Below are 46,039 nucleotides of genomic sequence, written 5' to 3' on the forward strand. Positions count from 1 at the left end.
ATCAACCGCGGCTACGAGAACTTCATGGAGAAGCTGGAGAAGCTGGGCGCGAACGTGGAGTTGCCGGGCGGCGCGCTGGTCTGAGCCACGGCGGTCCGTGCCGGTGCCGGGACCGGTGCCGGCACGGACCGCGGTCCGGGTTCGGCGTCGGCCCGGTGCCGGGCCGGGTTCCGCGCGGCCGACGGCTGCTGACGGGGGTTCGGGGCGCTGCCCCGGGCCCCCGTCCGTCGTACACGGACCCCTCTCACGGGGACGCGTCGAAGCTCCCGGCCCCCTCCCACGGACGACGTCCGGCGCTCATGGGCCTCTTTCGCGGACGGTGGTCCGGCGTACGACGTCCGGCGCCGTGGAGGCGGCCTCCGCGGCGCCTGTGGATCCGCTCCGGACCCGTCACGGCCCGGCCGGGCGGTGTGCCTCGCAGGCCGGGCGGCGTGCCTTCTTGCCCTGGATGGGCGACGAAGGGGCCGCGGATGGCCGACGGCGGGCCACAACGGCCCTTCTCGGACCGGTACACGGAAGGGCGGTCACCCTGGTCGGGTGCCCGCCCTTCGTCGCGTCTATGAGGGCTTACTTGCCCTTGGCGGCTTCCTTGAGCTTGGAGCCCGCGGAGACCTTCACGCTGTAACCGGCCGGGATGTTGATCGGGTCGCCGGTCTGCGGGTTACGAGCGGTGCGAGCGGCACGGTGGGTGCGCTCGAAGGTCAGAAAGCCGGGGATGGTGACCTTCTCGTCGCCCTTGGCGACGACCTCACCGACGGTCTCGGCGAGCGCGGCCAGCACGGCGTCGGCGTCCTTGCGGGTCACCTCGGCACGGTCGGCCAGGGCGGCCACCAGCTCACTGCGGTTCATGTTGTTACTCCCGTGTTCTTCTTGCCTGTGAGGCGTGAGATCGAAGCCGATGCTGCCAGGGCCCTCGGACAGTCCCCGGACCCGGGTCTTTCGTCAGACCCTCGCGCCCGATTACGCATCCTGCCCCCACCTGCGGCGGGAAAGCCAATCCGGCACCCTCCGGAGTCACACGAAAAGCACCACTTCCTCGCCGTGGTGACGTTCCGTCGACGCCGCGGAAGCGGTCCGCAGCGGGTGCGGGGCTGTGCGGGACGCGCCGCCCGCCCACCCTAAAGGGGCGTTTGGGGCGCCGCGACCCGCGACGCGCCGTAGGCCGGTCCGACCTGGGTCAGATCGACGTGGGGCCCGTCACAGCGCCTCCCGCGGCCTTCGCCGCGTCACGGACGGCACCGGCGACCGCGCCCGCCACCTTGTCGTTGAAGACCGACGGGATGATGTAGTTCGCGTTCACCTCGTCCTCGGCGACGACATCGGCGAGCGCGCGGGCCGCCGCGAGCATCATGTCCGTGTTGACGGCGCGGGACTGGGCGTCGAGCAGGCCGCGGAAGACGCCCGGGAAGACCAGCACGTTGTTGATCTGGTTCGGGAAGTCGGAACGGCCGGTGGCGACAACTGCCGCCGTCTGACGGGCGATTGCCGGGTCCACCTCGGGGTCCGGGTTCGCGAGCGCGAACACGATCGCGCCGTCGGCCATGGCCGCGACGTCCGAGCCGTCCAGGACGTTCGGGGCGGAGACGCCGATGAAGACGTCGGCGCCGACGACGGCCTCCTTGAGGGTCCCGGTGACGGACTCGGGGTTGGTGTTGTCCGCGATCCAGCGCAGCGGCGAGTCGGGGGCGGCGGAGAGCAGGTCCTCGCGGCCCTCGTGCACCACACCGTGGATGTCGGCGACGACGGCGTGCTTGACGCCCGCGGCGATGAGGAGCTTGAGGATGGCCGTACCGGCTGCTCCGGCTCCGGACATGACGACCCGTACGTCCCCGATTCCCTTGCCCACCACGCGAAGCGCGTTGGTCAGCGAGGCCAGCACCACGATGGCGGTGCCGTGCTGGTCGTCGTGGAAGACCGGGATGTCCAGGGCCTCGCGCAGGCGCGCCTCGATCTCGAAGCAGCGGGGCGCGGAGATGTCCTCCAGGTTGATGCCCGCGAAGCCGGGCGCGATCGCCTTGACGATCTCGACGATGGCGTCGCTGTCCTGGGTGTCCAGGCAGATCGGCCAGGCGTCGATGCCGGCGAACCGCTTGAAGAGGGCCGCCTTGCCCTCCATCACGGGCAGGGCGGCCTTCGGCCCGATGTTGCCGAGGCCCAGCACGGCGGAGCCGTCCGTCACAACTGCGACGGAATTGCGCTTGATGGTGAGGCGGCGCGCGTCCTCGGGGTTCTCGGCGATCGCCATGCAGACGCGGGCCACGCCCGGGGTGTAGATCATCGAGAGGTCGTCGCGGTTGCGGATGGGGTGCTTGGACGCCATCTCGATCTTGCCGCCGAGGTGCATCAGGAACGTACGGTCGGAGACCTTGCCCAGGACGACGCCCTCGATGCCGCGCAGCTTCTCGACGATCTCGTCGGCGTGCGCGGTGGAGGTGGCGGCGATGGTGACGTCGATCCGCAGCTTCTCGTGGCCGGACGCGGTCACGTCGAGGCCGGTGACCGAGCCACCGGAGGACTCGACGGCCGTGGTGAGCTGAGAGACGGACGTGCCGCTCGTGGGCACCTCCAGCCTGACCGTCATCGAGTACGAGACGCTGGGCGCCGTTGCCATGGCCGAGTCCTTCGCTTTCCTTAGCTTCTTTGCCGCGCGGCCGGGGCGCTCGCCTCGGACGTGCTTTCCGATCGTCGCACCTACCGACCAGTAGCCGGTAATGACTGCCACATTCCGGAAAATGATTTCCACCATACGAGATGGCATGACCGGGCGGAAGCCCGACCCGGCGAGGCCGCCCGCTCCGTACCGGATCGGGCACGTCCGGTACGTCCGCTACGTCCAGCACATCCGGCGCCTCCGGTACGAGCCGGATGCGGCCCGGGACCCGCCCCCATGAACGAGAACAGACCCGCGCCACCAGGAGGTGACGCGGGTCTGTCATCTGCTTGAACGGCACCGACCCGCCATGCTCGCCTCGCGGCAAGTGGTCGCTCGAAGCGACGAAGGTTGGGCCCGGGGGCTTGGATCGAGCCGGTGCCGCACACCAGGCTAACAAACACCTCGGAAAAGCGATTCCCGGAGCCCTGCCCGAATTCCGATCCGGTCTCCGGGAAACCGATCCGGTTCCCGGAACCCCGTACGGCCGGGGGCGGACCGGTCCCGCGCGCCCTCAGTCCCGCAGCAGGTCCGGGACGCCGTCCTCGTCGGGCAGGTCACGCTCGCCCGAGACCACCGTGAGCTGCTGCGTCGCGCGCGTCAACGCCACGTACAGCACCCGCAGGCCGGCCGGGGACTCGTCGGCGATCTCGGCGGGCGAGACGACCACCGTGGCGTCGTACTCCAGGCCCTTCGCCTCCAGGCTGCCCAGCGCGACCACCCGCTCGCCGAGACCGGCGAGCCATTCGCGGGCCTGTGCCCGGCGGTTCATCGCGACGACCACGCCGACCGTCCCGTCGACCTCGTCCAGCAGGCGTCGTGCCTCCTCCCGCACCGAGGCGGCCGGATCGCCGTCCCGTACGGTCGTGAAGCGCGGCTTCACTCCGGTGGAGCGGACCGCGGCCGGTGACTCGCTCCCGGGCATCGCCAGCGCGAGAACCTTGGCCGCCAGCTCGGCGATCTCCGCCGGGTTCCGGTAGTTGACCGTGAGGGTGAAGTGGCGGCGCGGCCGGGTGCCGAGCGCCTCGTCGCGCGCTCGCGCGGCCTCGTCCGGGTCGGACCAGGAGGACTGGGCCGGGTCCCCGACGATCGTCCAGGTGGCGTGCCGGCCACGGCGGCCGACCATGCGCCACTGCATGGGCGTCAGGTCCTGCGCCTCGTCGACGATGACGTGCGCGTACTCCGTGCGCTCCGCCGCCAGCCGCTCGGCCCGCTCGCGCTGGGTCTCCTCGCGCCGCGGCATCAGCTCCTCCAGGCCGCTGAGCTGGTCCAGCGGGTCCAGCTCGCGCTTCTTCTTCGGCCGGGCCGGGGTCCCGAGCAGCATCTGGAGCTCGTCGAGCATCGCCACGTCGTGCACGGAGAGCGGGCCGTCGCCGTTGCGGTCGAGGCGCTTCAGGGAACGGGCCAGGCGGCGCACCTCGCCCTGGTTGAGGACCCGGCGCGACCAGCGGCCGAGCCGCCTCTCGTCGGCCATCGCGGCGAGCACCCCGCGCGGGGTGAGCTCGGGCCACCATGCGTCCAGGAACTCGATGAAGGGGGTCTCGGTGGAGACGTCCTCGTCGAAGGAGGAACGCAATTCGGCCACGAGTTCGGGATCGGTGTAGCGGTCCCGGCCGGACGACTTGTTCCAGAGGGCGTCCAGGAGCATTCTGCGGGCGCGCGGGCGCAGAAGGTTGACCGGAGCGGTGCCGCCGAGCACCGACTGCCGGATGCGGCGCAGTTCGTCGGCGTCCAGTTCGACACGAGCACCGAACGCGACGACCCGCAGCCGGGTCGGGGTGGCCGGGGGCGCACCGGCGGTGCCGGTCGCCGCATCGGTCGCATCGGTCATGTCGCCGAAGGAGAGCTGACCGCCGTCGCGGCCCCTCGCCCCGCCCGGGGCGCCGGGTCGTTCCAGCGCGCCGCGCGCGGCCTTGCGCAGCACCTGGAGCATCCGGGAGGAGCCCTTGATCCGGGCAACGGCGGGTTCGTCGTAGACGGTGGCGCCCTCGGGGCCCGCCGCCTCGTCGGAGAGCGAGCCGACCGCGCGGATCGCGACCTGCCCCTCCTCCCCCAGTGAGGGCAGCACCCCCTCGGTGTACGCGACGAGGAGCGGGGTCGGCGAGACGACGAGGATGCCGCCCGCGTAGCGCCGCCGGTCCTGGTAGAGGAGGTACGCGGCGCGGTGCAGAGCGACGGCGGTCTTGCCGGTGCCGGGGCCGCCGGACACCTCGGTGACGGAGGCGGCGGGGGCCCGGATCACCAGGTCCTGCTCGGCCTGGATGGAGGAGACGATGTCCCGCATGGTGTGGCTGCGGGCCTGGCCGAGCGCCGCCATCAGGGCGCCGTCGCCGATGACGGGAAGCCGCTGACCGTCGAGGAACGCGGTCAGCTCGGGACGCATCAGGTCGTCCTCGACACCGAGGACCCGGCGGCCCTTGGAACGGATGACCCTGCGGCGCACCACCCGGCCCGGGTCCTTCGGCGTCGACCGGTAGAAGGGCGCGGCGGCCGGGGCACGCCAGTCGATGACCAGGGGCGCGTACTCGGAGTCGAGGACGCCGATCCGGCCGATGTGCAGGGTCTCCGCGATGTCGGCCGAGCCGTCCTCGCGTACGGCGTCGTCGGCCGGCTCGACCGAGGTGTACGCGCCGTCGGGGCCCCGCTCGCCGTCCTTGCCGAGCAGCAGGTCGATGCGTCCGAAGAGGAAGTCCTCGAACTCGCTGTTCAGCCGGTTGAGGTGGATCCCGGCCCGGAACACCTGGGCGTCGCGCTCGGCGAGTGCTCCCGGGGTACCGACCTGACCCCGCTTGGCGGCGTCGTCCATGAGGAACTCCGCCTCGTGGATCTTCTCCTCGAGGCGACGGTACACACGGTCGAGATGTTCTTGCTCGACACCGGTCTCCCGGTCCCGCAATGAATCGACAGCGGCATCCTGCGCGGCCACCGAGGCCCCCTTCTGACGTGCATCGGGCAGCCGTCAACCATATGCGAAGGGGGGCCCGCCGCGCACCTGCCGCACAGGAGAAGGGCGTGGCGGGACCCGTTCTCTCTTCTCCTCCCTCGCCGTGCTTCGTCTCCGGGCCCGCGTGCTTGCGCCCCGTCCTCGGTGGGGCGGCGCCGCCGCTCCTGGCCCTCACGCCGGATCGGCGTCCGCGACCGCAGTGACAGCCGCGGCCGCCGCCACCCGGCGCCGGTGACGGGCCACCCGTTCCCGGTTCCCGCACACCTCGCTGGAGCACCAGCGACGCCGGTGCCCGCGCGAGGTATCCAGATAGAGCCGACGGCAGTTGTCGGCCTCGCAGCGACGCAGTCCGGCCCGCGCCACCGGGTCGGTCAGGAGTTCCACGGCGTCACGGGCCACGGCGGCCAGCAGCGCCCCGCACTCGGGGTCGCCGTCCAGTGTCCGTATCAGCGTGCCGCCCCTGCCCCGTACGGCCCGGAGGCCCGGCGGCGGCTCCGCGGCGAGCGCGTTGACCCGCTCCAGGGCGTCCACAGCGCCCTCGAACCTGCGGCCGCCGCCGATTTCGGCGGTCAGCAGCCGCTCGACGCCCGTCCTCAGCTGGCGGAAGCGCACCACCCAGCTGTCGTCCACGGCACCGAGGTGGGTGCCGTTCGGTACGAGTCCGGTGGCGAGCAGCCAGTCGGCGAGCCGCTCGGCGCCGTCGAGCAGTTCGCACGCCCCGGACGTGCCGGTTCCCGTCGCCACCAGGTCCAGGCAGGGGCGGCCGGAGCCGAACCGCCAGTCGTACGCACTCTTGCCCGCTGCCATGTATGAATCACCGCCTCGGGGTCTGCGCCGGAGGTCTCCCCCAGAGTGCCCCTCGGCCGACCGGCCCGGAACCCCTGGCGCCGCACGGGGCCGGTGAGAGATGCCCCCGGGACCGTTATGGTCTCCGGGTGCCCGACGAACGCCGTGCCACCGCTCCCGAGGCCGACGCACTCCTGCTCCGTCCCTGGCTGCCCGACGACATGCCGGACGTGATCAAGGCGTTCCGCGATCCCTCGATGCGCGCCATGCTGCGCACGTGGGTGACCGACGAGGCCGAGGCCGAGCGCTGGCTGAGGAGACAGCGGGAAGGCCGGGAATCCGGCACCCGTTTCGCCTTCGCCGTGGTCGATCGCGCGTCCGCCGGTGAGCTTGTCGGCAATGTGGCGTTCAGCCGCCCCGCCCTGGACGCGGCGAGCGGGGAGGTCGGCTACTGGACGGCCCCGTGGGCGCGCGGCCGAGGGGTGGCGTCGCAGGCGCTCGGGGCGCTGACCGACTGGGTGTTCGAGGCGTTCGCCGAGAACGGTCTGGTGCGGCTGGACCTGCTGCACCAGGTGGGCAACGACGCCTCGTGCCGGGTCGCGGAGAAGTGCGGCTACGACCTCGCGGAGGTCCTGCGTGCGCTGCCGCCATGGCCGCGGGAGGGTCACCGGCACGTACGGTTCCGCCCCGGGAGCCCCGGGCGGCGAGCCTGCTGAACGCCCGTCGCCGACGCCCCGGGGCCGTCCATGGGAGGCCCGTGGAGCCGGGGCTCAGCCGGCCGGCGGGTCGTCGTGCAGGATCCGCTGGAACAGCCGGTGGTCACGCCATTCGCCGTCGATGTGCAGACAGCGCGGGGCCATCCCGTACTCCTCGAAGCCGCACTTGAGGAGCACCCGCTGGGACGCCACGTTGTCCAGGAGCGTCCCCGCCTCGACCCGGTGCAGCCGCAGGTCGTCCCTGGCCGACTCGCAGATCCGGCTCACGGCGGTCGTGGCCAGCCCCCGGCCCGCGTACTCGATGTCCACCCAGTAGCCGAGCGTGCCGCTGCGGAACGGCCCGAGCACGATGCCGTTGAGGTTGAATCCGCCCACCGCGCGGTCCTGCTCGTCCGCGAGCACCCACGACATCGACCGCCCCGCGTCCCGATCCGCGAGCATCCCCGCCAGCCGCTCCCGCTGCCCGTGCTCGGTGTAGAAGACCTCGGGCCGCAGGGGCTCCCAGGGCCGCATGTACGCGCGGCTGCGGGTCAACGCCGCGGCGAGGGAAGCGGCATCGGCCATGGTGGCGGGGCGGAGTCGTACCTCCGCGTCGAGCTGATGGGAGTCGTTGATCATCCCTTCAGGTTATCCCCGTGCCGCCGAACGGCCCCGGCCCACGGACCTCACCGCGCCTTCCTCCCGCCCTTTCCCCGTGCCGCCCCTCGCTCCGCCCCGCCCGCCGCTTCTCACTCCTCCTCGTGCCGCGCCCTCGCCAGGTCCACCAGCCGGTCGAACGTGCGGTTCAGCTCCGCCCGCCGGGTCTTCTTGTACTCCTCCTCGGGTTCCAGATCGTCGATGGTCCGTTCCCACACGTCCATGAACGTCCGCTTCCACACCTCGGCCACCGCCGGCTCCGGCACCACCGCGCCGACGTATCCCCGCTCCGCGATCAGACACAGCAGATCGATGTCGCACGGCACGACCACCCCCCAGTAGTCGTCCGGCTCCAGACCCACCGGATCGCCCGCCATGGCCTCCTCGATCTCCGAGAGGAGACGTCCGGTGATCCCCGACAGGTGGTCCGCCGCCGTGTCGCTGTCGAAATTCCCGCTGCCCCAAGTGCCCATGGTCTTCCCCTCCGCCGGTCGTCGCGCACGTGTCCCCCGCCGCCTCCAGGTTCTATCGCACGGCACTGACAACACCGGCCGGACCAGGTGCCGTTACGCGCCTCGGAATTCCGGGTGCCCGGTGTCCTCGGCCGGGTCCAGCTCCAGCCGGTAGCCGCGTTCGACCACGGTCCGGACGAGCTCGGGTACGCCCAGCGCCGTGCGCAGCTTCGCCACGGCCGTCTCCACCGCGTGCTCGTCCGTGCCGCCGCCGGGCAACGTGCGCAGCAGGTCGGCGCGGCCCACCACCCGGCCCGGCCGACGGGCCAGGGCGTGCAGCAGGGCCATTCCGGCGGGCGGCACCGGACGCGGTTCGCCGTCGACGATCACGGCGTGGCCACGGATCTGGACACGGTGCCGCGCGACCGTCAACACCGGTGCCCTCGCGGGGAGTTCGTGGCACAGCAGCTGGACGAGCGGGACGAGCCGGAAGCGTTCCGGCTGGACGGTGTCGATGCCGAGCGCCTGCAACGGCCGGGCCGTGACGGGCCCGACGCAGGCCACGAGCACGTCCTCGCGCAGCGCGCTCAGGAGTTCCGGCGACTGCCCGCGCCTTTCCGCCCGTCCGAGCAACGAGGTGGCGGCCGGGGCGCTGGTGAAGGTGAGCGCGTCCACGCCGCGGGCCAGAACTGCGTCGAGCAGCCGGTCGAGCGGTGCGATGTCCTCGGGGTCCGTCCAGCGGTAGACGGGTACGGCGACGACCTCGGCGCCCGCCGCCCGGAGCGGCTCGATGAAGCCCTGGAGGGGTTCGCCGTGAAGTTGGAGGGCGATCCGGCGTCCCGCCACGCCTTCGGTGAGGAGCCGGTCGAGCACCTCGTCCATGGATTCGGAGGCGGGTGACCAGCTCTCGGTCAGCCCGGCCGCCCGTACGGCGCCCCTGGCCTTGGGGCCGCGGGCCAGCAGTTCGGCCCCGCGCAGGGCCGCCGCCAGCCGGTCGCCGAGGCCCCAGCCGTCGGCGGCCTCCATCCAGCCCCGGAAGCCCACGGCGGTGGTGGCGACGACCACGTCGGGGACGGATCCGATGACTTCCCGGGTGGCGGCGAGGAGTTCGGTGTCGTCGGCGAGCGGCACGATCCGCAGGGCCGGTGCGTGCAGGACGGCGGCGCCCCGCCGCTCCAGCAGCGCCTCGAACTCCTCCGCGCGGCGTGCGGCGGTGACCCCGACGGTGAACCCGGTGAGGGGTTCGTGCTCTCCACGCATGTGCTCTTCCCGGCTCTCGTTACGGCCTCGTTCCGGCTGCCGCCCTGCCGGCTCTCGTTCCCACTGCCGTCCGGACGGCGAAGGTACACCACCGGGCGTCGTCCACCGGCCCACCTCCACACGCCACCGCTCCCCTCCCTCAGCCGCGCGTCAGCATCAGCGCGGCATCGGCCTCGGGCAGCCAGCTCCCGTCCGGCCGCTCCAGCCAGCCCTCCTCGGCCCCCAGCCGGGCCGCGGCCTCGCGCAGGGCGTCGAGGCCCGGATGGCGCAGGTCCCTGCGCCACACCATCAGCAGCGGGGAGACCGGTACGGGCCGGACCAGCGGACGCACCACGGTCCCCGGCAACGGCGGGAAGCCGACGACGCACAGCACCGGGTTCGCCGACTTCGCCATGACCCGCTGGAACTCGGCCACGCCGACCGCGAGCGGAACCGGAGGCGCGAGTTCGATGCCCCACTCCGCGAACAGCAGCCGGGCGAGGTCCGTCCACTCCCCCGTACGCGGATTCCCGTCACCCGCGTAGACGATCTCGCCGGCCAGGTCGCCGGGGGCGACGGCCTCCCGCCCGGCGAGCGGGTGATCGGCGGGCAGCAGAACGGCCATCGGCTCGTACCGCACCGGCAGCACGCCGAGCCGCGCCCGTACCGCCGGATCGAGCCCTGCGGCACGACCGAAGGAGACGTCGAGCCGGCCGGCCAGGATCTCCCCCGCCGCCCAGGTCAGGCCGCTCTCGAAGCGCGCCATCAGCTCGCACGAGGGAACCAGTTCGCGCGCGCGGGCGAGCACCCGGGCCGCCGTCATGCCGTCGGTGTTGAGGTCGACGAGGAGCGGGCGGGCCGCGGCGTCCCCGAAGGCGGCGGCGAGGTCGGCGTGCGCCTCCAGCACCCGCCGGGCGTACGGGAGGAGCCGTTCCCCGTCGGCGGTCAGGGCCACCTGCCGGGTGGTGCGCACGAAGAGTTCCGTGCCCAGTTCGCGCTCCAGCCGCCGGACGTCCCGGCTCAATGCCTGCTGGGCGATGAAGAGGCGGGCGGCGGCACGGGTGAAGTGCAGGTCCTCGGCGACGGCCACGAAAGCGCGGAGCAGCCGGGGGTCGGTGTCGCCGCGGCTGCTCGTCCGACTGCCCGTTCCGGCACCGTCAGGGGGAACCATGCCGAGAATTTACAACACAGATGCGTCAATCAGCGTGCAGAAGGTGTTGGACCCCGCGGGCCGCGCGCCCCGAGGGTGATCCCATGCCGTACGAGAGAAACCCGCCCTCCGCTCCCGTGTTCGCCCTCTCCGGGGACCTGCTGGTCATCGCTGCCCGTGACGCCCCCTCCCCCGTCCGACCGGCCTCCGCCAATCCCTACCTCCGGCTCCTCGCCACCCCCGGTGCCCGCGCCTTCACGGCGGGCAACCTCCTCGCCCGGCTGCCCATGGGCATGTTCAGCGTCAGCGCGGTGATCATGATCGCCGGCTCGCGTGGCTCGTACGCCCTGGCGGGGGCCGTCACCGCGGCCGGGCTCGCCGCGACGGCGGTGGTCGCGCCCTGGACGGCGCGGCTCGTCGACCGGTACGGGCAGGCCCGGATCGCGGTCCCGGCCACCGCGATCGCCGCACTGGGCTCCCTCGCCCTCCTGCTGTGCGTGCACTACGACGCCCCGGACTGGACGCTCTTCGCCTGCTACGCCGCGACCGCCACCACCCCCAACACCGGCGGGATGTCCCGGGCCCGCTGGGCCCATCTGCACCGGGGCGATCCGGCCGCCCTGCACACCGCGAACTCCTTCGAACAGGCGGCAGACGAACTCTGCTTCATGCTCGGCCCGGCCCTCGCCGCCCTGCTGTGCGGCTCGCTCTTCCCGGAGGCCGGAACGCTCGTCGGGGCGATCCTGCTGATGACGGGCGTGCTGATCTTCGCGGCCCAGCGCGCCACGGAACCGCCGGTCACGCCCCGCGCGCACACCCGCTCCCCGCTCCGCGCCCCCGGCATGCCCGCCCTGCTCGCCGCCTTCCTCGCCACCGGGGCGGTCTTCGGCGCGATGGAGGTCGTCACGATCGCCCACGCCGGGGGCGCGATCCTGGCCCTCCAGGCGGCCGGTTCGTGCGCGGCGGGCCTGCTGTACGGTTCGCTGCGCCCGGCCCCGGACATCAGGCGGCGGCTGCTGAGCTGCCTCGCGGGGATGACGGCACTGATGTCGCTGCCGCTGCTCGCCGCCTCCTGGACCGACGCTCTGCCGGTACTCGCGGGCGCGCTGCTGCTGGCCGGCGCGGCGACCGCCCCGACGATGGTCACCGGGATGACGCTGATCCAACGCCTCACCCCGGAGGACCAGTTGAACGAGGGCATGACCCTGGCCGTGACCGCGCTGCTGGGCGGGATAGCCGTCGGGTCGGCAACCGGCGGCTGGATGGTCGAGCACGCGGGGCACGTGACGGGCTATGCCGTACCGGCGTGCGCGGCGGCTCTGGCACTGGTCGTCGCGGCGGCTGGAGTCCGCGTCCCAGGAACCGGCGCACGGGCACGACACCCGGAATGACCGGCCCGACACGCAGGAACCCGGCGCGTACGGACCCCAGGACGCGCGGACCCGGGGCGTGCTGACCCCGGACACACGAACGAGGACCCCGCTGCCGGGCGGGCAACGGGGTCCTCGTTCACATGGGAATTGTGGAGATGGCGGGAATCGAACCCGCGTCCAACGGTGCGGAATCAGGGCTTCTCCGTGTGCAGTCCGCTGCGCTTTTCTCAGCCCCGGAGATCACGCGGACAAGTCTCCGACGGGCTCAGTCACTGTTTGATTTCCTTCTGGGCCCCGTGACCGGGTCTAGAAGTTTAGATCCCTTGATGATGCCAGGATCCGGGTCGGGATCACCCCCGGGCTGACACTTCGCAAGTCGCTACTTAGGCAGCGAGGGCGAAGGAATCGCGCTTGGTGTTGGCGATTATTGGTTGCGACATATGGTTTACGAGATCATTGCCGCTTCCTCGACACGCTTCCCCTGCTTCGACAGCCGCTGTCGAAACCGATCATCCCCATGTTGGTGTATTTAATTGTCAACAGCTCAATGCGTGCACCCGCTGTGAGGTGCGATGCCATCGTACGTGACCAACGCACGACCATGCCAGCCCATTCCCGCGGGCCCGGCCGTACGCCTTCCGCCGCCGACCTCCGCCGCCCTCGGGCTCCCGTTCTCGGGCTTCCGTTCTCCGGGCCCCGGCCGGGGCCCGGCGTGCACGCCCCGGTTCAGTGGGTGCCGCGCTGGCGCCGCCGCGCCGCCGCGATCGCGCGGCTGGTCTCCCGCAGGTCCTGCTTCTCGCGCAGGGTCTGCCGCTTGTCGTACTCCTTCTTGCCCTTGGCGAGCGCGATCTCGACCTTGACCCGGCTGTCTTTGAAGTACAGCGCGAGGGGCACGATCGTGTGGCCGGTCTCGCTCGCCTTCGACTCCAGCTTGTCGATCTCGGCCCGGTGCATCAGCAGCTTGCGCTTCCGCTTCGCCGAGTGGTTGGTCCAGGTGCCCTGTACGTACTCCGGGACGTGGATGTTGTGCAGCCACGCCTCGCCGCCGTCGATCTGGACGAAACCGTCCACCAGGGATGCCCTGCCCAGTCGCAGCGACTTGACCTCGGTGCCCATGAGGACGAGACCGCACTCGTAGGTGTCGAGGATGTGGTAATCGTGCCGCGCCTTCTTGTTCTGCGCGATGAGCTTGCGCCCCGTGTCCTTTTCCTTAGCCATAGTGCGGCCATTTTCGCACTATGACCCGCCTCCGAGGCCACTCAATACCGTCTCGGCCCGCTGCTCGGCCCGGGAGTCGACCACGAGGTCCGGGGTGATGCCGCGGCCGTCGACACCGCGGCCCGCGGGGGTGCGGTAGTGGCCGACGGTCAGCTCGGCCACCGCACCGTCCGGGAGCCTGCTGGGCATCTGGACCGAGCCCTTGCCGAAGGTGCGCGCGCCGACCGTGACGGCGCGGCCCCGGTCCTGGAGCGCGCCGGTGAGGAGTTCGGCGGCGCTCATCGTGCCGCCGTCGACGAGGACGACGAGCGGGCGGTCGGTGTCGCCGCCCGGCTCCGCGTAGAGGGCCCGCTGTTCCCCGCGCACGTCGTACGTGGCGACCAGGCCGCCGTCCAGGAAGGCGGAGGCGGCGGTGACGGCCTCCGTGACCAGGCCGCCGGAGTTGCCCCGCAGATCGAGCAGCACCCCGGCCCCGGCCGGGGCCCCGCGGACCGCGTCCCGTACCTCGGTCCCCGAACCCCTGGTGAACGAGTCGACGTCGATCAGCACCGCCGCGGAGGGCGCGGAGGACGCGGGACGGTCCGGTCCGATCCGTCGCACGGTGACGGCCTCGGTGCTGAGCCTGACCCTGCTCAGCGTCTTCTCACGGAGGACGGAACCGCGCTGGACGCCCAGGACCACGGTGCTGCCCGCCGCGGCCTCCGTGCTGTCCCCGCGCAGAAGGGCGACGGCCTCCGCGACGGGTCGCCGGTCCACCCGCCGGCCGTCGATGGTGCGGAGCAGGTCGCCCGGCTCGACACCTGCCAGGTCGGCGGGGCCGCCGGGCTGCACCCGGGCCACCTCGACCAGCCCGTCGGCCGAGCGCTTCGCGGCGATCCCCACTCCGGTGTACGAACCGTCGAGCGCCTGCTCGAACTCCTCGTACTGTCGCTCGTCGTACACCGCGCCCCAGCGGTCACCGCTGCGGCTGACGACCCTCTCGGCCGCTTCCGTACCGGACTTGCCGTCGGCCACGGCGCGGGCGGCGGCCGAAGCGACCTCGTCGCCGTCGACGGTGGCCCCGGCCGCGGACGCGGCGGAGGTGACGGAACGGGCCGCCGGAACCGGAGACTTCGCCTTGTCGCGCGGCAGCGAGCCGGTGGCGGCCGCGGTGGCCAGCACGGACGCGAAGACCAATGTCAGGGCGGCCCCGCGGCGTACGCCGCGGGGCCCGAAGCACCGTACGGGACCCGACATGGCGCCGAGTCTAGGACAACACCCCACGGAGGCACGGGCGGTTGGCCATCCACCGCGGTGGGCACTCGTCACACCTTCAGGTACTTGCGGAGCGCGAGGAGAGCGGCAACGGCGGGCATCAGCAGCCCGATCGCCAGCACCAGGGGCAGCTTGGTGAGGACCGCGTCCCAGCCGATGAAGTCGATCAGGGTCAGCTTGCTCTGGAGTGCCAGGCCGCCGTCGATCAGGAAGTACCGCCCGGCCAGCAGCATCACGCAGGCGAGCACGCCACCGATGAGACCGGCGAACGCGGCCTCCATGATGAACGGCATCTGGATGTAGAAGCCGGAGGCACCGACCAGCCGCATGATGCCGGTCTCCCGCCGCCGGCTGAACGCGGACACCCGGACGGTGTTCACGATCAGCATCAGCGCGATCACCAGCATCAGCACCATTACGAAGACGGCCGCCACGTTCATGCCGTTCATCAGCCCGAAGAGGTTGTCCAGGATCGACCTCTGGTCCTGGACGGACTGCACCCCGTCACGACCGGCGAACGCGGTGGCGACGACCTTGTACTTCTTCGGGTCGTGCAGCTTGACCCGGAACGACTCCTGCATCTGGTCCGGCGTGATGTTGCCCGCCATCGGCGAGTCGCCGAACTGTTCCTGGTAGCGCTTGTACGCCTCGTCGGCCGACTCGTACGTGACCGTCTCGACGGCGTCCATCTTCTTGAGATCGGCCTCGATCTCCTTCTTCTGCTGGGCCGTGACGGCCCCCTTGGCGCACTTGGGCGTCGAGGTCACATCGCTCTTGCTGCAGAGGAAGATCGAGACGTTGACCTTGTCGTACCAGTAGTCCTTCATCGTGCTGACCTGCTCGCGCATCAGCAGCGCGCCGCCGAACAGGGCGAGCGAGAGGGCGACGGAGACGACGACGGCGAAGGTCATCGTGAGGTTGCGACGGAGGCCGACGCCGATCTCCGACAGGACGAACTGGGCGCGCATGGCGTCCTTTCAGTGCTCGATGCTCAGTGCTGGTAGCCGTAGACGCCGCGGGCCTGGTCACGTACGAGACGGCCCTGCTCCAGCTCGATGACGCGCTTGCGCATCTGGTCGACGATGTTCTGGTCGTGGGTCGCCATGATCACGGTGGTGCCGGTCCGGTTGATCCGGTCCAGCAGCTTCATGATGCCGACGGAGGTCTGCGGGTCGAGGTTACCGGTCGGCTCGTCCGCGATCAGCAGCATGGGACGGTTCACGAACGCCCGCGCGATCGCCACGCGCTGCTGCTCACCACCGGAGAGCTCGCCGGGCATCCGGTCCTCCTTGCCGCCGAGGCCGACCAGGTCGAGGACCTGGGGCACCGCCTTGCGGATCTCGCCGCGCGGCTTGCCGATGACCTCCTGCGCGAACGCCACGTTCTGCGCGACGGTCTTGTTGGGGAGGAGCCGGAAGTCCTGGAACACCGTGCCCAACTGGCGGCGCATGTGCGGCACCTTCCAGTTGGACAGGCGGGAGAGGTCCTTGCCCAGGACGTGGACCGTGCCCGTGCTGGCGCGTTCCTCGCGGAGCATGAGCTTCATGAAGGTGGACTTGCCGGAGCCGGAGGAGCCCACCAGGAAGACGAACTCGCCCTTCTCGATTTCGAGCGACACATCCCGGAGAGCGGGGCGGCTCTGCCTCGGGTAGGTCTTGGAGACGTTGTCGTATCGGATCACGGATGCACCACGATAGGCCGGGAGTAGGTGTGCGTGACCATACGCGAACCCGGCTGACGCGTGCAGGCGCACGTCCCGCGATGGGTGATTTATGACAGAACGGCAACAGCTGCGGGCGGGGCGCAAGCGCTACGGAACGGGTGATCCCGGACGGGCCGCGCCGAAATCCGCGCGAGCTGGCACAGTGGGAGGGGGAACAGTTGCGTTTCCGTGAGCGTTGTGCGGAGAGAAGGCATATGCGGCTCCGCCGCGCGGGAGGAGGAAAGCGCATGACCTATGACCGACTGGTGTGCGCGAACTGCGCGGCGCCCGTGAGCGAGGGCCGCTGCCCCGTGTGCCGGGCGAGCCGGGAGCGGCTCCAGCAGGAGCAGGGCGTCCTCGCGGGGCTGAGTCCGGTGGCGCTGGTGACCCTGCTGGTGGTGATGCTGGGCGCGCTGGCGCTGCTGGCGCACCAGACCGTGTAGCGCCGGTCCGCCCGCCCGCCGGAGCAAGTGCACATGGCGGGCAGGTACGGACTGCGAGCGGACATGCGCGGTGGGTGCGTGCCAGGCGTGTACGCGAAGGGGCCCGGGATGCCGATGGGCGTCCCGGGCCCCTTCGCGCTTACGCGCGGTTACGCGATGCGGTCACCGTCAGGCGACGGTACGGCCGCTCACCAGGCGCGGCAGGATCCGGAAGCCGATGCCTCCGGCGATCATCGTCGCGGCGCCGACCAGCAGGAACGTGGTCTCGGCGGCGCCGGTCTCGGCGAGCTCGTCCTTGCCCTTGCCCTGCTCCACCGGCTGGTTGCCGGCGGAGTCCGGGGTGGTGTTGTCGGCGCACTTCGCACCATCGAGGTCGACGGTGCAGGTGCCGGTCTCACCGGTGGAGGAACCGGTGTCGCCGCCGCCGGCGGTGGTGCCGGACGAGCCGCTCCCGGACGTGCCGGAGGAGCCGTTGCCGCCGTTGCCGTTGCCACCGGACTGCTGGCCACCGGACTGGTTGCCACCGTTGCCGTTGCCACCCGACTGCTGACCGCCGTTGCCGTTGCCGCCGGACTGCTGGCCACCGGACTGGTTGCCACCGTTCCCGTTGCCACCCGACTGCTGGCCACCGGACTGGTTGCCACCGTTCCCGTTGCCACCCGACTGCTGGCCACCGTTGCCGTTGCCGCCATCGGAAGCACCGCCATCGGTACCGGCGCCGCCGTCCGCGCCCGCGCCACCATCGGTACCAGCGCCACCATCGGTACCGGCGCCACCGTCCGAGCCCGCACCACCATCGGCGCCACCGTCGGCACCGCCGTCCGAGCCCGCACCACCATCGGCGCCACCGTCGGCACCGCCGTCCGAGCCCGCGCCGCCGTCGGCACCGGCGTCGACACCACCGGGGCCCCCACCGTTGCCGCCGTCGGCCTCGCCGGTGAGCCCGGCCTGGGCGCTGATCGCCGTGTCGTCGGCCTCCACGCCGATACCAAGGTCGCCGCCCATGGCCTGCGCCGCACCGGCAGCGGTGAGCGAGGCACCTGCGGCGATCACCGCACCGGCGGCGATCCGCGCGACGCGTACTCGCGTCTTCTTGGTCATCTGTTGCTACCCCCAGTAGCTGTTCTCGTCAGTGGAGCAGCCATATGTGGGCCTCGGCTCCGCAGGGTTCGCTCCGAACGGCGCCACATCGAGTCGTAGCCATGCCGCCCGCCCCCGTTCACACCCGTCCCGGACATACGCATGCTGCTCTAGCACCCTGTCCACAGTTAAGAATTACGTCAAGGCCGTTCCAAGCAATGTGCACCGGTTTGCTCGCAGTTGACCTTCATTCAGCAGCGAGACTGTGACGCACTCGCCGGACCGCCCCGTCAAGCCGCCCGTGCGGCCCCCCGGCCCCGACTCTCCTTCGGGGCCGGCCCCCGTGAACGGCTCCGACGGAAAGCGGCCGGTGCCCGAACCCTGCTGGGGATTCCGGGACCGGCCGCTCCTTCGTCGGTCGTTTCTGCTACTTCTCCCGCTGCTTGCGCCAGCGGATGCCCGCCTCCAGGAAGCCGTCGATCTCACCGTTGAAGACCGCTTCCGGGTTGCCCATCTCGAACTCCGTACGCAGGTCCTTGACCATCTGGTACGGGTGCAGGACGTACGACCGCATCTGGTTGCCCCAGGAGTTGCCGCCGTCACCCTTGAGGGCGTCGATCTTGGCCTGCTCCTCCTGACGACGGCGCTCCAGGAGCTTCGCCTGGAGGACGTTCATCGCGGACGCCTTGTTCTGGATCTGCGAGCGCTCGTTCTGGCAGGAGACCACGATGCCGGTCGGGATGTGGGTCAGACGCACCGCGGAGTCCGTGGTGTTGACGCCCTGGCCGCCGGGGCCCGAGGAGCGGTACACGTCGACGCGCAGCTCGGACTCGTCGATCTCGATGTGGTCGGTCTGCTCGACCACGGGCAGCACCTCGACGCCCGCGAAGGACGTCTGGCGGCGGCCCTGGTTGTCGAAGGGCGAGATCCGGACGAGCCGGTGGGTGCCCTGCTCGACGGAGAGCGTGCCGTAGGCGTACGGGACCTGGACGGCGAAGGTGGTCGACTTGATGCCGGCCTCCTCCGCGTACGACGTCTCGTAGACCTCGGTCTTGTAGCCGTGCTGCTCGGCCCAGCGGAGGTACATGCGCTGGAGCTTCTCGGCGAAGTCCGCCGCGTCCACGCCACCCGCCTCGGCCCGGATGTTGACCAGGGCCTCGCGGGAGTCGTACTCGCCGGAGAGGAGCGTACGGACCTCCATCTCGTCCAGCGCCTTCTTGACGGCGTCCAGCTCGGCCTCGGCCTCGGCCAGCGTGTCGGCGTCACCCTCGTCCTGGGCGAGCTCGAAGAGGACTCCGAGATCGTCGATACGAGCGCGGAGGGCCTCGGCCTTGCGGACCTCGGCCTGGAGGTGCGAAAGCCTGCTGGTGATCTTCTGCGCCGCCTCGGGGTCGTCCCAGAGGGAGGGCGCGGCCGCCTGCTCCTCGAGCGCGGCGATGTCCGCCCTCAGCGCATCCAGGTCCAGGACGGCCTCGATGGACCCCATGGTCGAGGAGAGGGACTTCAGCTCTTCGGAAATATCGACGACTGCCACGGGTCCAGCGTAACGGCTGTCGGAGCGGACCTTCCCCGGGCCGCATGATCACGTCTCGGTGACGCCGCCGACCGCGTCCCGCCGACGCCGCTCGTCGCATTCCCTTCGGCGCCTTTGATCACGACTCCGTGACGCCGCTCGTCGCGTTCCTTTCGGCGCACGTGGTCACGGCCGCGGTCACGGCTCGGCGGCCGGGTGCGCAGCCCGTGCGACGGGTACGGCGGCCCGGCTCAGGGGATCGCCGGGGCCGAGCTCTCCGTGTCCTGCGGGGGCGCGTCCGAGGAGTCGCCGCTCAGCGCCAGCCAGCCGCCCACGCCCAGCGCCGCCGTCAGCACCAGGGCGGCGGCGCCCAGGGTGAGGCGGCGCTTGCGGACGGCCGCGGACTTGTTGCGGGCCGAGCCGGGGCGGGGCGCGCCCGGGGAGCGCGGGGCGCGGGCGGTGCCGCTGGGGCCGCCGGAGAGCTCGTCGGGGGCCGGGACGCGCATGCTGGTGTGGGTGTCGCGGTTGGAGTCCGTGGACGAGCCGGGGACCAGCGGGACCGCGCCGCGGCGGCGGGGCTCCTCGGAGGCGGGGGCGTGCGGCTCCTCGTCGTACGTCCGAGGCTCGGGCTCGGTGCCGGGCTCGTCGATGTCCAGCGGCGGGATGCCTGCCAGTTGCGGGAGCGTCTCGCGCAGCCGGGACGCGAGCTCGGAGGCGCGCAGCCGGGAGGCCGGGGCCTTGGCCAGGCACTGGACGAGGAGCTGCCAGAGTTCCTCGGGGATGCCGGGGAGGGGGACGACCGTCTCCGTCACGTGCCGGCGCAGCACGGCGCCGGGGTGTCCGCCGCCGAACGGGGTGAAGCCGGCGAGGAGTTCGTACAGGACGGTCGCGAGGGCGTAGATGTCGACTGCGGCGCGGGGCGGAAGGCCCTCGACTATCTCGGGGGCCAGGTAGTCCGGGGTGCCGATGATCTTGCTGGCTCTGGTCCGGCCCGGGGTGTCGATCAGCTTGGCCACGCCGAAGTCGGTGATCAGGGCCGGGTGCGCGTTGCCGGGGCCGAGCGGGCCCTCCATGTCGAGGAGGATGTTCTCCGGTTTGACGTCGCGGTGGACCACTCCGGCGGCGTGCGCGGCGGCCAGGCCGTCGGCGACGTCCGCGGTGATCGCGACCGCGGCCTCGGGCGCGAGGCGGCGTTCACGGTCGAGGCGGGTGCGCAGGTCCGTGCCGCGCACCAGGGTCATGACCAGAGCGAGGTCGTTGCCGTCCACCACGAGGTCGCGGACGGCGACGATGTGGGGGTGGTCCAGGCCGAGCAGCGCGGTGCGTTCCTGGACGAAGCGGCCCACGAGCTCCTGGTCGGACGCGAGGTCCTCGCGGAGCAGCTTGATGGCCACCGGGCCCTCGGGCCCCTCGCCGAGCCACACCGTGCCGGCGCTGCCGCGCCCCAGGATCTGGTGGGCGGTGTACCGGCTGCCGATTTTCCGTGCCAAGACTGCTCCCTCAGCGGCTGGCGATGGACCGTCGCTCATGACCCCCGGTCGACAAAGTTACGCGTCGGCCGGGGGGTTGAGTGCCCGGGATGGTGCCAGCCCTCGCTTCCACGGGCGAATTGCGGTGGAATCACGGGGGATTCCGTCCCGCGGAAGTCGACATAGCTACAGAGTTGATGCTGCGCCGACGCCGTCGTCGCGTCGGACGGCGGCTCAGGGGCCGGTGCCCGCACCGCCGTTGCCGCTGTCACTGCCGCCGAGCTTGGAGATCCAATCGGTGATGTTGGAGACCGTGTCGCTGATCGCCTGCCAGTAGCTCTTGCCCTGGCCGATCCAGTCCTGGAGCGGGGTCAGTTCCCAGATCAGCCAGCCGGCGACGAAGAGCAGGACCAGGGTGAACAGGCAGCCCTTGAGGCAGCCGAGGCCGGGGATGCGCATCGGGTTGGCGCTGCGCTGCCGCGGCTCGCGGGGCGGGCGGGGCGCGGGCTGCTGCGGGGGCGCGTACTGCTGGCGCTGCGGAGGTGGCGGCGGGGGCTGCTGGGGCTGGGGCTGCGGCTGGTACGGCTGCGGGGCGTACTGCTGAGGGGGGTACTGCTGCGGCGGGTACGGCTGGTGCTGCTGCGGCGGCTGGGCCCGCTGCGGCCGGGGCTGCGGTTGCGGCTGGGGCCGCTGGGGGCGACGGCGCAGCGGGTCCTGGCTGGGGTCGAGGTACTGGACCTGCGTCTGGTCGTTGCGGTCGCGGGCGGCCTGGAGCTGGGACTGCCAGGGGTGCGGGCCCTCGGGCTGCGGGGGGCAGTCCGGGCGCGGGGGCACGGGCGGCATGACCGTGGTCGGGTCGGCCTGCCCGCCCGGGCCGCCCTGGCCGGAGGTGTGGGGCAGAACACTCGTCGCCCCGTCGGGGTCGTACGAACCGGCGTTGCTCGGCAGCACCTGCGTCGGGGCGGCGGCGTCGGGGGTCTCCGGCACGGGCGCGGGCGACGGGTCGGGGGCGAGCAGGGCTCCCACCCCGTCGGCCGCGGCGATCTCGGCAGCACTGGCGTGGACGCCGATGCCGGCCGCGACGGTGCGCAGCGCGCGGGCCAGGTTCTCGGCGCTGGGGCGCCGGTCCGGGTCCTTGCTCAGGCAGCGCTCTATGACCGTCCACAGCGGTTCCGGGACGGTGGTGGGGCGGCGGGGCTCCTCGCTGAGGTGCCGGTGCAGGACTTCGAGGGCGGTGCCGCCGGCGAACGGCGGGCGGCCGGTGACCAGCTCGTACAGCAGGATGCCCGCGCCGTAGATGTCGACGGCCGAGGTCTGCGGGCGGCCCTCGGCGGACTCGGGTGCGACGTAGGCGGGCGTGCCGACGAACTCGTGGGTCCGGGTGAGGCCCGGGGAGTCGGCCAGGCGCGCGATGCCGAAGTCGGTGAGCATGGGGCGCATCGCGCCTCCGCGCTCGTCGAGCAGGACGTTGGCGGGCTTCAGGTCGCGGTGGACCACGCCGTCGGCGTGGCTGGCGGCGAGCGCGTCCGCGATCTGCGCGGTGAGCAGGGCGGCGGCGACCGGGGTGAACGGGCCGTTGTCGCGGAGGTACCGGTGCAGGTCGGGGCCGTCGATCAGATCCATGACGAGGGCGAGGAGATCGCCCTCGACGACCAGGTCGCGGGTGCGCACGATGTTCTCGTGGGTGAGCCGGAGCAACACCGAGCGCTCGCGCAGGAACCGCATCACGACGTCCGCGTCGTTGGCGAGCTCCTCCTTCAGGACCTTGATCGCCACGGTCTCGCCGGGCTCGCCGGCGACGGCCGCCTCGGCACCCGCGGCCTCCCGCTGGCGGGCCCGCCAGACGGTGCCCGTGGCGCCGCGCCCCAGCGGCTCCTCAAGCAGGTACTTGCTGCCTACCGGCCGCACGTCATGCGCTCCCTGCAGATCGTGGTGTTCACGGTGGTCCCGGATTCGCTACCCGGAGTTCCGGCCCACTCTAGAGGCTGTCGTCAAACCGGCGCCGTCACCCGAAGGGCGGCCGGACGGAGTCCGGTGCCGCGCCGTCGCGGAACAAGACGCTCCTTTTCGGCCGATGGTTGCCAAACACGGGCCGACCGGCCGCCGGACACGGACCGGACGAGCACCGACGGGACGGTTCCGGTGGCGGAACAGGGTTCCGGGACGGGGCCGGAACGCTTGCGGGGCCGCGGAGTGCGCCGCGAGCGGCACACGGGCGGGCACTTATGGGCGCACACTCGGCCAATCAAGATCATTTTCCGGCGGTCGCCGGGCGGACTGTCGGTGACAGGTGCGAGGATGCGTACAGCACGGACTGTGGGAGGGGAAACCCCGCGGCTCGTGACGATCCTGTACCGGACGACGCGTCCGTGCCGGGTGGGGGGAGATCAACAGGGCGTTCCCCCTGCTCGGCGCCCCGCGCAGAAGGGACCGCTGACGGCGATGCAGATCCGGCTGACCGTCCTCGCGCCGCGCAGCGGCCAGACCCCGGCGCGCGCCTGTGACGTGCTGGTCACCGCCCCGCCGGGGACGGCGCTCGCCGCCGTGGCGCCCGGGCTGGCCTCGGCCGTCTCCGGGTCCGACGGGCCGGCCGGCGGCGGTGCCGTGGTGCTGTTCGCCGGGCGCGAGCGGCTCGACGCGCAGCGGTGCGCGCTGGGCGAGCCCCCGCTGGTCGACGGGGCCGTGCTCTCGCTCCAGGTCCCGGGCGAGGACGACGCCGGGGACGACGCCGTTCCGGCCCAGTTGCACGTGGTGGCGGGGCCCGACGCGGGCGGGGTCCATCTGCTGCACGGCGGCCGGGTCAGCGTCGGCCGCTCCGCCGACGCGGACGTCCCGCTCGACGACCCCGACGTCTCGCGACTGCACTGCGCGGTGACGGTCGCCGAGGACGGGCTGGTCTCGGTGACGGATCTGGGGTCCACCAACGGCACCCTGCTCGACAGCAGGCCGGTCCGCGAGCGTCCGGTCCGGCTGAACCCCGGCGCCCTGCTGCGGCTCGGCGAGTCGACGCTCCTGCTGACCTCCGGCGCGCGCACGCCGACGCTGGCGACGACGCCGGACGGCGAGGGGCACCTGCGGGTGTCCGGCACGGCCGACGGGCCGACCGACGAGCACGATTCCGGCCATGATTCCGGCCATGCGTACGCCCCGGGGGTCCTCCCCGGGACGGGGCACGGCTCCGGAACCGGATACGGGGCGGCGGCGCACGACGCCCGGGAGGGCGGTGACGGAGGGCACGGCGACACCGCGACCGGCCGTCGCCCCGCCCCCTCCGGCGTCCCGGGCGGTGCTTCGAGCCCCTCGGAGACCGCCTCCGCCCCTGCGGAGGGCGAAGCACCCCGGAGGGGCGGGATAGGCGCCTGGGCGCGCCGGCTCGCGGGTGGCAGGGGCGAGAGCGCCCATGGGGCGACACCCGACGGGACCGGCGCCGCCGCGCCGCCGCACGGGGACTCCGCCGCACCCCCCGCGAAGCCGGGGGCGGGAAGCATCTGGCCCGATCCCGCGGCCGTGCTGCTGACCGCGCTCGGCCCCGGCCCCCGGCTCTGGGAGCGCGGCAGCGCGCACTCGGAGGCGCTCGTGGTGCGGCTGGGCACGACCGACCGGGCCGAGCTGCCCGCCGTGCCGGTGACCGTGGGGCTGCGGGAGGCCGGTTCACTCGGCCTGGCCGGGCCGCGGAACCGGCTCGCCGGGCTCGCCCGTTCGGTGGTGGCGCAGCTCGCCGCGCTGCACTCCCCCGCCGATCTGGAGATCGTGCTGATCAGCGCGGACCGGGCGCGCGGCGCCGAGGAACGCAGGCGCGAGTGGGGCTGGCTCGGCTGGCTGCCGCACGTGCGTCCGACGCGCGGCCAGGACTGCCGACTGCTTCTCGCGTACGACCGCGAGCAGGCCGTCGCCCGCACGGCCGAGCTGGTCCGGCGGCTGGACGAGGGCCCGCTCGGGCCCGGCTGGGCGAGCCTGGACCGGGCCACGATCGCGGAGGCCGCCGCGCGGTACGCGGGGCCGTTCACCGTTCTGATCGTCGACGGCGACCCCGGGTCGGCGGCACTGCGCGAGAGCACCGCCCGGCTGGCCGCCGCCGGTGCCGCCGCCGGGATCCATCTGATCTGTCTGGCCGAGACCCCGGCCGCCACGCCCACCTCGCCGGTCGCGGCGACGTACGAGGCCGCCTGCCACGCCTCGATCGCGTTCCGCGAGTGCGGGGCGGTCGCGATGCTGAGCGGCGACGTGGCGACGGCCCTGCGGCTGCTGCGCACGGCCGACGGCCGGGCGGCGGGCCGCGGCACGGTCGCCGCGGTGGACGCGGTCTCGGCGCACTGGGCCGAGCGGTTCGGCCGGGCCCTGGCCCCGCTGCGCACGGACGCTGCGGCGTCGGCGCACGGCGGGACCGCATCGACCGCGCTGCCGCTCTCCGCCCGACTGCTGGACGAACTGGGCCTGGCCCGGGCCACCCCGGCCTCCCTGATGGCCCGCTGGGCGTCCGCGGCGGACGACCGGCCCCCCACGCCCCCGATGACCGCGGCGGCCGCCGCGGCCGCCGCGGCCCGCCGTCCGGTCGGCCCCGCGGGCGCCGGTGGCGGTACGGGCGCGGCCGAACCGGACGACCCCGGTTCGGGCCGTACGCGCCACCCCGCCCAGCAGTCGCGCGGCGTCACCGCCCGCGTGGGTGCCCAGCGCTCGGTCCTCGGCCCGCCGTCCGGACCCGGCGGATACGGTCCCGGTGCGGGGCGCTCCCCGTACCCCGGCAGCGACACTGTCACGCACGTCGGCACGGTGAGCCACGGCCTGGCCCGCGACGACGCGCGCGGGAGCCACGAGGCCCACGGCACGCCGGACGCCGACGAGGGGCGCGGGGCAGGCGAGGGCCGGGACTCCGGGCGCACCCCGTACCCCGACACCAGCACCCCCCGGGTCAGCGGCGGACGCTACGGCGGGTCGCCCGCACCGGCCCCCGGCTCCCGCACCGTCACCGGGGCCGGCGGGTGGAACGGCACGGGCAGATCCGCGGCAGGGCGTCCCTCGGTGGCCGCGCACGCGGGCGCGAGCACCGGCGCGGACACGGGAGCAGGGGCCGGGAGGGGAACAGGAGCCGGGACGGGCACGGCCGCGGCCGTGCGGGACCGCGGAGCCTCCGCCTCCGCCTTCGGCCGCCCCTTCGTGGTGCTCGGCGCCGGGCCCCGGGGCGCGGTCGGCGTGGACCTGACGGAGGAGGGCCCCCATCTCCTCGTCGAGGGCCCGCCCGGCAGTGGACGTACGGAGCTGCTGCGCGCCGTCGCCGCCTCGTTGGCCGCCGCCGACCGGCCCGACCGGCTCGGCATCGTGCTGGTCGACGGCGCGGGTGCCGAGCGCGGCGAGGGCCTGGCCCCGTGCGCCGAGCTCCCGCATGCCTTCACGCATCTGGTGGCCAGCGATCCGGTACGGATGCGGGAGTTCGCGCAGGCGCTGGGCGGCGAGCTGAAGCGGCGCGCCGAACTGCTGGGCGAGGAGGACTTCGGCGCCTGGCACCAACGGTGGGAGCTGGCACGGCGGATGGTCGGTCAGCGTCCGCCGAGCGCCGCCGAACAGCGCGGCGACGTGGACTCACCGATGAGCGGGACGCTCCGGCTGCGCCCCGCCGGTGCGCGGTCCGCGGTCCCCGGGCCGTCCCCGCTGCCCCGGCTCGTCGTCCTGGTCGACGACTTCGACGCACTGGTCGCGCCCGCGCTCGGCAGTCCGGGCCGTCCCGCCGCCGGTTCGGTGGTGCGGGCCCTGGAGGCCGTGGCGCGGGAGGGCGGTCGGCTCGGCGTCCATCTGGTCGCGGCGTCGGCCTGCCCGGAGCGTACGGAGGACACGGACCTCGCGCAGGGGGCCCGGTTGCGCATCGTGCTCGACGCCCCGGCCGTCCCGAGCTCGCCGGAGGACCCGGCGCCCGGACGTGGCCGCCTGGGCCATCCGGACGGGCGGGTGACCCCGTTCCAGGGCGGCAGGGTGACGGGACGCATACCTCGCACGGCGACATCGCGGCCCACTGTCGTCCCGCTGGACTGGGAGCGGATGGGCGATCCGCCGGCCCGCCGCCCGGTCCGTGAGCTGGGCAACGGTCCGACGGACCTGGCGCTGCTGGCCAGTGCGCTGGAGCGGGCGGCCCGGTCGGTGAACGCCGAACCGGTGGCCCCGCTCGGCCCCGTCCGCTCCTGACCGCCCAGCCCTGCCCGGACCCCGTCCGCTCCTCACCGCCCAGCCCCCGTCCGCTTCCGCCCTGCCCGGCCCCGTCCGCTTCCGCCCCCTCCGTCCGCGAACGGGGTCGCCCGCCCCGGCCGGTTCAGCCCTGCCCGGAACCCGCCCGCTCCCGGCCCACGCGTCCCCGCCCCGGCACATTCCTCACCCGCCCCGTCCCTGCACCGACACCGTCCCGGGACCCTGCGAGCGCTTCGCATCGACACTGATGACACGTCACGAGCCCATTACGATCAAGGAGTTGACGCCGGAAGCGGTATTGCGACGCCCGTGGTCCCGGCGTAGGACTGTGCGCACACGACGACGTGAGAGACGGGGAAGCTATGCGCACGACCCATCGGATCAGCAGGGCCGCCGTGGTGTTCACCGCCATCGGTGCACTGGCCCTCACCGGTTGCGGCGGCAACGACGACAGCGGCAAAGGAAAGTCCGACCCGGACTCCGGGAGCGGCGGGGAAAGCTCGTCGGGCTTGGTCCTGCCGAAGCTGGACGGCGAGAAGCTCTCGGTCGCGGCCGTCTGGACGGGGGCGGAGCAGGCCAACTTCGTCAAGGTGCTCAAGGAGTTCGAGAAGCGCACGGGGGCGACGGTCACCTTCGTCCCGGCGCAGGACCCGATCATCAACTTCCTCGGTACGAAGATCGCGGGCGGTCAGCCGCCGGACGTCGCGATGATCCCGCAGGTCGGCGCGATCCAGCAGGCCGCCCGGAAGAAGTGGGCCAAGCCGGTCGGGACCGAGGCCCGGGCCCAGCTGACCAAGAACTACGCCAAGGTCTGGCAGGACCTCGGCGCGGTGGACGGCACCCAGTACGCGGTGTACTTCAAGGCCGCCAACAAGTCCCTGATCTGGTACAACGCCAAGGCGTTCGAGAACGCGGGCGCGTCCGAGCCGAAGACCTGGAAGGACTTCCTCGCGACCGCCGAGACGGTCTCCGCCTCGGGCGTCGCCCCGGTCTCGGTCGGCGGCGCGGACGGCTGGACCCTCACCGACTGGTTCGAGAACGTCTACCTCTCCCAGGCGGGCCCGGACAAGTACGACCAGCTGGCCAAGCACGAGATCAAGTGGACGGACCCGTCCGTCAAGGACGCCCTGACCACCCTCGCCGAGCTGTTCGGCAAGCCGTCGCTGATCGCGGGCGGCGCCGACGGCGCGCTCCAGACGGAGTTCCCCGCCTCGGTCACCCAGACCTTCACCGGTGGTGACCAGCCCAAGGCGGCGATGGTCTTCGAGGGCGACTTCGTGGGCGTCAACATCGCGCAGACGAAGGCGAAGATCGGGACCGACGCGAAGGTGTTCCCGTTCCCGGCCGTCGGGGCCGAGTCCCCCGTGGTGACGGGTGGCGACGCGGCGGTGGCCCTCAAGGACGGCAAGGGCGCGCAGGCCCTGCTGACCTGGCTGGGTTCGGTCGACGCGGCGAAGATCATGGCCGAGCAGGGCGGCTTCATCTCGCCGAACAAGGCCCTGGACGCCGCCGCGTACCCGAACGAGGTGCAGCGCACCATGGCGAAGGCGCTGGTCGCGGCGGGTGACGCGGTCCGGTTCGACATGTCCGACCAGGCCCCGCAGTCGTTCGGCGGGACGCCCGGGAAGGGTGAGTGGAAGACCCTCCAGGACTTCCTGAAGAACCCGAAGGACATCGCGGGGACCCAGGCGAGACTGGAGTCCGACGCGGCCAAGGCGTACAAGAGCTGACGCGATGACGACAGCCGCAGCGGGGGGCGCCGACGAGGTGCCCCCCGCCGACACGCATTCGTCCGCGCGCCCGTCGGTGCCCGCGCCCCGAAAGCCGTCCGGCGGCCGGGGCACGGGTCCGGCGCCCGCCCCCGACGGTGCCCCGTCCGGCTCCCCGGGACGTCGCTTCCGGGGCGTGACCGGCACCCGCCGGGTCGTCGCCGCGCTCTTCCTGGCACCGGCTCTGGTGCTGCTCGGCGCACTCGTGGTCTATCCCATCGGGTACTCCGTCTACCGGTCGTTCCTCGACCAGGCGGGCACGGGCTTCGCCGGACTCGACAACTACAAGGCGCTGTTCACGGACGAGACGATCCGTACGGCGATCAAGAACAACGCGATCTGGGTCGTGTTCGCTCCGACCGTCGCCACGGCCCTCGGGCTGATCTTCGCGGTGCTGACCGAGCGGATCCGCTGGGGCACCGCGTTCAAGCTGGTCGTCTTCATGCCGATGGCGATCTCGATGCTCGCCGCGGGGATCATCTTCCGGCTGGTGTACGACCAGGCCCCGGAGCGCGGGGTCGCCAACGCCGTCTGGGTGGGGGTGCACGACACCTTCGCCGAGTCGGCCGGCTACCCGAACGCGCATCCGCTGCCGGTCCACCCGCTGAAGCCGGGTGGCGGCGGCTCGTTCGTCACCAAGGCGCCGGTACGGGCCGGAGAACCGGTGCACCTGCCGCTGGTCGGCGTGGCCCCGGCGAAGATGCCGTCGGACGCGAAACCCGCGAGGGCCGCGAAGGCGGAGCCCGGCAAGGTCACCGGCACCGCGTGGCTCGACTTCACCAAGGGCGGCGGCGGACGGCCGAACGTCATCGACGCCAAGGAGCTGGGGCTTCGGGGCATCGAGGTCCAGGCGGTCAAGGACGGCGCGGTGGTGGCCTCCGCGAAGGCCGGCGCGGACGGGGTGTTCACCCTGCCCGCCTCCGCCGACGGCGCCGAACTCCGGCTCCCCGCCTCGAACTTCAGGGAACCGTACAACGGGGTCGAATGGCTCGGCCCGACCCTGGTCACCCCGGCGATCATCGGCTCCTACGTGTGGATGTGGGCCGGGTTCGCGATGGTGCTGATCGCCGCCGGCCTGGCCGGCCTGCCGCGTGAACTCCTCGAAGCGGCCCGGGTTGACGGCGCGAACGAGTGGCAGGTGTTCCGCCGGATCACGGTGCCGATGCTCGCTCCGGTCCTGTCGGTGGTGCTGGTCACGCTGATGATCAACGTTCTGAAGGTCTTCGACCTGGTCTTCATCATCGCGCCGGGCTCCTCGGTGGCCGACGCGAACGTGCTGGCGCTCCAGCTCTACCGCTCCTCGTTCGGCACGGACGCGGACCTCGGCATCGGCAGCGCCATCGCCGTGCTCCTGCTGCTGCTGGTGCTCCCGGTGATGTACGTCAACATCCGACGCATCCGGAAGGAGGGGCGCCGATGACGACCGCCTCGACCACGTCCGCCGCGGCCGGGCCGGCGCGGGCCGAGCGGTCCCTCGCCGCCCGCGTCGCGGCCCGCGCCGGGGGCGGCGCGATGCGCGTCTTCCTCGTCCTGGTGGGCCTGTTCTGGCTGATGCCGACCGTCGGACTGCTGCTCTCCTCGCTGCGCGGTGCGGACGACATCGCCTCCGACGGCTGGTGGAAGGTCTTCACCGCCCCGTCGCAGATCACCTTCGACAACTACGCCCGGCTGCTGGACAACTCGACGATCACCCACTCCATCCTGAGCACGGTCCTGATCACCGTCCCGGCGACCGTTCTCGTCGTCGTGCTCGGCTCGCTGGCCGGATACGCCTTCGCCTGGATGGACTTTCCCGGCCGCGACTGGTGGTTCCTGGTCGTGGTGGGACTGCTGGTGGTGCCGGTGCAGGTCGCCCTCGTACCGGTCTCGAAGCTCTTCGGCGCGATCGGGATCTTCGAGACGACACTCGGCGTGGTGCTCTTCCACACCGCCTTCGGCCTGCCCTTCGCGATCTTCCTGCTGCGGAACTTCTTCGCGGAGATCCCGAGGGAGCTGCTGGAGGCGGCACGTCTCGACGGAGCGGGCGAGATCCGGCTGTTCACCCGGGTCGTGATGCCGCTGGGCGGTCCGGCGATCGCCTCGCTCGGCATCTTCCAGTTCCTCTGGGTGTGGAACGACATGCTGGTCGCACTGATCTTCGCGGACTCAGGTTCGCCGCCGATCACGGTGGCGCTCCAGCAGCAGGTACGGCAGTTCGGCAACAACATCGACGTGCTGGCGCCCGGCGCCTTCGTGTCGATGGTCATCCCCCTGGCCGTGTTCTTCGCCTTCCAGCGCCAGTTCGTCTCCGGTGTGATGGCGGGCGCGGTGAAGTAGCGACGGCGGCATGCCACGGCTGACGACGGCACGGGCGCGGTGAAGCAGCGGCGGCGCCCGGGTGACGTACCGGCGAAGCGGCGGCGACACTGTACGCACATCCGTACGTCAACACGGGGTGGTCCTGTACAACGCGACAGGACCACCCCACCCGCTCCTCCACGGATTTGCCACGTTTTGACGTAACTCCCTCACTTCACCGGACGTTTGCGGACCGCCCCCACCGCGCTGCGAACGACCCCTGGATGTGTTGTGCCCCGGTTCGGTGTCATCGTGCCCGCGTACCGGGTTCAGGCGTATCTGCGCGAGTGCAGGAGCTGCGGGCCGCGCTCCGGTCCCGGTTCTGCCCGTACGGCGACGGGCGGGCCGCCGAGCGGGTGGTGCGCCGGGTGCTGCTGGGCGAGGCGGCGGAGCCGGTCGCCGGACGGACCCTCCCGGAGCCGGACCCGTCCGGCGACGCGGTCAGCGTCGCTGGCCCGCCATCACCGTGATCAGGCCGACGACCACGAGCAGCGAGCCGCCCCAGGTCCACAGCGAGGTCCGCTCGTGCAGCACGGTCGCCCCGGCCAGCACGATCAGCAGGTACCCGAGCGCGTTGAACGGGTAGGCGATGGACAGCGGCACCGTCGCCAGGGTGGTCATCCAGGCGACGGCGGACACCGCGAAGACCAGCAGTCCGAGGACGACCCAGGGGCTGGTCGCGGCGCGCAGGACGACGGATCCGCCGCCGTGCGCGGCGGCAGCGGCCCCCTTCATCCCGTGCTTGAGCATGATCTGGCCGCCCGCCGACGAGAACACGGCGAAGAGCAGCAGCATCAGACTGGGGACGGTCAAGGTCTTGCTCCTGACTGCGGTGGCCGGTGTCCCGGCCTCCGGGGCGGGGGTGGGGCTGGGGACGGTGGCCTCGGACACGGCCCCGGCAGCTTCCGGTACGACCGCATCCTGCATCGGGCGGGCCGCCCCGGTCATCGGCCCGCTCGTCTCAGACGCCGACCCGGTCGGCGGGTGCGTACTGTCGGTTGAGGATGTCCTGTACATCGACGTGCTCTCCAGCGATGATCGTCTCGGCCGCGTGCGGGGTGAGCAGGGCGACGTGCTGATAGCCGAACAGCGTCGGCCGGATCCGGGTGAGCAGCTTCGACAGCCCGCCGAGGACCGCGGGGAGCGGCCCGCCGCCGAGCAGCGCCCAGAACGGCGCCCCGGTGGACGTGAGGTCGAGGACGTCGTACCCGGCGCCGCGGACGGTGCGGCGCAGACTGGCCCGGGTGAAGAAGCGCAGATGGGTCTCGTCGAGGATGCCGCGCCGGTCGTAGTCGAAGACCCCGAGCGCGACCCGCAGCCGGGAGTACCAGTGGCTGAAGTTCGGTACGGAGAGCAGCACATGGCCGCCGGGCCGCAGCACGGTCGCGACCTCGGCGAGGACCCGTTCGGGCCGGGAGAGGTGCTCGATGACGTCGCCGGCGACCACGTAGTCGTAGCCGGTGCCGACCTCCGGGGGGAGTCCCGTCTCCAGGTCGGCGAGGTGGAAGTGGGTGCACCTCTCGCGCACGCCGGGGACCTCGACGTAGTCGACGCCCGTCACCTCGTGGCCGAGGGCTTCGAGGCGCTGCGCGAACAGCCCTCCGGAGCAGCCGAGATCGAGGACCCGGCCGGGCGGCAGCCCGCGCATCCGTTCCAGGATGACGGCGTGCGAGGAGCCGTCGCCCTCCTTGAACGCGTACTCGACCGGCTTGGGGATCCAGGGACAGGTGCCGAATCCCTTGACGGCGAGCCGGTATTCGAGGACGTCCTTGATGACGTCCTTCGCGTATTTCATGCCGTTGACGTAGCAGATCTCGTCGCCGTAGTAGGTGGGGACGGGGATCTCCTTGATCCGCATTCCGGCGTCGAGCAGCTGGACGATGATCTGCGTGTCGAAATCGAACGCGTCGGTGTTCCGGCCGATCGGCAGTTTCCCCAGCGCGGCGACGCTGTAGGCACGGTATCCGGAGTGGAATTCTGTGAGCCGCGAGCCGAGGAGGCGGTTCTCCGCCCGGGTGAGAATGCGGTTGCCGAGCCATTTGTACATCGGCATGCCGCCCTTGAGGGCGGAGCCGGATTTCATCATCCGTGAACCGAAGACGGCCTCGCATTCGCCGCGTTCGATCGGCGCGACCATGTCGGGCAGAAATTCGGGGGCGTACTGCCCGTCGCCGTGCAGCAGCACGACGATGTCGAGTCCGTGGGCGGCGGCCAGGGCGTAACCGGCCTTCTGGTTCCCGCCGTATCCGAGGTTCTTGGTGTGCCGCATGACGACGGTCCGTGGCATTCCCTCCGTCTGCGACCAGCGGCAGCCCGCGGTGAAGGTCGCGTCATGGCTCGCGTCGTCGAGAATGAGGATCTCGGCGACCTTGGACCGGAAGTCCTGCGGGATACGGTCGAGGGTCCTCTCCAGCGTCGTCTCGGCGTTGTACGCGACCACCAGGATGCCGATCCTGGGGCTCGGGCTTTCCTTCACGGAACGTTCTCCAGTTGTGCTCGGTGCTCGGTTGATCGGGGCCGGGAACCCGGCGTCCGCCCGGTGGGGCGGGGCCCGGGGCCCGGTGGTCACCTGACGGGGGAACCGGCGGGCCGCGAGGCGCGGGGGGCGGTGAGCGGTGCGGGCCCGGCGGCGCACGGCGGGGCGGGCGCGGACGGCGTCGCGGCGAGGATCGCGCGGACCCCGCAGGCGAGGCCGACAGCGAGGACGGCCCAGCCCGCCTCTCCCAGGTGCATCACGGTCTCGCTCCAGCGCACAGCGGAACGCCCCATGTAGCCGAGGATCGCGGTCAGGCCGAGCAGGCAGCTGTACGCGGCGCCCTCCCAGAAGCCGATGACGAAGAGACCGGCCGCGGCCCAGGTCAGGTACTGGAGGGCGGACGCGGTGGACAGGAACAGCAGCAGCCCCATCGTGAAGGCGACGACGACGGGCAGTTGTGCGGGCCGCAGCAGGGCCAGCCACACCCCGGCCGCCGCGCAGGCCAGCACGAACAGGAAGTGCCCGTCGCCCTGGACGAAGGTGATGAACGAGTCCGGCAGCCCGGCCAGGTCGGCGAACCGGACGATGCCCCAGAGGCGGTAGTCGCCGCCCGCGTACTCCAGGACGTTCTCCTCCAGGTGCTGCGGCACGGTCGCCAGAACCGGCCCCCAGACGAGGGCGATCAGGGCGGTGAAGGCGGCGGTGAAGCGGAGGACGGCCGGGCGGCCCGCCCGCAGCGCGACGACGAACAGCGCCGGGAGCGTCACCACGGGGATGAACTTGACGCTGATCGAGAGCGCCGCGGCCAGCCCCGCGGCCAACGGTGCCTTCCGGTCCACGAGGAGGTGGGCGGAGGCCAGGGCGAAGGTGATCGCGACCGCGTCGGTGTTGCCGTGGTAGCCGGAGGTGGCGATCAGTACGGGGCTGAGGGCGACGCCCACCCCGCAGGCGACCGCCGCGCCCGAGGAGCGCCGCCGGCGCACGATTTCGAAGACGAGGAGCGCGCAGCAGAAATCGGCGATCGAGGCGGGCGCCCTGATCAGACTTCCGAACGGGATTCCGAGTTCGGAGAGTTCGTTCAGACCGAGCAGAATCCACCCGGCCAGGGGCGGATGGTTGTAGACGGGCAGCCCCGGAAGCGGTTGTTCGTAGATCCGAATGGGGCCGTACCGCGCGATGGCCGCGGCGAAACCACGAAAGATGTGCACGTCGGCCGGTCCGGGTTTGTTGGCCGCGATCAGCATTCGCGTGAGAAGACCCACGGCGGCGGCGACGAGCACGGTCGTTCTCGCTCGTCGCACGCTCCAGGTTTCGCACCGCATTCGGATACCCATGAAAACAGAACGTAGCAACCCGTGGACGCCGAGCGACGCAACAATGCTTCCCGGTGAGCGGATCACCGCGTCGATTCTCCGCGGAGTCGCACGGACGTCCGCATTTCCGAATCATTCGAACGGCTCGGGCGGAATGCACTCGGGTCCCCGGAGCATGCGGTCGGCCACGTCCGCTGCCGCGTGCCCGCGGTCCAGGTCGCAGAAGTCCCGGCGGAACGCCTCGTACGCCCGCGCGTGCCCCCGGGTGGCGCGCTCCGGGTCGCGCAGCGCCTCGACGAGTCCGGCGGCGCCGGGGATCAGCGGGCCGGGGGCGCGCGCCTCGAAGTCGAAGCAGAAGCCGCGCAGGGTGTCGCGGTAGTGCGCCAGGTCGTGGGTGTGGAACAGCATCGGGCGGCCGGTCAGGGCGAAGTCGAACATCAGCGAGGAGTAGTCGGTGACCAGGGCGTCGCTGATCAGCATCAGTTCGCCGGCGTCCGGGTGGCGCGAGACGTCGCGGACGAAGCCGCTGCCGCTGTCCGGCAGCCGGTCGGCGACCAGGTGGTGACGGCGCACCAGCAGCACGGTGTCGGCTCCGAGTTCGCGCTCGGCGGCGGCCAGGTCGAGGCGCAGGTCGAGGGTGTACCGGCCGTCGCCGCGCGGCTGGTCGTCGCGCCAGGTCGGGGCGTACAGCACGACGCGTCGGCCCTCGGGGATGCCCAGGCGTTCGCGCAGGGCCGCGGCGACCTTGGCCCGGTCCGGGGCGTGGAACAGGTCGTTGCGGGGGTAGCCGCACTCCAGGACCTCGCCCCGGTAGCCGAACGAGCGCCGCAGGACCGGGGTGGAGAAGCCGTTCGGGGAGACCAGGACGCTCCACTGGCGGGCGCGCCGCTCGATGGTGGCGATGTAGGCGGCGTCGGCCTGCGCGGTGCCCGCGAGGTCCAGGCCGATGCGCTTGAGCGGAGTGCCGTGCCAGGTCTGGACGACGAACTGGTCGTCGCGCCGTTCGAACCACTCGGGAAGCTGGGTGTTGGTGACGATGTGACGGCTGGTCGCCAGCGCCTCGTGCCAGGCGGCCGAGCCGTGTTCGACGGCGGTGACGCCGTCCGGGACGCGCGCCTGCTGGTCGCGCACCACCCACAGGTGCTCGAACTCGACGCCCCGGCGCACCAGTTCCTCGTGGACGGCGCGCGGCGAGTCGGAGTACCGGCGGCCGTCGAAGCTGCTGTACAGGACGGTGTCGCGGACGGGTGCGGTGCGTCGGCTCCGGTACGTCCCGCGCAGCAGCCGCGTGCCGCGCGGGCCGCGTTCGGCGGCCGGGAGCACCGGTGCGGAGTCGATCAGCAACTGGTCGTGGTGGCGCCGTTCGACGACGTACGCGCGTCCGCCGAGGGTGCGGGCGGCGGGCAGGGTGCGGTGGGCGGCGACCGGGATGCGCAGCGGGGTCTCGTACGCGCCGCCCTCCACGCCGCCGGCCGCCCCGCGCTCGCGCAGGAAGAGGTACCAGCGGCCCTGCCCCAGCGGCAGCGGTCCACCGGGCCCGTCGACGGCGTCCGGCCGGAACGCGGCCCGGAACCGCCGTGCCCCGCCGGTCCCGGAGAACGCGACGGGGAGGACGGCCTCCTCGTCGTGGCCGCTGTGCCGGGCCACGAGCACGGCGGGGCGCCCGGGGCGGCCCGGGAAGGTGCCCTCCAGGACGAGCCGGCCGCCGTCGGTCCAGGCCGCGAGGTCGACGGCGGGCTGGACGGTGCGGTCGGTGATCAGCAGGTTGCCGCGCGCGCTCGCGGTGAGGCCGAGTTCGCGCGGTGAGGCCGCGCCCGCCGTGTCCCCGTTCCCGTCCTCCCCCTTCTCGGTCCCGTTCCCGTCCAGCGGGTAGCGGCCCGGAAGCACCGGCCCCGGTACGTCGATCGGCGTGCGCCGCCCGTCCGGGCCGAGGAGATACGCGCTGTACGCGATCTGCGCGGGCGGCGCCCCCTCCCCCGCGCCCGCCCGGGCGGCGGCGCGGGCTGCGTCGAAGGCGCCGAGCGGAACGGCCGCGGTGAAGCGGCGCCAGCCGGACGACGCGGGTCCGGCACTCTCGTGGACCCTGACCGGGCGGTCGAAGGACGTCCCGGAGGGGAGGTGGATGAGGGAGAGGCGCAGGGGTCCCGCGGCGAGCCGGGCGCGGACCATGCCGTCGATCACCACGCTGGCGCCCCGCCCGTCCGCGCCGGGTGCGCCGGGTGCGCCGGGCGCAGCGTGGGCGCCGGGCGCAGCGTGGGCGCCGGGCGCGACCCGTGCAGTGCGTGCGCCGGGCGTGACATCCGGGCCGTCCGAGCCGTCCGAGCCGTCCGTACCGACCGGACCACCCGCCCGGTGGGACTCGAAACGGGCGTCGATCCGTTCGGCGTGCAGCACCAGCGTGCCGTCGTCGAAGGCGGGCACGATGCGGTGGTCGCCGTCGGGCCGGTGCACGGGCGGCGGGGCGGCCGCCTCGTTCGTCGAGAGGGCGGAGCGGCGCAGCACGCCGTGTCCGGCGATGCCGATCTCCGGGCGCCAGACGAGGCGCGCGGGCCCGCGGCGCGCGTCGATGCGGAGCCGGGCGGGGTCGATGACCGTCTCGAACCCGGAGCGGTCGTAGTCGTGCAGGCTCTGCCCCGAGCGCGCGGTGGCCTCGGGATCGACGACGGTGCGCAGCCGCAGCGGCACCAGATGGCGGCGCCCGGCGCGCAGCCAGCCGGTCCGGAACTCGCTGACGCGCGAGGTGGCGGGCAGGTTCCGGATGTACGCGTACCCGGACAGATGCAGCCTGCCGTCCCGCCACCGCGCGTCCCGCAGCCGGGCGGTGAGCGGCAGGTCCCGTTCGGCGGCCTTGAGCACGGAGCGCGGGACGGGACCGGTGAGCACCGGGAAGGAGGCGATGCGCCGCCGCCGCGTGCCCCGTACCGCGAACGCGCCCGGTTCCGCCTTGTCGTAGGCGAGCAGCGCCAGCAGTTCGTCGGTCCGGCGCTCGCGTACGAGATGCCACATCAGCCGCAGACGCACCGGCAACGCGTCCAGGACGGCAGGGTCGACCTGGTCGGTGAACTCGTTGGCGTACGTGAGGAAGGCGCGCCGGTAGTCCTCGTCGCCGTCGGGCAGCGCCTCCATGAAGTGCCAGAGGTCGTTGGCGAGGACGTGCTCCTCGTACCGTCGTTTGTCGGCGGCGCCGCGGTGCTCGTCGAGGAAGGCGGAGACGCCGAGGACGTGCGAGGCGCGGTCCTGGACGCCCCGGACGACGGCGCGACGGGAGGTGATCGAACCCGCCCGCTCGCGCCAGTGGTAGACCGTGTCCTTCAGGATGTCGACGGACCGGGCCAGGAAGTGGGCGGGCAGGACGACCGGGATGTCCTCGTGGAGCGCGCCGACCGGGAAGGCGAAGGCGTGCTCGTCCCAGAAGGCGCGGCGGAAGACCTTGTTGCAGGCGATCCGGTCGGCGGCGAGGTCCCAGTCGCGGGAGATGTGGGTGCGCAGCCGGGTCGTCGCCATCGGCCTGCGGAAGTTGGGCGACTGCTGGAGCTTCCCGGAGGGGCGCAGCCGCAGCACGTTGCCGGACGCGAAGTCGGAGCCGGTCTCGTCCAGGGCCCCGAGGAGGAGTTCGTAGGCGCGGGGCGGGACCACGTCGTCGCTGTCGACGAAGGCGAGGTGGCGGGCGCCCGGGTCGCAGTGGCGCACCCCGGTGTTGCGGGCGTGGCCGAGGCCGCCGTTGGCCTGGCTGACGAGCCGGAAGCGGCGGTCGCGGGCGGCGAACCCGGTGGCCAGGTCCGCGCTGGCGTCCGTGGACCCGTCGTCGACGATCACCACTTCCAGATCGGCCATCGTCTGCTCCGCGAGGGATCTCAGACAGTCCGTCAGGTAGAGCTCGACGTTGTGGACGGGTACGACGACACTGAGCCGTGGCGGCATGGTGGGCACGTCCGTTCATCGGGGGCCTGACTGTGCGTACGGCTCAACCTCGTGGGCGGCCGGGGGTCACCGGTCGTGGTCTCTCCCGAACGGGTGACGTCGGCAACGCCGTGCTTACGCTCCGGGGTCCGGGTGCGCGGTGCACTCCGGACTCACGCGCCGTCATGACCTCCAGGCTCACGCGCCGTGGCCGTCTCCCCACTCATGCGCCGTCGCCATCGCCGGACTCACGCGCCGTCGCCATCGCCGGACTCACGCGCCGTCGTCATCTCCGGACTCGCGCGCCGTGGCCATCTCCGGACTCATGCGCCGTCGCCGCCCTCGTCCAGGAAGAACCGGCGCACCACGCGCTCGGCCGCGTGCCCGTCGTCGTACGGGCAGAAGCGCTCCCGGAAGGCCGCCCGCAGCCGCGCCGGGCCGGCCGAGCGCCACTCGCCGGTCCTGAGGACCTCCAGCAGTTCGTCCTCGCTCGTGGTGACCGTGCCGGGGGTCTCGCCGGGACGCCCCGAGAGCAGGTCGAAGCAGGTGCCGCGCGCGGCCCGGTAGGCGGCCCGGTCCGGAGCGTGGCAGACGATCGAGCGGTCCAGGCAGGCGTAGTCGAACATCAGGGAGGAGTAGTCCGTGATCAACGCGTCGGAGACCAGGCAGAGTTCCTCGATGGACGGATGCCCCGTCACGTCCCGCACCCGGGCGCGGTCGAGGCGTGCCGTGCACCCGTAGAAGTAGTGCGCCCGCGCCAGGACCACGTGGCCCGGGCCGGGTTCGCGGGTCAGCCGGTCCAGGCCGAGGAGCGGGACGAAGCCCTTGCGGTAGTCGCAATGGGTGGGCGCGTGGAGCAGCACGGTCCGGTCCGAGGTGATCGCGAGGCGCTCCCGGAGCTCGGCGGTCCGGTCCGGTCCGGTGGTGAAGAAGACGTCGTTGCGCGTAGCCGGGCGTCCGCCGTCCTCCGTACCGCGTGTTCACCCGTTCGGGGCAGTGCCGGTGACCGTGCGCGTCCGCCCCGGTTGTCCGGGCATGAATCCGCGCCTCAGTGTCGTCGTCCCGGTCCACAACGTCGAGGACTGTCTGGAGGACTGCCTGCGGTCGGTGGCCGGACAGACGGCCTCCGACATCGAAGTGGTCCTCGTCGACGACGGTTCGACGGACGGCAGCACGGACATCGCCCGGGGCTACGCCGCCCGGGACCGCCGCTTCCGCTATGTGCGCCGGGACAACGCCGGGCTGAGCGCGGCCCGCAACACGGGCGTGCGGCACACCTCGCCGGACGTGCCGTACCTCGCGTTCGTCGACAGCGACGACGTCGTCGTCCACGACGCCTTCCAGCGGATGCTGGCCTCGCTGGAGACGACCGGCTCCGACTTCGCCACCGGCAATGTGTGGCGGCTGGACGAGCGGGGACGGCAGCAGGCGTGGCAGTACCGCTGGCTGACCGCCACCCGGACACGCGCCCACATCAGCCGCGAGCCACGGCTGCTCACCGACCGGGTCGCGTGGAACAAGGTGTTCCGGCGCTCCTTCTGGGACCGTCATTCCTTCGCGTTCCCGGAGGGGAGGCCCTACGAGGACGCGCCCGTGATGATCCCGGCGCACTACCTCGCGGGCGCGGTCGACGTGCTGCACGAGCACGTCTACTACTGGCGGGTGCGGGAGGGGTCGATCACCCGGCGGCGTACGGACGCGCGGGGCGCACGGGACCGGATCGCGGCATGCGAGCAGGTCAGCGCGTTCCTGGCCAGCCTGGGCGGGATGGCGAACGCGGGTGCGCGGCGGCGTTACGACCTGTCGTGCCTGCGCGACGACCTCGTGTACTTCCTGGAGGGGCTCGCGCGGGGCGGGCCCGAGTACCGGAAGGCGTTCATGGCGGGCGCCGGCACGTTCCTGGACCGGATGGAGCACTTGGACGCGCCGGGCCGGGACGCGATCCAGGAACTGCCAGCGGAACTGCGGCTCAAGTGGCGGCTGGTACGGGAGCGTCGACTCGCCGATCTGCTGTCCGTGCTCGCCTTCGAACGCACCAACGGGGCGGGGACGTTCCTGGTCGGCGGGGTGCCGGGGCTGCGGCAGGCCGGTTTTCCCGGTCTGCCGGACGTCGTCCGCCTGGCACGCGCCGATCTCCCGGCCGTGGCACGGCTGTCGGAGGCCCGGTGGAGCTACGACGGGAAGCTGCGGCTGCGCGGTTACGCGTACGTCCGCAACCTCCCGGTCGCCTCGCCGCGCCACTCGCTGAAGATGGGCATGGTGCGCGCGGTCCATGGCCGACAGCTGCGCACGGTACCGGTGCGAAACGTTCCGTCGCCCGAGGCGACCATCAACTCCGGTCAGGAGCTCCATAGTTACGAGAACTCCGGGTTCGAGATGACCCTCGATCCGCGTCGGCTGCGGTCCGGTGAATGGCTGGTGGGCGTCATGGTGGCCGCGCACGGCACGGTCCGCCGGGTGGCCGTGCGCACGGTGGAGCCGGGGGCCGTCCAGCCGCTCGTCCACGACCTGGGCGACGGGCTGCGGGCGGTACTCGACCACCGGGGAGGGCGGCTTCGGCTGAGCCTGGTGCGGCTCCCGGCCCGGTGCGAGGACCGGCGCTTCAACGAGAACGGCCGTCGCGGCGAGGGCGCGTTGGAGCTGACCGGTCGGCTGTACGCGGGCGCACGCCCCAAGGCGGTGGTGCTGACCTGTGACGGGGCGCCGGACCAGGAGTTCGGCCACCCGGTCGAGTGCCGGGCGGACGGCCGGTTCACGGTACGGATCCCGCTGGCCGACCTCGCCGGGATGGCGTCCGCGCCACCGGTCCCGCACCGGGCACCGCCCGAGGTGGAGCGGGAGCCCGGCGGGCGGTGGCGGGCGCGACTGGTGCTGGCGGACGGCTCGCGGGTGCCGCTGGCCGCCGCCCCGGAGACGGCTCCGCCGGTGGTGGCGGACGCGGCGGGCGAGTTGATGCTGGACCTGAGCGGACAGCCGTTCGTGGACGCCGCCGTCTGGACGGTGGAAGGGGCTCTGCGGGTCGAGGGGGTGACCGGGGCCGGAACACGCCTGCGGCAGGCGGAGGGCCCGGCCCGCCTGGTCCTGCGGCACGAGACACTGCGCGAGACGGTGACGGTCCCCGTCACCCACGCGCCGCCGCGCGCGGGGGCGGGAGCATACGGGGAGCCGGGCGCGGGGGCCTGTGCGGGCCTGCACGGGGAGCCGGGCGCCGGTGCGCACGAGGGAGCGGGCTCCGGAACGTACGCCGGTGCGCACGTGGGAGCGCCCGCCGACTCGTACGAAGGCCCGCACAAAGGGGCGTACGCCGATTCGTACGAGGAGGCGGATGCAGGCGCGTACGAGGGGCGCCGCTTCACCGCGTTCCTGGCGCCGTCGGTGGCAGCGGGGCTGCACGAGGGGCACTGGGACGCGTATCTGGGCGGCCGTCCGGTCCGGGTCCTGGCCGCACTCGGCGCCCGGCTGCCGCTGCCCCGGCACGGCACGGACCCGGCGGCCCCCGCGCCCGACCGGGAGTTCGCCCTGGAGCGCCGGTTCGGGGACCGGCTGGCGCTGCGGGCCGGCCCGGTCCTCCGTGCCACCGAGCGGGGCGCGTACCGCCGGGCGGAACTGCGCGGCACGCACTACCCGTCGCGGCGCACGCTCCCGTTGCGGGACACCGTCCTCTACGCGGGCGGCGGCACGAACGGCGGCGGACCGCGCGCCGTGCACGCGGAACTGGTGCGCCGGGGCGTGGAGTCGGAGCACCTCTGGGTGACCGACGGGCTCCACGGCCCGCTCCCGCCCGCCGCCGTCCCGGTCGTCGAGCACAGTGCCGCCTGGTACGAGGCGCTGGCCCGGTCCCGCCGGATCGTCACCGCGGGACAGCTGCCCGAGTGGTTCGAGCGGCGGCCCGGCCAGACCGTCGTACAGACCTGGCACGGGGCCCCGCTCGGCCGCTTCGGCACCGACCTGGGCGGCACCCTGTACGCCGACCACCACCGGCTGGCCTCGCTGCCGCGCCGGGCGGCCCAGTGGTCCGTCCTGGTCTCCCCCAGCCGCCACTCGACCCCGTTGCTGCGCCGCGCGCTCGGCTACGACGGCGAGGTCCTGGAGGCGGGGTCACCGGCCAACGACCTGCTCTTCGCCACGGACCGGGCCAAGACCGCCGAGCGACTGCGCCACCGGCTCGGCATCCCGGATGGCCGCCGTGTCGTGCTGTACGCGCCGACCTACCGCGACCATCTCGCCCACCCGCCCGGCACCGACGGCGAGCGCCCCCGCTACCGCTGGGACCCGGCCCTCGACCTGGCGGCCCTGTCCCGTTCCCTGGGCGACGGCCACACCGTGCTGGTGCGGCGCCACCCGCGGGTGACCGGGACCGTGCCCGAGGAGCACGGCGTGCGCGACGTGTCGGCGCACCCGGACGTCGCGGAGCTGCTCCTGATCGCCGACGTGCTGGTGACGGACTACTCGGGGGTGATGTTCGACTTCGCGCACACCGGCCGCCCGATGCTCTTCCACACCTACGACCTGGCCCACTACCGCGACACGGTGCGTGGCTTCTGCCTGGACTTCGAGACCCGGGCACCCGGCCCGCTGCTCCCCCGCACCGACGATGTCGCCGGGGTACTGCGCGATCCCGGCAACCTGGCCGCCTCGGTCGCCCGGTACGCGGCGGCGTACGAGAGCTTCCGCAGGGACTTCTGCGACCTGGACGACGGCCGGGCCGCCTCCCGCGTCGCGGAGCGGCTGCTGGCCGCGGGGTAGGCGTTCAGCCCCGCCCGGCCGCGCGCCGTGCGCCTCGAACCCTCGCGCCGGGCGCGCCGTACGCACCGGGCGTGCCTTGGGTCGAGGGCCCGCACCGGCGCACCCCGGGGCCTCACGACGCGCCCGCGCCGCCCGCCCTGAGCGCCGCGACCGCCGAGGCCGCCAGGTCGTCGAGGTAGCCCTTGGGCAACGGGGTACGGACGACGGCGAGCCGCCAGTAGAGCGGGCCGACGATCAGGTCCAGGGCCCGGTCCGGATCGCTGCCCTCGGGCAGTTCGCCGCGCGCCACCGCGTCGCGCACGACCACGGCGGCGATGCCCTGCTGCGGATCCAGCAGAGCGTCCTTGATGGTGTCGGCGATCTCCGGATTGCGGACCGCCTCGACCAGCAGGTCCGGGATGACCTGCGAGGCGACCGGATGCCGCAGTGCGTAGGAGGCGAGCTCCAGCACGGCACGGACGTCCCCGTGCAGCGAACCGGTGGCCGGGGCCGGCATGCCCTGCACGGCCACGGCGGACACCAGGTCGAGCACCAGGGCCAGCTTGGACTTCCAGCGCCGGTAGACGGCGGTCTTGCCGACGCCCGCGCGCCGGGCGATGCCCTCGATCGACATCCGGGCGAACCCCACCGTGGCCAGTTCCTCGAAGACCGCGCTGCGGATCGCGTCGGTGACGTCCTCGCGCAGCACGGCGGCTCCGGCGGGGGCACGGCGGCGGGTTCCGGGAGCGGTGGTCATGGCCGAATCATAGTCCGCCACGACGAAACGGTTGCGTTGCGACGTCGACGCGCCCTACTCTCGGCGTTGCGACGATACGGTCCCGTTCCATCGACCGATCCCGTATTCCCCCTCCGTCGAAAGCGATCGTGGTGAGTCAGACAACGACCCCAGCGGCCCCGGCCGACACCCCCGCCGCCGCATCCCTCCTCCCCGCGTACGCTCCGGGCGAGCTGGCCGCGCTCGCCGCCCGGCACGGCCTGGCCGTGAGCGGGGCACGACCCTCGCTCGGCACCTACGTCCGGCAGCTGTGGGACCGGCGGCACTTCATCACGGCGTTCGCCACCGCCAAGCTGACCGCCCAGTACAGCCAGGCGAAGCTCGGCCAGATCTGGCAGATCATGACCCCGCTACTGAACGCGACGGTCTACTACTTCATCTTCGGCGTCCTGATGGACACCAAGCGCAACGTCGAGGACTTCGTGCCGTTCCTCGTCACCGGCGTGTTCATCTGGACCTTCACCAGCAGCTCGATCACCGTCGGGACGCGCGCGATCAGCGGCAATCTCGGACTCGTCCGGGCGCTGCACTTCCCGCGCGCCTCGCTGCCGATCGCGCTGGCCCTCCAGCAGCTCCAGCAGTTGCTGTTCTCGCTGGCCGCGCTGGCAGTGATCCTGATCGGGTTCGGACAGTTCCCCAAGCCGTCCTGGCTGCTGGCGATCCCGGCACTGTTCCTCCAGTCCGTGTTCAACACCGGCGTGTCCATGGCGGTGGCGCGGGTCACCGCCCGGACACCGGACATCGCCCAGCTGGTGCCGTTCGTCCTGCGCACCTGGATGTACGCCTCCGGCGTCATGTGGAGCCTGGACCAGATGCTCAAGGGCGACCGGGTCCCGCACATCGTCGAGGTGGCCCTGAAGTGCAATCCGGCCGCCGTCTTCATCGACCTGATGCGGTTCGCGCTCATCGACAGCTTCGACGCGTCCCATCTGCCGCCGCACGTCTGGGCGATCGCGGCGGGCTGGGCGCTGGTGTGCGGCGTGGGCGGTTTCTTGTACTTCTGGCAGGCGGAGGAGCGGTACGGACGTGGCTGACCACAACGGCAACACCAGCGGCGGCAACGGTGTCGGCGGCGGCGACGAGCGCGTGCCGACCGTCGTCGTGGACGACGTGCACATCACGTACAAGGTCAACGGCGCCCGTGCCGGGCGGGGCAGCGCGACCTCGGCGCTCAGCCGGATCGTCTCGCGCCGGCAGGCCCCCGGGGTGCGCGAGGTGCACGCCGTGAAGGGGGTGAGCTTCGCCGCGTACCGGGGCGAGGCCATCGGCCTGATCGGTTCCAACGGCTCGGGCAAGTCGACGCTGCTGAAGGCCATCGCCGGGCTGCTGCCCGCCACGAAGGGCCGGGTGTACACCCAGGGCCAGCCCTCGCTGCTCGGCGTGAACGCGGCCCTGATGGGCGATCTGACCGGGGAGCGCAACGTGGTGCTCGGCGGTCTCGCGATGGGCATGTCCCGGGCCCAGGTCCGCGAGCGCTACCAGGAGATCGTCGACTTCTCCGGCATCAACGAGAAGGGCGACTTCATCACGCTGCCGATGCGGACGTACTCCTCCGGCATGGGCGCCCGGCTGCGCTTCTCGATCGCGGCGGCCAAGAGCCACGACGTGCTCCTGATCGACGAGGCTCTGTCCACCGGGGACGCCAAGTTCCAGCGGCGCAGCAAGGAACGGATCGTGGAGCTGCGCGAGGAGGCCGGGACGGTCTTCCTGGTCAGCCACAGCAACAAGTCGATCACCGAGACGTGTGAACGGGCGATCTGGCTGGAGGCCGGGACGCTGCGGTTGGACGGTCCGGCGGACGAGGTCGTGGCCGCGTACGAGAGGTTCACGTCCGGCGGCAGATGAGCGGGCCGTCGGCACCTCACGGGCGCAACGACGACGAGGGCGGGGTGGGCACCGGATCTCCGGTGCCCACCCCGCCCTC

The 46,039-nt window shown here is 72.6% G+C and carries 33 protein-coding genes, 1 other RNA gene and 1 pseudogene (1 of these 35 running past the window's edge); 12 read left to right on the top strand and 23 right to left on the bottom strand.

Annotated elements, in window-relative coordinates; all coding sequences use genetic code 11:
- Positions 1-84 carry the final stretch of a UDP-N-acetylglucosamine 1-carboxyvinyltransferase gene (gene murA, locus AMK22_RS10080; RefSeq protein ID WP_073783455.1) on the top strand. The gene continues 1,257 nt to the left of window position 1, outside the view, so 84 of the gene's 1,341 nt are visible here — the last part of the coding sequence; its start codon lies off the left edge, out of view; its stop codon occupies positions 82-84.
- Between the two features lie 483 nt (positions 85-567).
- Here the strand turns inward: murA and AMK22_RS10085 are convergent, their stop codons facing one another.
- The 4 genes from AMK22_RS10085 to AMK22_RS10100 all read right to left on the bottom strand — a co-directional run bounded on the left by AMK22_RS10085 (position 568) and on the right by AMK22_RS10100 (position 6,401).
- Positions 568-849 (bottom strand): HU family DNA-binding protein, encoded by a 282-nt coding sequence (locus AMK22_RS10085; protein ID WP_017237029.1) that lies wholly within the window; start codon positions 847-849, stop codon positions 568-570.
- A gap of 328 nt (positions 850-1,177) precedes the next feature.
- Positions 1,178-2,611, bottom strand: coding sequence for an NAD-dependent malic enzyme (locus AMK22_RS10090; RefSeq protein WP_073783457.1), 1,434 nt, complete (start codon positions 2,609-2,611; stop codon positions 1,178-1,180).
- 553 nt (positions 2,612-3,164) lie between these two features.
- The gene (locus AMK22_RS10095) at positions 3,165-5,576 is read right to left on the bottom strand and encodes a HelD family protein (RefSeq protein WP_073783459.1); all 2,412 of its coding nucleotides are present in this window, start codon (positions 5,574-5,576) and stop codon (positions 3,165-3,167) included.
- A gap of 189 nt (positions 5,577-5,765) precedes the next feature.
- Positions 5,766-6,401: a CGNR zinc finger domain-containing protein gene (locus AMK22_RS10100; RefSeq protein WP_073783461.1), complete on the bottom strand. Its 636-nt coding sequence runs from the start codon at positions 6,399-6,401 to the stop codon at positions 5,766-5,768.
- Positions 6,402-6,529: 128 nt separating this feature from the next.
- Here AMK22_RS10100 and AMK22_RS10105 point away from each other — a divergent pair, with 128 nt between their 5' ends.
- The gene (locus AMK22_RS10105) at positions 6,530-7,096 is read left to right on the top strand and encodes a GNAT family N-acetyltransferase (RefSeq protein WP_073783463.1); all 567 of its coding nucleotides are present in this window, start codon (positions 6,530-6,532) and stop codon (positions 7,094-7,096) included.
- A 54-nt stretch (positions 7,097-7,150) separates the two neighbouring features.
- Here the strand turns inward: AMK22_RS10105 and AMK22_RS10110 are convergent, their stop codons facing one another.
- The 4 genes from AMK22_RS10110 to AMK22_RS10125 all read right to left on the bottom strand — a co-directional run bounded on the left by AMK22_RS10110 (position 7,151) and on the right by AMK22_RS10125 (position 10,594).
- Complete coding sequence (locus tag AMK22_RS10110) at positions 7,151-7,714, bottom strand: GNAT family N-acetyltransferase (protein ID WP_073783465.1); 564 nt, start codon at positions 7,712-7,714, stop codon at positions 7,151-7,153.
- A gap of 110 nt (positions 7,715-7,824) precedes the next feature.
- Positions 7,825-8,205, bottom strand: a complete 381-nt coding sequence (locus AMK22_RS10115) for a DUF4259 domain-containing protein (RefSeq protein WP_073783467.1) — start codon at positions 8,203-8,205, stop codon at positions 7,825-7,827.
- Between the two features lie 93 nt (positions 8,206-8,298).
- Entirely contained in the window at positions 8,299-9,444 is a 1,146-nt protein-coding gene (locus AMK22_RS10120; protein WP_073783469.1) for a uroporphyrinogen-III synthase, read from the bottom strand.
- Positions 9,445-9,583: 139 nt separating this feature from the next.
- On the bottom strand, positions 9,584-10,594 hold the full coding sequence (locus tag AMK22_RS10125; RefSeq protein ID WP_073783471.1) for a LysR family transcriptional regulator: 1,011 nt from the start codon (positions 10,592-10,594) through the stop codon (positions 9,584-9,586).
- Between the two features lie 83 nt (positions 10,595-10,677).
- Here AMK22_RS10125 and AMK22_RS10130 point away from each other — a divergent pair, with 83 nt between their 5' ends.
- Entirely contained in the window at positions 10,678-11,964 is a 1,287-nt protein-coding gene (locus AMK22_RS10130; RefSeq protein WP_242433901.1) for an MFS transporter, read from the top strand.
- Between the two features lie 129 nt (positions 11,965-12,093).
- Here the strand turns inward: AMK22_RS10130 and ssrA are convergent.
- From ssrA to ftsE, 5 genes are all read right to left on the bottom strand, one after another.
- Positions 12,094-12,463: a transfer-messenger RNA gene (gene ssrA / locus AMK22_RS10135) on the bottom strand.
- A gap of 209 nt (positions 12,464-12,672) precedes the next feature.
- Positions 12,673-13,164, bottom strand: a complete 492-nt coding sequence (gene smpB, locus AMK22_RS10140) for an SsrA-binding protein SmpB (RefSeq protein ID WP_073783473.1) — start codon at positions 13,162-13,164, stop codon at positions 12,673-12,675.
- A gap of 18 nt (positions 13,165-13,182) precedes the next feature.
- Positions 13,183-14,400, bottom strand: a complete 1,218-nt coding sequence (locus tag AMK22_RS10145) for a S41 family peptidase (RefSeq protein ID WP_073783475.1) — start codon at positions 14,398-14,400, stop codon at positions 13,183-13,185.
- 68 nt (positions 14,401-14,468) lie between these two features.
- Complete coding sequence (gene ftsX / locus AMK22_RS10150; RefSeq protein WP_073783477.1) at positions 14,469-15,386, bottom strand: permease-like cell division protein FtsX; 918 nt, start codon at positions 15,384-15,386, stop codon at positions 14,469-14,471.
- Positions 15,387-15,409: 23 nt separating this feature from the next.
- Entirely contained in the window at positions 15,410-16,099 is a 690-nt protein-coding gene (gene ftsE, locus AMK22_RS10155; protein ID WP_073783479.1) for a cell division ATP-binding protein FtsE, read from the bottom strand.
- 269 nt (positions 16,100-16,368) lie between these two features.
- Between ftsE and AMK22_RS10160 the strand changes: the two genes are divergently transcribed.
- Entirely contained in the window at positions 16,369-16,563 is a 195-nt protein-coding gene (locus tag AMK22_RS10160; RefSeq protein ID WP_073783481.1) for a hypothetical protein, read from the top strand.
- Between the two features lie 168 nt (positions 16,564-16,731).
- Here the strand turns inward: AMK22_RS10160 and AMK22_RS10165 are convergent, their stop codons facing one another.
- The 4 genes from AMK22_RS10165 to AMK22_RS10180 form a co-directional block, all read right to left on the bottom strand.
- A complete protein-coding gene (locus AMK22_RS10165; protein ID WP_073783483.1) occupies positions 16,732-17,664 on the bottom strand; it encodes a hypothetical protein in 933 nt (310 codons plus the stop codon).
- Between the two features lie 406 nt (positions 17,665-18,070).
- Positions 18,071-19,177, bottom strand: coding sequence for a peptide chain release factor 2 (gene prfB, locus AMK22_RS10170; RefSeq protein ID WP_073783485.1), 1,107 nt, complete (start codon positions 19,175-19,177; stop codon positions 18,071-18,073).
- A 230-nt stretch (positions 19,178-19,407) separates the two neighbouring features.
- Positions 19,408-20,646, bottom strand: a complete 1,239-nt coding sequence (locus AMK22_RS10175; protein WP_073783487.1) for a serine/threonine-protein kinase — start codon at positions 20,644-20,646, stop codon at positions 19,408-19,410.
- A gap of 213 nt (positions 20,647-20,859) precedes the next feature.
- On the bottom strand, positions 20,860-22,533 hold the full coding sequence (locus tag AMK22_RS10180; RefSeq protein ID WP_073783489.1) for a serine/threonine-protein kinase: 1,674 nt from the start codon (positions 22,531-22,533) through the stop codon (positions 20,860-20,862).
- Between the two features lie 534 nt (positions 22,534-23,067).
- Here AMK22_RS10180 and AMK22_RS10185 point away from each other — a divergent pair.
- From AMK22_RS10185 to AMK22_RS40690, 5 genes are all read left to right on the top strand, one after another.
- The gene (locus AMK22_RS10185; RefSeq protein ID WP_073783491.1) at positions 23,068-26,799 is read left to right on the top strand and encodes an FHA domain-containing protein; all 3,732 of its coding nucleotides are present in this window, start codon (positions 23,068-23,070) and stop codon (positions 26,797-26,799) included.
- 362 nt (positions 26,800-27,161) lie between these two features.
- A complete protein-coding gene (locus AMK22_RS10190) occupies positions 27,162-28,529 on the top strand; it encodes an ABC transporter substrate-binding protein (RefSeq protein WP_199883177.1) in 1,368 nt (455 codons plus the stop codon).
- Positions 28,530-28,533: 4 nt separating this feature from the next.
- The gene (locus AMK22_RS10195) at positions 28,534-29,988 is read left to right on the top strand and encodes a carbohydrate ABC transporter permease (RefSeq protein ID WP_073783493.1); all 1,455 of its coding nucleotides are present in this window, start codon (positions 28,534-28,536) and stop codon (positions 29,986-29,988) included.
- Positions 29,985-30,884 (top strand): carbohydrate ABC transporter permease, encoded by a 900-nt coding sequence (locus AMK22_RS10200; protein ID WP_073783495.1) that lies wholly within the window; start codon positions 29,985-29,987, stop codon positions 30,882-30,884. Before AMK22_RS10195 ends, AMK22_RS10200 begins: the two co-directional genes overlap by 4 nt.
- 308 nt (positions 30,885-31,192) lie before the next feature.
- Positions 31,193-31,375, top strand: a complete 183-nt coding sequence (locus tag AMK22_RS40690; RefSeq protein WP_073783497.1) for a CDP-glycerol glycerophosphotransferase family protein — start codon at positions 31,193-31,195, stop codon at positions 31,373-31,375.
- Here AMK22_RS40690 and AMK22_RS10210 read toward each other — a convergent pair.
- The 5 genes and pseudogenes from AMK22_RS10210 to AMK22_RS10230 all read right to left on the bottom strand — a co-directional run.
- Complete coding sequence (locus AMK22_RS10210; protein WP_242433902.1) at positions 31,347-31,718, bottom strand: hypothetical protein; 372 nt, start codon at positions 31,716-31,718, stop codon at positions 31,347-31,349. The genes AMK22_RS40690 and AMK22_RS10210 overlap by 29 nt on opposite strands.
- Positions 31,719-31,866: 148 nt before the next feature.
- Positions 31,867-33,381: a bifunctional glycosyltransferase/class I SAM-dependent methyltransferase gene (locus AMK22_RS10215; RefSeq protein WP_073783635.1), complete on the bottom strand. Its 1,515-nt coding sequence runs from the start codon at positions 33,379-33,381 to the stop codon at positions 31,867-31,869.
- An 89-nt stretch (positions 33,382-33,470) separates the two neighbouring features.
- Positions 33,471-34,682, bottom strand: coding sequence for a hypothetical protein (locus AMK22_RS10220; RefSeq protein ID WP_242433903.1), 1,212 nt, complete (start codon positions 34,680-34,682; stop codon positions 33,471-33,473).
- Positions 34,683-34,826: 144 nt separating this feature from the next.
- Positions 34,827-38,615: a bifunctional glycosyltransferase/CDP-glycerol:glycerophosphate glycerophosphotransferase gene (locus tag AMK22_RS10225; protein ID WP_073783637.1), complete on the bottom strand. Its 3,789-nt coding sequence runs from the start codon at positions 38,613-38,615 to the stop codon at positions 34,827-34,829.
- 302 nt (positions 38,616-38,917) lie between these two features.
- Positions 38,918-39,526 (bottom strand): annotated as a pseudogene (locus tag AMK22_RS10230) (CDP-glycerol glycerophosphotransferase family protein); the annotation flags it as partial.
- A 103-nt stretch (positions 39,527-39,629) separates the two neighbouring features.
- Between AMK22_RS10230 and AMK22_RS10235 the strand changes: the two are divergent.
- Entirely contained in the window at positions 39,630-43,340 is a 3,711-nt protein-coding gene (locus tag AMK22_RS10235) for a bifunctional glycosyltransferase/CDP-glycerol:glycerophosphate glycerophosphotransferase (RefSeq protein ID WP_073783501.1), read from the top strand.
- Between the two features lie 112 nt (positions 43,341-43,452).
- Here the strand turns inward: AMK22_RS10235 and AMK22_RS10240 are convergent, their stop codons facing one another.
- On the bottom strand, positions 43,453-44,076 hold the full coding sequence (locus tag AMK22_RS10240) for a TetR/AcrR family transcriptional regulator (protein WP_073783523.1): 624 nt from the start codon (positions 44,074-44,076) through the stop codon (positions 43,453-43,455).
- Between the two features lie 128 nt (positions 44,077-44,204).
- Here AMK22_RS10240 and AMK22_RS10245 point away from each other — a divergent pair, with 128 nt between their 5' ends.
- Positions 44,205-45,149, top strand: coding sequence for an ABC transporter permease (locus AMK22_RS10245; RefSeq protein ID WP_073783524.1), 945 nt, complete (start codon positions 44,205-44,207; stop codon positions 45,147-45,149).
- Complete coding sequence (locus tag AMK22_RS10250; protein ID WP_073783525.1) at positions 45,142-45,960, top strand: ABC transporter ATP-binding protein; 819 nt, start codon at positions 45,142-45,144, stop codon at positions 45,958-45,960. The genes AMK22_RS10245 and AMK22_RS10250 overlap by 8 nt, the downstream gene beginning before the upstream one ends.
- Positions 45,961-46,039 lie beyond the last annotated feature (79 nt).

Origin of the sequence: Streptomyces sp. CB01580, assembly GCF_001905795.1 — a bacterium.
GTDB lineage: Bacteria > Actinomycetota > Actinomycetes > Streptomycetales > Streptomycetaceae > Streptomyces.

Bases quoted from the DNA above. Each gene is read 5' to 3' on its own strand.
- AMK22_RS10085 (WP_017237029.1), bottom strand. From the start codon at position 849: ATGAACCGCAGTGAGCTGGTGGCCGCCCTGGCCGACCGTGCCGAGGTG.
- AMK22_RS10120 (WP_073783469.1), bottom strand. From the start codon at position 9,444: ATGCGTGGAGAGCACGAACCCCTCACCGGGTTCACCGTCGGGGTCACC.
- AMK22_RS10145 (WP_073783475.1), bottom strand. From the start codon at position 14,400: ATGTCGGGTCCCGTACGGTGCTTCGGGCCCCGCGGCGTACGCCGCGGG.
- ftsX (WP_073783477.1), bottom strand. From the start codon at position 15,386: ATGCGCGCCCAGTTCGTCCTGTCGGAGATCGGCGTCGGCCTCCGTCGC.
- smpB (WP_073783473.1), bottom strand. From the start codon at position 13,164: ATGGCTAAGGAAAAGGACACGGGGCGCAAGCTCATCGCGCAGAACAAG.
- AMK22_RS10160 (WP_073783481.1), top strand. From the start codon at position 16,369: ATGACCTATGACCGACTGGTGTGCGCGAACTGCGCGGCGCCCGTGAGC.
- AMK22_RS10190 (WP_199883177.1), top strand. From the start codon at position 27,162: ATGCGCACGACCCATCGGATCAGCAGGGCCGCCGTGGTGTTCACCGCC.
- AMK22_RS10235 (WP_073783501.1), top strand. From the start codon at position 39,630: ATGAATCCGCGCCTCAGTGTCGTCGTCCCGGTCCACAACGTCGAGGAC.
- AMK22_RS10225 (WP_073783637.1), bottom strand. From the start codon at position 38,615: ATGCCGCCACGGCTCAGTGTCGTCGTACCCGTCCACAACGTCGAGCTC.
- AMK22_RS10125 (WP_073783471.1), bottom strand. From the start codon at position 10,594: ATGGTTCCCCCTGACGGTGCCGGAACGGGCAGTCGGACGAGCAGCCGC.
- AMK22_RS10185 (WP_073783491.1), top strand. From the start codon at position 23,068: ATGCAGATCCGGCTGACCGTCCTCGCGCCGCGCAGCGGCCAGACCCCG.
- AMK22_RS10100 (WP_073783461.1), bottom strand. From the start codon at position 6,401: ATGGCAGCGGGCAAGAGTGCGTACGACTGGCGGTTCGGCTCCGGCCGC.
- AMK22_RS10130 (WP_242433901.1), top strand. From the start codon at position 10,678: ATGCCGTACGAGAGAAACCCGCCCTCCGCTCCCGTGTTCGCCCTCTCC.
- AMK22_RS10090 (WP_073783457.1), bottom strand. From the start codon at position 2,611: ATGGCAACGGCGCCCAGCGTCTCGTACTCGATGACGGTCAGGCTGGAG.
- AMK22_RS10200 (WP_073783495.1), top strand. From the start codon at position 29,985: ATGACGACCGCCTCGACCACGTCCGCCGCGGCCGGGCCGGCGCGGGCC.
- AMK22_RS10165 (WP_073783483.1), bottom strand. From the start codon at position 17,664: ATGACCAAGAAGACGCGAGTACGCGTCGCGCGGATCGCCGCCGGTGCG.
- AMK22_RS10110 (WP_073783465.1), bottom strand. From the start codon at position 7,714: ATGATCAACGACTCCCATCAGCTCGACGCGGAGGTACGACTCCGCCCC.
- AMK22_RS10115 (WP_073783467.1), bottom strand. From the start codon at position 8,205: ATGGGCACTTGGGGCAGCGGGAATTTCGACAGCGACACGGCGGCGGAC.
- AMK22_RS10195 (WP_073783493.1), top strand. From the start codon at position 28,534: ATGACGACAGCCGCAGCGGGGGGCGCCGACGAGGTGCCCCCCGCCGAC.
- AMK22_RS10240 (WP_073783523.1), bottom strand. From the start codon at position 44,076: ATGACCACCGCTCCCGGAACCCGCCGCCGTGCCCCCGCCGGAGCCGCC.